This window comes from Lacrimispora sp. (genome assembly GCF_047605665.1).
GTDB lineage: Bacteria > Bacillota > Clostridia > Lachnospirales > Lachnospiraceae > Lacrimispora.
The window spans coordinates 230,686-288,356 of record NZ_JASGFH010000001.1 but is presented as its reverse complement, the minus strand read 5'-3'; the positions used below and the strand labels follow the sequence as shown (position 1 = coordinate 288,356).

Below are 57,671 nucleotides of genomic sequence, written 5' to 3'. Positions count from 1 at the left end.
TCAAACGTCATATTTCTGAAGATGAAAACGGATTCATAGGTAAATGTGAGATTTGTGGTGAAGTAGTCTACAAGAATAATACTTTTATTATTCCTGAATACGGCTTTATCATTAGTCCACAGATTAATAAATCATCTACAAAGAAACCAGAGCGTACTTATAGAGGAGAAATATACTACGTTGGTGATAAAAAAGAAACTGTTGAGAATGAGAACAAGGAATTAAAGATTAATAACCACATAATCAAAATTAAGTCCACATCTAATGATGAGTTGGTTGTTATCAATACGTCGAGTTTCTTTGTATGTGATACTTGTGGATACGCTAAGGTTGATGATAAGCATAAAGAAGAGAATTTTATTATTGATAAAGAATATCATAATAACCCTTATGGCAAGTCATGTGCAAATAAAAAACTATACAGACGAACACTGGGACATAAATTCAAGACTGATGTAGCCTATTTATCTCTTAGCTGTTATTTAGAAAAGGAAAAGGCATTATCAATTGTATATGCATTGCTTGAGGGGGTTAGCCAATACTTGGGCATTGAGCGTAACGATATATCAGGAACACTTCACTACAATAAACTAGATAATGGTATTTGGGAGACAAATTTTATCTTGTTTGATACAGTACCTGGAGGTGCTGGCCATGTCAGAAGAATTGGCGAGGCGGATGAAGTCCAATTGAAAAACATGTTAAACAAATCACTTGATATCGTAAAGCAGTGTCATTGTGGTGAGGATAGTAATGGCGATTCAGCATGTTATAGCTGCTTATGTAATTACTATAACCAGAAGCACCATGACATTATAAAAAGACGATATGCGATCGAGTTTTTTGGAGATATTTTAAGAGAATAACCAATAGAGTAAATTGCATAATTCCTCAAGTGAGGTATGAGCGGTTATACCATAATGAAAAAAAGTAACTTTATGAAAAAACAATCTAGAGTGGCAAGTTTTTGAAAATATAATCTGACACCAAGGGGTATTAGGTGCTGTGGTCATCAGAATTACAGCAACAAGGCATGTGGAGACGGTGGTGTTGCTGGAGGGGAAAAGGCGGTAAATCAAAGAATTCTGGGGATTTGGGGAGGATATGTAGGTGTGTTTTTGTGGTTGATAGGGGTGCAATATGTTTCCGGTTACCGTGGTGGGGTAAGAAAAATGAACGTTTTGGAAAAATTATTAGTTTTCTTTTAAAATGGTTTTTAGTTTACTAACTATGGGGAGGGATTTCTATGGAGGAAAATATATTAGAGATACCATTATTAAACAACATATCAGATGCGTTGTCGGTAGTTAATTGTGAATTGCAATCATACTGTGATTTGTTTCATGATGAGGAAATACATTATCCTTATTCACTGAAACAGGCGATAATAAATCTATCAAATTGTTTGGAATTATTTATTAAGTATCGATTGTTAGCGAAACATTGGGCTTTTATTTTTGATGATGTTAATAAAGCAAATGAAACCAGTTTTGACTCAGGAGATTTTATCAGTGTGAGCTTTATTAAGGGTATAGAGCGTCTGAAAAATATATGCAAAATCGATATAGATAGATATTTTAAGTTTTCAAGAGAGTTGTACAAGTTAAGGAATAAATTGGTGCATTATACTCTAACTGATAGTTTGAAAAATGTACTGAGTATTATTGATGGCTCTATTATAGAACTATATGCTTTTGTTAGCGAAGAGATTGTAAATTATATTGATAATGATGATGCAATCAAAGATATCATGGCCGATTTAAAGGAGCTAACAGAACTAAATAAAAGTATGAGATCTTTTAGTGGCAACTTAGATAATAAGTGATAGGCGGGAGGCGAAAGTATATATGGAACAAAAGTTTTATGAAGAAATCAAACAGATTCTATTAGAAGCGAGACATAAAGTTTATCAGACTGCAAATTTTGCAATGGTAGAAGCATATTGGAATATTGGGAAAAATATTGTCGAGAAGCAAAGCGGAGAAGAAAAGTTAGAATATGGAAGTGGTTTAATTAAAGAACTTTCAAAGCAAATGACAAAAGATTTCGGTAAAGGTTTTACCTCTACAAATTTAAAATATATGAGACAGTTCTATTTGGCTTTTCCGAATGGTCACGCACTGCGTGACGAATTGAGTTGGACACATTATCGTTCGTTAATGAAGGTCGAAAATAAAGATGCAAGGCAATTTTATTTAGAAGAGTCAATAAAAGCAAATTGGAGTACAAGACAGCTAGAGCGTCAGATTAACTCATTCTTTTATGAAAGATTGCTTTCCAGTCAGAATAAAGAGCAAGTATCAAAAGAAATTAAGAGATTAGAGCCAGAGAAAATACCTGAAGATATTATCCGTGATCCATATGTGCTCGAGTTTCTAGGATTAAATCCAAATGATGATTTTTATGAAAGTGATTTGGAACAGGCTCTCATTACACATTTGCAGAAGTTTTTATTAGAACTTGGCAGAGGATTTTCATTTGTAGCTAGACAAAAGAGAATTACTTTTGACGGACGTCATTTTCGAATTGACCTTGTATTTTACAATTATATTTTGAAATGTTTTGTTCTTATAGACTTGAAAATTGGTGATTTAACACATCAGGATTTAGGGCAGATGCAGATGTATGTACACTATTATGAGCGTGAGTTGATGAATGAAGGGGACAACTCTCCGATAGGAATCGTATTGTGTGCGGATAAGAGTGAATCTGTAGTGAAATATACACTTCCAGAAAATGAAACACAGATTTTTGCATCTAAATATAAATTGTATCTTCCGAGTGAAGAAGAATTATTACAAGAATTGAGAAAAGAGTATAATGTTTTGGAGGCAAATAGCCAGAAATAGTATTTGGTTAATATTGAAATTTTGCACCCGATGGGTGCAAAATAGCTTTCGCCATGTAGTATAAGTATTCTATTTCAACACATACAGAAGTTGTAGTCCTGTTGCAACGGAAAGGATAACGATAAAGATATGAGTATGAGCGATTTCAAAAAGTTAAAATGGGAAAAAATATTGAAAAATAGTATACAATGCAAATATTGCGGTGATATTATTGAATCAAAAACTGTGCATGATTTTGTAACATGTTCTTGTGGCAGATGCAGTATAGACGGAGGCAAGGAATACTTACGCCGGTCAGCTGAGAAAGGCAGTTATACTGATTTATCAATAGTTCAAAATGAATAAAGATTGCTTTGAGATGTAAGAGTTTTTTACTTTTACACCTTTTCTATTAAGGTTCACATTGCCAATTGTGGCAATATGGTTCTGATAATGTCTATAATGAGTATAACGTATATGATTTATCGCTAATTGGTTATGAACTTAGTATACGAATACTCATACGAGTATTAAGCGGTCAAGTTGCTAACATCACTAAAAAACTGGATTTGAAGCATAATACAAGTTTAGATTCCGGCCTCCCTAAATGTGTAAAAACGCCTTTAGAATCGACTTCGCATTATGAACAGAGAATTATCCGAGTACGGGCGCAGAAAAAACGGACGAGAAGCAAAAAAATTCATCATCCGTGGTAGGATAATTCCATTGTACGAAACTGCGGATGGGTTTTACCATGCTATGCGAATGGATTTAAGATAATGCAGGATGAGTTTAGTGGGAAATACACAGAACGTATCTATCGAAAATATTGTGGCATATGAAGTATGTGAATCGGGAATTAGATAAAAAGAATGAACGTAAGGATAGGAAATTTAGATTAGAACCAAGATAAAAGTAAGTGACTGTATTTGCCGCCAAGGGAGTACCAGGTGCGATGGTCATCAGAATTACAGCAACAAGGCATTGTGAAGTGATCGTTAAACTCGAAAAGTAATAGAACGTAGTAATATCAATAGTTTAAGCCATTGAATGTGTAGATGACATTCAATGGCTTTTTTGTTTGTAGGAACATATTCAATGGCTTTTTTAATTTTGTTGTGGTGGACCAGTAAGTATGATGAAGCAAGTGACAATCTTACAAAATTTGGTGATGATTATTTTGATGAGATTTTAGAACGTATTTGTGATATTAGAATAAGCAAAAAGGCAGTTGCCACAATGACATTCGTTTTTAGAAAGTAATTCTGCTTAAACTTCAGAAAAATAAAGCATAAAGACTTGTATAGAGTATATAACCATGATAAGGTTGTTTTAACGATATTAAAAATTAATTTAGGCAACAGAATGTTTTGTTTCAGAAATAAAAGAAAGAGGTCTGTGATAAAATCACACAGTGTTCTCTGCACTAGCAGGGGTAATCCATATGAAAAGATTGCTTTGTAAGCAAAATCAAAGTGTTCCCCGCATACGCGGGGGTTGTGGATAATCTCTATAATTTAGTTACCTTGGAGGAAAAACCATGCGTATAAAAACCAACCTATGGGGTAAGAAAAAAGAAAAAGACGGACAATATTATTGGCTCCCACTTGAGCAGCATTTATTAGATGTGGGCCACATTATGGTCCTATTATGGCATCATTGGCTTAGTGATGGGCAGAAGGAGTTTATTCTGGATTCAATTTCTGATTCCGAGAAGGATGGAGTGAGCCTTGTTTTCTTTATAGGCTTGGCCCACGATATCGCCAAAGCCACTCCTGTTTTTGCCTTGAGACCATCAAATAACAATCAATTCCCAGATCTGGACAAAATACTGACTGAAAGCCTTATAAAATCAGGCTTTTCCGGATTGGAAAATTGGGGTACAGAATTCTCATCAAGGTCCCATCATGCATTAGCGAGTCAGGTTTTATTGGATTCTTATGGTGTTGGCGAAGATATTGCATCAATTATAGGTGGGCATCATGGCAAACCGGTAGATGATAAAATTGAAATTGTGAAGCAACTGGAAACTTACACTTCCAATTATTATCAATATGATCATGATGTTGAATGTGCTGAGAAATGGAAACGGGTGCAGCGTAAATTGTTTAATTGGACCCTGGAGGAGGCTGGATACAAGAATGTTGGTGAACTGCCGAAGATTAAGCAGCCTGCCCAGGTTCTTCTCCAGGGACTTCTGATTATGGCTGATTGGATTGCCAGTAATGAGGAGTATTTCCCTTTATTCCCGATTGATAAAGAGGAAGAAGAATATCAAACAGAACGTTTGGAATATGGCTGGGAGCATTGGAGTAAAACATACCTGTGGATTCCAGATCGTTTTTATAATATTGATGAACAATACAACAAAAGATTTCAATTCCGTCCAAGAGAGATACAAAGAGCATTTTCTGAAGTCCTTGATGAAGTGGAAAATCCGGGAATTATAATATTTGAAGCCCCTATGGGCCTTGGAAAAACAGAAGCCGCTTTATTAGGGGTTGAGCAAATGGCTGAGAAAAAGAAGTGCTCCGGCATGTTTTTTGGCTTACCGACACAGGCAACCTCTGACGGTATCTTCCTGAGAATTAAAGACTGGGTTGGAAAGATTGCCAATGAAACAGGTGACTCTAAATCTATTCAGCTTGTGCACGGAAAAGCACAATTTAACGAAACATTCCAAAATTTGAAAAATGCAGAGAATATTGATGTGGAGGAGGACGAGGGAACTGTTGTTATAAATGAATGGTTTACAGGAAAGAAAACTGCCATATTAGATGATTTCGTTGTGGGAACCGTGGATCAGTTTTTGCTGGCGGGATTAAAGCAAAAACATCTGGCACTCAGGCATTTAGGATTGTCGAAAAAGGTCATCGTGATTGATGAGGTACATGCATATGATGCTTATATGGGAGAATTTCTCTACAGGGTTGTTGAGTGGCTTGGTGCATACCGGATACCGGTCATCATCCTGTCTGCGACATTGCCTGCATCGAAACGGGAAGAATTAGTTAAAACTTATTGCCGGGGTATGGGGATAAAGAATCGAGATATACAAGTGAAATATACTGACTGGGAAAAAACAGAAGTATATCCTTTGATTACATACACAGATGGCAACAGGATTAGTCAGTTGCGGGATTTTCGGATGGAAAATACAAAAGAAGTGAAGGTGGAGTTGCTTGGAGAGGATGATTTTGCAGCAACTGTTCAAAAATCTCTTTCAAATGGAGGAGTTGCCGGTATTATTGTCAATACAGTGAAACGGGCTCAACATCTGGCTGAAAAATTAGAGAGCATATTTGGAAAAGAAAATATCAGTGTGCTGCATTCCAGCTTTCTGGCTCCCCACAGACAGGAAAAAGAAACACAGCTGTTAGCTGAAATAGGGAAAAACAGCAATCGTCCCCAACTGAAAATTGTTGTAGGAACACAGGTTCTTGAACAGTCACTGGACATTGACTTCGATGTGCTTTTCACAGATATAGCCCCAATAGATTTGCTGCTTCAGCGAATTGGACGGCTGCACAGGCATGTTGAAACGAAAAGACCGGAAAATCTGAAAGATCCTGTTGTGTATGTGATGGGCATACAGGGAATGGCGGAATTTGAGGAAGGAACGAAGGTGATATATGGAGATTATTTGCTGATCCGAACACAATTAGTCCTGCCAGAAAAGCTGAATCTTCCTGAGGATATATCCAGACTGGTGCAGAAGGTGTATAAGGAAAGTTCAGAGGAAGAATTAGATATCCCCCAACTGATCAAAGAAAAATATGAGAAAGCGAAAGAAGAGGATAGGAAAAGAATAGAAATAAAGAAAAATAATGCAGATGCATATCGTCTAAACAAACCCTATAACTCGGACAGGAAAAGTCTGATTGGCTGGTTAAAGGATAACCCGCCAGGTGATACGGAAGAGGCGGGGCTGGCAAAAGTTCGGGATGGCACAGATTCCATTGAGGTTATACTGATCAAGAGAAAAGAAGATGGATTGTATCTATTGGATGATACTACGAATATCGATGGCGATTTAACACCTGCCCTTGCAAAGAAAATATCCCAACAGACGATTCGCCTTCCCCATATATTCAACTACGAAACGGATAAGGTAATTAAAGAATTAGAAATGCGCAATAATGATGAACTTCCTCGCTGGAAAGATGAACCATGGTTAAAGGGGAGTTTGGGGATTATTCTTGATGAAGAAAATCGTGCTAATCTGAGGAAATATAAGATTTATTATGATAAACAATATGGATTGAAGTGTGAAAAGGAGGAAGGATGAGTCAATTTAATTTACTGGATGAAAAATGGTTAGTTGTTATGACAGGTGAGAATGGAGAAACAGGAGAGGCATCATTAAAGGAGCTGTTTCAGAATGCCCATAAGTATAAGCGGCTCGCCGGAGAAACACCAACACAGGATTTTGCGGTTTTACGGCTGCTGTTAGCTGTGCTGCATACGGTTTTCACCAGATTTACAGCAACGGGCGAATTCTACGAATGGATTGCTGTTGATGAAAGCACATTTCAAGTCAAAAAAGAAATTGATGAAGAAGATATACAGGATTATAAAGAAGACTTATATATGACTTGGAAAATACTTTGGGAAAAAGGAGAATTTCCAGATATTGTAAATGAGTATCTGGAAAAATACCGTCATCGTTTTTACCTGCTTGATGAAAAATATCCTTTTTTCCAGTTCCCTGAAATTGGACAGCCGGATTATCCATATAGTGCAACGGATAATGGTATCAACAAATTAAATGGAAAGATTCTGGAAGGTGATCCGAGAAAACCCAGACTTTTTATGAGCCAGTATCAAAACGGGTTAGAGTATCCGGCTGCAGCCAGATGGCTGTTATATACCAATGGTTACGCACCTTCAAAGTCAGGAAATCCAGGAAAGAAGAAAAAAAGAGAGTCTACAGGGGTAGCCTATTTAGGAAAGCTGGGCGGCATTTATGCCAGTGGAAAGAATCTTTTTGAAACCTTGTTATTGAATCTGAATCTTCAAGAGAGCGCCTGTGTACAAAAACCAATATGGGAAGTGGAACCCCGGATCGATAATTTCCGGGGGATACCGAATAATCTGGCACAGCTCTTCACTTATCCCAGCAGGCAGCTGCTTTTAAAGGCAAATGAAGAAAACCAGATTGTTGAATACAGGCTTGATCTGGCTGTCAGTAATTTTGAATATGTACCAAATTTGAAAATAGAACCGTTTACATTCTGGAGATACGATACAAAACTGGATGTTGGAAAATGGAATGTAAAAGAGGGATATGTGCCGAAACGCCATGACCCGGATAAGTATTTCTGGCAGGAGATGCAGACTTTTTCTTCCATCGAAGAAAAAAACTATAATCCGGGTATTATTGATTGGCTTAGAATACTGCAGGGAGATAAGCTTGTAACAGGTCTGATATCACTCAATGCAGTGGCAGAAAATTATATTCAAAAGGACGGTGTTGTAGACAGACAGGTATATGATCAGCTTTCAGAAAATATCGGCTTATTAGACAAGCAGGAAAATGGCTGGCTGACCTGTATTGCAGATGAGATAAGAAATACAGAGAAAGTGATCGGAAACACTGTAATTCGCTTTGCCAGGGATATTGATAAAATACGGAATTTGCAAAATAGTGCTACGGAACAAAAAATAAAAACGCAGATATTCTTTTCTATCGATCGCCATTTCCGTGAGTGGTTAATCAGTATTTCACCGCAGGACGAGAAAAAAGACCGTGTACGGGAATGGAGGTCTATATTGAAGAGAGAAATTACTCGACAGGGTAATGAATTAATACAAGGAGCAGGAAACAGGGATTATCTTGGATATTACACAGATAAAAGTAATAATAAGCTGGAAAATATAGAAACGGCTTATATTCGATTCAAAATAAATTTAAAAAAAGAATTGGGGGTGAAGGAATGAGTAAAGATTTGTATAAAGTAACTGCAAGAATTATTTATAAGTTAGGAGCGCGGCTGGATTCATCCGAAACAAAAGCCGCTTTATCCCATCTAAGACGTTCTATAGGACGGGATATTTCAGAAACAGTTGAAATTTGGCCGCTGGTGTTTGAAGAAATACCAGAAGAATACTTAAGTACAGACGGAATACCTACCCGTCAGGAAAATGCAATATTAGCTTCTTTGCAGCTATATGCACTGCATCAGCAGGGAAAGAGTAAATCTGTACATGAATCATCAGGTAATAGTATTGGAAAAGCCTTACATGAGATTAGAACCCCGGACAATACAGCTTTAGACAGAAGATTCAATTCATTGATTACTTCCGGTAATTTTAAAGAACTGATTACGCATTTACGTCATCTGATCAGCATACTCAAACAGGAATCAGATACAAAAATCGATTACGCCAAATTAGCAGATGATTTTTACTGGTATCAGATTTCACCAGAATATGCCAATCACATGCGTATGCGTTGGGGAGAAAATTATTATTTCTATCAAACAAAAGAGAAAGAAGGAGAAGAAGATGCAGAATAATATTTATGTTGATTTACATGTGCTCCAGACTGTTCCGCCAAGTAACATTAACCGGGATGATACAGGAAGCCCCAAAACTGCCCAATATGGAGGTGTTACACGGGCCCGTGTCTCTTCTCAAAGCTGGAAAAAGGCCATGAGAGAATATTTTAAAGAGCATGAAGATAAAGAAACTTTGGGAATCAGAACAAAGAAAATTGTACATTCACTTGCGAAAGTGATCATGGAAAAAGATCAATCAATCGATGAAAACAGTGCGGTTAAACTTGCGGAAGATATTTTTAATAAAGCAAAAATTTCCACAAAAGACCAGGAGGCTAAAGCGCTTTTTTTCCTGGGAGGCAAACAACAGGAAAGGCTTGCTTCTTATGGAGTGGAGAACCGGGACGATTTGCAAATCAAAGAAATTCAGGGTATCTTAAATAAAGATCAAAGTATTGATGTGGCATTGTTTGGACGTATGGTAGCGGATGCTCCGGAATTAAATGTAGACGCAAGCTCACAGGTTGCCCATGCGATATCGACACATGAAATTGCAACGGAGTTTGATTTTTTCACAGCTGTTGATGATTTAACTTCCGATGACCAGGCAGGCGCAGGTATGCTTGGAACGGTGGAATATAATTCTTCTACCTTATACAGATATGCAAATGTGGCAGTGCATGAGCTGCGTTTTCAGTTAGGAGATAATAAAGATGCGGTAATTGAGGCGTTAAAACTTTTTGTGAAATCATTTGTGCTGTCCTTGCCATCAGGAAAAATCAATACATTTGCAAATCAGACGCTTCCTGATGCATTAATTGTTTCTATTCGTTCAGACCGTCCCGTAAATCTGGTAAAAGCATTTGAAAATCCCGTTAAATCCCGGAATGGATATGTATCCGGATCGGTTTCCAGCCTGAAAACAGAATTTGGAAAAATCAACCGTTTTGCAGAGGCACCGATTTCAACCTTTACCGTGGGAGATATAGCAGGACTGGGAGAAGACAAGGAGAATTTAAATGAACTTTTGACAGCATTTGGAGAAACTATAGACAGATTGCTATAGGTGAGGTTCATGATGAAAACAATTATATTAAAATTTTCGGGCCCGCTGCAATCTTGGGGAATCGGCTCTTATTTTGAAACCAGGGATACGGCAAGATATCCTACAAAAAGTGCGGTCATTGGATTGGTTGGCGGTGCCCTGGGGTATCGTCGGGATGAAACTGAAAAGAACCAAAAACTCAATGAATTGTCTTTTGGAGTCCGCATTGAACAAAGGGGGACTTTATTAAAGGATTTCCATATTGCAAGGTCTGCAAATCAGTCTTATGTGACAAACCGGTATTATCTGCAGGATGCTGTTTTTCTGGCAATGCTTTCTCATAAAGATTCAAAATGGATTGATACTGTGGCAAAAGCACTTGTTTCTCCTGTTTTTCCGCCTTATATGGGACGGCGCAGTGTTCCGGTGGACAGTGGATTTTTTCAGGGTGTTGTGGACGATGATTTATTATCTACTATTAAATCGTACCAATGGCAGGCAAGTGAGTGGTATCAGAAGAGGCTTTCGCAAGAAAAAGAATTGGGCAAGATTAAGTTGGAGGCTTATGTAGATGCCAGTTTATTGGATGATTCATCGCCACCCATATTTCAACGGGATAGAGTTGAGTCGTTCGATCTGATGAATCGAAACCATGGCTTTAGGCCGGTAAAATCTATGCAAATCGAAATTCAAATTGCAGAAATGAGCAAAGACACAGAACATGATGCCTTTCAAGGGATAGGAGGCGTATGATGTATTATATTTCGCGAGTGGAAATTGATACTGGAAACCGAAGAAAGATTGCGGAGCTGACTCATTTAGGCGCATATCACAACTGGGTTGAGAAAAGTTTTCCTGGGGAATTTGCTGCAGGAGAAAGAAGCCGTAAGTTGTGGCGAATCGATCAACTGAAGGGAAGAAGCTATCTGTTGATTGTCAGCCAAAGTGAGCCGGATATGACGCAATTGGAGGCATATGGGGTTCCTGACTCTGGACGATGTAAAACCTATGATGCATTTTTACAAAGCTTGACACATGGTCAAAAAATGTCATTTCGATTAACAGCAAATCCTGTAAGAGCGGTTAGGCAAGATGATCAAAGAGGAAAGGTTTACCCACACATTACGGCTGGGCAGCAGTTAGAATATCTGGAAAGACGTGCAGAGAAATTGGGCTTTTCCCTGGTAGATCATGACTATCAGATCGTACAAAGAGATTTTCCGGTATTGAGGAAAAAAGGCGGAAAAAGTATTAAGTTAGCCAGAGCAATTTATGAAGGCAGTCTGATTATTGAAAATGCTGAAATTTTTAGAAAAACCTTAACTGAGGGTGTGGGAAAAGAGAAAGCATACGGTTTTGGAATGATGACCGTAGTACCGTGAGGAAGACAGATGGATGGAATATCAGGAATCAAAAAGCCAGAGTTACAAGCACTTCCCCGTGTAAGCGACAGAATAACATTTTTATATGTAGAGCATGCAAAGGTTAACAGACAGGATGGGGCTATTACAGTAACGGACAGCCGGGGTATTATTCGCATTCCGGCTGCAATCGTCGGGGTATTGCTGCTTGGACCGGGAACAGATGTCACACACCGAGCCATGGAGCTGATTGGAGATACGGGGACGAGTGTTGTGTGGACTGGAGAACGTGGGGTCAGGCATTACGCACATGGCCGGGCTTTGTCGCACAATACCAAACTGCTGATGGAACAGGCAGAATTAGTCTCAAATGTCAGGTCCAGGGTGTCGGTAGCACGGAAAATGTATCAAATGCGTTTTGAAAATGAAGATGTTTCAACTTTGACAATGCAGCAGCTTCGAGGTCGTGAAGGTGCCAGAGTGCGAAGTATTTACAGAAAAGAATCAAAAGCAACAGGGGTTCCTTGGACGGGCAGAGAATATGACCCGGATGATTTTGAAAGCGGAACTCCAATTAATCAAGCCTTATCAGCGGCTCATACAGCGTTATATGGTTTGGTGTACAGCGTGATTGTGGCACTCGGATTATCACCCGGATTAGGATTTGTTCATACAGGCCATGATTTATCTTTTGTTTACGACATTGCAGATTTATATAAGGCGGATGTTACAATACCTATTGCTTTTAAAATTGCATCAAAACCAGGCGTAGAGGATATTGGAAGAGAAACGCGGCTGGCAGTACGTGATGCTTTTGCAGATGGCAAGATTATGGAAAAAATAACGAGGGATCTTTATAATCTTATGGGTGAAGGAGAACAAGAGGTGATTGCTGATTTAATCAATCTCTGGGATGATAAAGAGGGGCTTGTGAAGCACGGTATTTCGTATGAAGAATTTTCATAAAGGGGGACTGGGGATATGCCTATGACGGTTGTCACATTGACAAATGTACCCAGTTCGTTAAGAGGAGATTTGACGAAATGGCTGCAAGAAATATCTACAGGTGTTTATGTAGGAAACATAAATGCACGGATTAGAGAAGCATTGTGGAAACGAATCATTGATAACATCAAACAGGGACAGGCAACCATGTCTTATGCTAAACGTAATGAAATCGGTTATGATTTCATGGTACATAATACAAAGAGAGAAGTGATTTATTTCGATGGAATACCTCTTGTTTTTCTGCCAAAAGAATTAAGCTCTCCGTCACTGCAGCAGTTGGGCTTTAGCAATGCCGCTAAATATGAAAAAATAAAAAGGGCTAGGCAACGCAGAAAAGTTATAAGCGAAAGTGAGAGTGAGAATTATGTAGTTGTTGATGTAGAAACAACGGGTGTTAATTCAGAAAAAGATCAGATTATTGAAATAGCTGCAATAAAAATGGAAGGCAATGAGATGATTGTTTTTCAGGAGTTGGTAAAAATTGAAAAAGGACTTCAAAGAGAAATATCCGAACTAACGGGAATTACGAATGAAATGCTTGTTAATGATGGGAAGGATATTGATGTTGTTCTTGATGAATTCCTGGACTTTGTGGGGAATGCAATTATAGTAGGATACAATGTAAAATTTGATATTAGTTTTCTTAATGCCGAATTAAAAAAGAGCGGTAATGCGGTATTGACAAATAAAACGATATGTCTTTTACAAGAGGCGAAAAGGAAACAGAAACTGCTGCGAGATTATAAGTTAAGTACTGTTTTAAAGAAATACGATATAAGTACAGAAGGTCTGCATCGAGCTTATGTAGATGTCAAGGCAGAATATGAATTGGCGGTGAAACTAAATATTTTTTGAGAATGTAGGATAGGTGAATGGCGAGAAATCAAGGATTTTTAAGTGTGTTCCCCGCATGGGCGGGGGTGATCCTACCAGTGGCCCTTATGTAGATACCAAGTGTATGTGTTCCCCGCATGGGCGGGGGTGATCCTGAGGGGAGAAAATATGAAATGGCAGACTTAAAGTGTTCCCCGCATGGGCGGGGGTGATCCTATGTATGCAAGCCATGTCATGACAGAGAGGAAGTGTTCCCCGCATGGGCGGGGGTGATCCTGAGAAAAATGAACAGACGGTGCAGAAGCAAGAGTGTTCCCCGCATGGGCGGGGGTGATCCTACCGGATGCCCATCTTGGGTTTACTCTGCCAAGTGTTCCCCGCATGGGCGGGGGTGATCCTACCGGATACCGCCTAAAAAAATGCTCTTTAAAGTGTTCCCCGCATGGGCGGGGGTGATCCTGCCAGACCGCCAGCAGAACACCGGCGGCGATAGTGTTCCCCGCATGGGCGGGGGTGATCCTGCCAGACCGCCAGCAGAACACCGGCGGCGATAGTGTTCCCCGCATGGGCGGGGGTGATCCTCCAGCGGTTTTAAATGCTGCGTCTGCATTTGCGTGTTCCCCGCATGGGCGGGGGTGATCCTACCAGGGCAAAAACGATACCAAATGCCAATGCGTGTTCCCCGCATGGGCGGGGGTGATCCTGAGATGGATAAAATCCTCACTCCTATGCTGGAGTGTTCCCCGCATGGGCGGGGGTGATCCTATTGAGGTGAAGATATGAACACTTATGGTGTAGTGTTCCCCGCATGGGCGGGGGTGATCCTAGTGCCGCCTCTATGAATCTTCTGCACTCCTGGTGTTCCCCGCATGGGCGGGGGTGATCCTATGTATATGTGAAGGTGGCCGAGCCAAACAAGGTGTTCCCCGCATGGGCGGGGGTGATCCTCCAGAGCAGGAACCAGAAACTAAACCGGAAAAGTGTTCCCCGCATGGGCGGGGGTGATCCTATCAGTTTTCCAGAATTGGGAGCATGGGAGGCGTGTTCCCCGCATGGGCGGGGGTGATCCTCTACGATAAATTATCGTTGGCAGCACCCAGAGGTGTTCCCCGCATGGGCGGGGGTGATCCCGGTAAATGTGCGAAGGGAGTGAGACAATGAAGGTGTTCCCCGCATGGGCGGGGGTGATCCTGGTCTATAACCAGATAGGCCCATACGATTCAAGTGTTCCCCGCATGGGCGAGGGTGATCCTTCCGGTCCGTGAGCTGTCAGAGCCACTATTACGTGTTCCCCGCATGGGCGGGGGTGATCCCAAAAACAGAAGTGATCGAAGCCATGGAAGAGAGTGTTCCCCGCATGGGCGGGGGTGATCCTCCCAAACCTGAAAGCAGGATGAGAGAAGTAAAGTGTTCCCCGCATGGGCGGGGGTGATCCTAGTTTTATAGCGTGGATCGGCGGTAAGAAGCTGTATTCCCCGCATAAGCGGGGGTGACCTCAAGAAGAATAATATCTATAATATAATTCTACCAGAAAAGTCAAATGATATTGGCGAATGACTTATCCTGTTTCCGAAGCATGTTAACGCCCAGTTTGATGATATGTAATAAACGAGATTCCGTCCCAAGTGATAAACAAATTTGTCATGAATATATACAAAAAATAGAAAAAAGAATGGGACGTGGCGTTTGCTTTAACAATGACTATTGTGTCATTATATTTATGGGAGACAAACTGGCTGATATAAAAGTTAACCAAGGTGGTGGTCAATTATTTAACAAAGCGGCTTTAGAACAATACAATCTTTCCAGACAATTATGGATACAGCTTATGGAGTCGGGTGCTAAACTTACAATTGAAGAGGTGTTCTCGCTTTTAAATTATCCAGTCATACGCGATACTGAGTGGATAACGGCTGGTAAGGGCGTCTTGGCATCTGTAAAATTAAAATATGATAAAATTAACAACATTTATAATATTGTTGCGGCTATGTGTACTTTTACCAATCCAGTAAGAGAAATGGGGATTCATATGGTAGAAGGTCAGAATGCAGAATAGAAAGAATCATGGAGAGGTGAGTAGCTGAAGTGGATATATGTGTATCAGAGCATGTACATCTGTAAATTAAGAGGATTCTGTTTATTTGTTTTCAGATGTTGATTGCGGGATGAGGTATGTAGTGAGGTGTAGGATTTTAAGAAAAAGAATTTGGCGCCAAGGGACGGCCACCTCATGGTCATCAGAATTACAACAACAAGACATTGTGAGGTTTGCGTCAAAGTGTATCGGAAATAGATACGATTTTATAAAACAGGTAAATGAAAATGATTACTGGTTGTAGGAGATAAGTCATAAAAGGTCAAGTATAAATTAGCAAAGACTTTCTTTTCGCACTGTTGGTAAAAAAGGTAACTTTAATAAAACTTCCTAAGGATGCATTTTCAAAATTTATAGATATTAGTATACACCCCATTTTCTGACCGATTACAATCTTTTCACAATCCGTTATGCTGCTCGCATTATGGTGATCGGTGATAGGAATATATTGGAAAGCGGAAATCACCAAAGCCTAATAAACCAGCAAGTCCATTATTATGAAATGGCAATGAGCCAGAGGAGAAAGACCTTATAAAACAAAGGAGGCTGTTATGAATAGAGGAATTATTGTCACCGGAGGCGGGCATGGAATAGGGAAACAAATATGCCTGGATTTCATTCAAGCAGGTGATCAAGTGTGCTTTATTGATATAGATGAAAAGAACTCAGGTGATTTTGCAAAAGAGAATCCCAATCTATTTTACTTTTGCGGGGATGTTGCGGACGCCCTGACACTAAAAAGATTCATTGAATTTTCCCTTGAAAAGCTGAAACGAATTGATGTATTGGTCAATAATGCCTGCCGCGGAAATAAGGGCATTTTGTCCGGTCTTTCTTATGAAGAATATGATTATACCTTATCGATTGGATTAAAAGCCCCATATGAACTGAGCCGTTTATGTAAAGATGAGTTAATCAAAAATAAGGGGAGAATTATCAATATCGCTTCATCACGCGCATTTCAATCAGAGCCTGATACAGAAGCATATGCGAGTGCCAAAGGCGGTATTGTCGCATTGACACATGCTCTGGCCATGTCATTAGGGCCGGATGTTTTGGTAAACTGTATTGCGCCAGGATGGATCAATGTATCGGAGCAGCAGGAATTCGGTCGTGAAGACCGTTTGGCAATTCCGGCGGGGAAAGTAGGAACTCCAAAAGATATTTCGGATATGGTGCTGTTTTTATGTGAACAGGATTTTATTACGGGAGAAACCATTACTGTGGATGGCGGAATGAGTAAAAGGATGATTTATCATGGTGATTGGAACTGGCGTTATCATGCTGATTGATTTTAAAATCTTTACAGGAGCATGCCAGCCTTGTGTTCACCACCTTCATGGTAGTTTCAGTTGATATCAGAGCAGCATATTGAAATATATATGCTGCTTTCTTTTTTGCACTATCAGGGGGAGTTAACTGCCTGTACGGAAACCGCTGCTTGATCTTTTCACTTTTATTCTGTATTGCTTTTTCAGTTTTTTCACAAAGCAGAGATAAAATTTTGCCGGATACTTTTGGCTGTTTATTTCGTACTTTTACAGAATCATTTCATGGACTTTCTGCTTATCGCAGTTATCACTTTGCTTCACCATTATTGTCTGTATTACTATTTATTTGAATAAAACTTTCATTTTTAAATAAATTACCTTATAATATATAAAAATAGGCAAGAGAACAAAATGATTCAATGGAAAAAAGGCCAAAGCTTTTCTTATTCGAGAGCATATTTAGATCAGATTCCTGCAATTAAAAAGCATATTTTAAAACTCATAAGATAGAGAACTTACTGATGAAATCTTAAGTGAATTTAAACAGTTCCCATTTCAAAGATGGCAGAGCTGGAATTACGGGAAAAAGAGATAAACCCAGGCAAGTCCTGGCAGCGTGAAGGATGAACCGCTTTGGAGGGGGATTCAAGGAGGTGAGGGATACGGATTTTCAATTTGAAGATAATCACTATCGGCTATTGTTTGAAAACTGCATGGATGCGATGTTACTGACGTCAGTATCCGGTGAAATATACCGTGCGAATCCGGCAGCCTGCAAGCTGTTTGGAAAAACGGAAGAAGAGCTGTGCAAGGGCGGCCGTGCAGCTATTGTTGATCTAGGCGATCCCAGAGTAGTGCTCGCTGCGAGAGAAAGAAATAAGACCGGGTCAACGAGGTCGGAGCTGACCTTTATTAAATGTGATGGGAGTAAGTTCCTGGTGGAATGTACATCAGCAATCTTTCGGGATGAAAAGGGATTTGTCCTTACCGTAATGACCTTCCGTGATATTACTTCTTTTAGGCAGAGAGAGGAAGATCTGATCAGAAGTCAGGAAGAGATGACGTTTCTTGCGACATATGATTATCTGACCGGTGCCTTTAACCGGGGCAGCTTTGTTCAAAAGCTGAAAGCGGATATGGAGGATGCATATGATAGAAAGACTGCGTTCTCTCTGCTTTTAGTTGATATCGATTATTTTAAACAGATCAACGACAAATACGGTCATCCGGGCGGGGATGTTACCCTCAAGCGTTTGGTGGAGTGTATACATACAAAGCTGGAGGCGTATGATTATATCGGCAGACTTGGCGGAGATGAGTTTGTAGTATGCCTCCCGGATACCGATATGTCCGAAGCCGCAGACAAGGCAGAACAGATGAGAAAAGCGGTGGAAGCATTAAATATCTATTTTAATTCGCACCTGATCAAGATCACAATCAGTGTCGGAATCGCTCAATACGAGATGGAAATACCTGTGGATACAGATGCTTTTATTTCAAAGGCAGATAATTATTTGTACCAGGCAAAAGCAAAGCGAAATTGTGTAGTGAGTGAATAACAGGGGAATGAGAAAGTCCTTTGTAAAAATAAAGAGAACTGCTCTGTATTTATTGCAAGCCCTCAGGACGCTGAGGGTTTTATTGTTGGCAGCTTTTATCTTTATTAAATAATACGTCGATAAATAGGAGCTGCCATGTTATAATTAACCTGGCCATTTTGTAAAGAAGAAAGTAGGAGAGTCAGAATTGTTGAAAATATACTCTGACGCCAGGGGAAATAGGAGCGATGGTCATCAGAATTACAGCAGCAATAGATTATGAAATTTGTATCAAATTATGTTGAAAGTAAATACCACAGGAGGCAGTCATGATTAAGGTTCAAAATTTGTCCTATTCGTATCCGCAAAAGGATTTATATAAAAAGGTTTCATTTACAATAGAAGATGATGTGCACTGCGCATTGATCGGCACCAACGGCACGGGAAAAAGTACATTACTGGCTTTACTGATGAATCCCGAAGAATATCTGTACGATGGAAAAATAATCATTGACAACACAGACAGAATCGGATACGTCAGTCAATTTTCACAGTTAGACCCAAAAGAAGATATAACCGTGTTTCAGTATATCAGCGATGAGTTTGTAAAGCATGAGCAGAAACTGTTTGAATTTTATAAAGAAATGGAGACTGCTGTCGATTTAGAAAAGGTCTTTGAAGAGTATCAAAAAGAATTAGATGAATGGAATGCGATTGATGGAGAGTCTTACGAAATCAATATTAAGAAGCAATTAAAACTCGCCAATCTGCAAAAGCTGGAAGAACAGAAGATCAGCAGTCTGAGCGGCGGAGAATTTAAGCTGGTTCAGGTGATCAGGGAGATGATGCTCAGTCCGAGGTTTCTCATTATGGACGAGCCGGATGTGTTTTTGGATTTTAAACATCTGAATGCGTTAAGGAATCTGATCAATGCCCACAAAGGAACGCTTCTTATTATCACTCATAACCGTTATCTGCTTAACCACTGCTTTAACAAGATACTTCATATGGAAAATATGGATGTTCAGGAATTTGATGGAACATATACAGAGTACAATTATGAACTTCTTGCCACAAAAATCGATTTAGAAGAAGCGGCTGCCGCAGACCAGGCAGAGATTGACCGCCAGAGTAAGATTCTGGAAAAATCCAGAGCGAAAGCGACGCAAATGGACAACGCTTCCCTTGGAAGAGCCGTACACGCAAGGCAGACCTTGGTGGATCGGCTGAAAGCGAGAAAAACAAAGGCTCCTTTCGTGGATATCAAACAGCCGGAGATTCACTTTGGACTGGAAAACGAAGTTCCAGATGAAAATATTCTGGAATTGACAGATTACAGCGTTGCATTTGATGAGCAGTTGTTGGAACATGTGGATTTTGAAATGAAGCCTGCAGAGCATGTAGCAATTGTGGGAGGCAATGGAACCGGAAAAACAACAATGTTACGTGAAATCTTTGAACATGAGAAAGACTCCATCAGGATCAGTGAACATGCAAAGGTAAGCATGTTTTCCCAGATTACAGGCTCATTATATGACGATGGAAAGACGCTGTTTGAAATTTTCGAAGAAAAAGAGTTCGGTACAAAAAATGATATAGAGGACTATTTGAGAAAATATGGTTTTGAGGGAGATACTCTTGGCCAGAAAGTGAGTGAATTATCTGGCGGCGAAAAAGATTTGTTTCAATTGGCGGTGCTCTCATTGGAAAAGGCCAATTTCCTGCTGCTTGATGAGCCGACAGGGCACTTGGATGTTTATGCGCAGATCGCATTGGAACAGGCCATTTCAGAGTACAAAGGTGCAATTCTCATGGTCTCCCATGACTATTATACGGTGGCAAACTGCATGGACTATGTACTTTTGGCAGAAGACAATACGGTGCGCAGAATGAGCATCCGTAAATTCCGACAGATGATTTATGCCAATCATTTCGATAAAGATTATCTGCTGCTGGAACAAAAGAAGAAAGAGACAGAAACGAGAATTCAGCAGCTTCTTCGGATGAATGAATTCGAAAAAGCGAAGATTTTGATGGAGTCATTGGAAGAAATCATTAAGAAGATGAAAGTGTCAATACCATAACTTCAATAAGTTTTATAATGTAAGCATGGGCAAGAACCATTGAAAAATGGCCTTGCCCATAAGAAACATGGTGTACATCCTACAGATACCTTGCAATAATTTGAACCAGCCGCGCAGGAAGCTGTTTGAGATCAGTAATATCCAGTGTGTTTTCATTTCCGTAAATATCACTGATGATTTCTTTATCCTGTCCGATAGCAGCGGCAAGAAAGAGAACACCCTTGCGCCGGTATTCCTGCAAGGTGTTTTTCATATCTGCAACGGCCAGATCACCCGTATAGTCCGGCATGGCTTTCGGCTGTCCGTCGCTGATGCTGATGAACAGTTTTGTTTTCTGCGGAGCAGTCAATAACCGGTCTGCAATAATTCTGACTGCCATGCCGTCCCGGTTGTTGCTTCTTCCCTGAATGTTAATCAAAGAATATTTTTCATCAGGGTCTTTGCTGTCAAACTCTGCATAAGAGTAAAGTGACATTTGTTCCATGGGTGAACGGTCAGCAGTATCACCGTAAATCATGACAGGGGTATGACAGCCATGGCAAAATTCATATAAGGCAATCGCCGCCTGTTTTGCGGCATCTAACCGGCCGAAAACCGACATGGATGCCGATTCGTCTATGCGGAGGGCTACGGCAAGGGAAGGGTCTTCCTCAGGCGGGCGTTTTCTTGCAAAGTACCGGAAGTCCTGAGCTGCAATACGGTTTGCGCAAAAGTTTGTGCCGTATAATTGTGCCGCTGCAAATTCGCTTGCGGTTTCGTGTTCCAAAAGAGGCGTTGTTTTTTGAATGAGTTCCCTGATCACAGGCATAAGATGAGACACCTGCTTCCTGTATTCAATCTTGTTTTCCTCCGTGGTTTCAGGACGGTGGACAATCAGTTTTACATGCCGGTGAATGCTTCCCTTTACACTTTCACGGGCTTGCTGGTTAAGCTTTTTTCGGAAATCCGTTTTTTGCTGTTTTGTAAGGTTTCCCGGCTCCATTTCGTGATAAATGGGCGCCTCGTCTTCCCCGTTATCACTGCTTTGGGTTTTCTCCGCTGTATTATGGGACGTCTGATCGGAATGCCCCTGACTGTTCCTGGATTTGCGCAGACGCACCGCATGGGGATCAGCAGGCGTTTCTTCTTCGCTTCCAAAATACTGTCCGTCTTCGGATAAAAGCAACTCCATCACATCAGAATTTTGAATTTCCTGGCTGAGTGTCTGCGCCTGTTCCTGCTGCTCCAACTGTTCCAATATTCTTTTTACAGATAAAGCCTGTTCCAAAATAGAAATTTCCCCCGGATCAGTGGTAATTTTATAAATCACTTTATGATACATGGAATCCCGAAGCGAGGCTCCGCTTGCGGCTGCATCAATCCAAAACAGGTAGGAGCGCATACCCGCCACACCTTTGATGGCATTGGCCCTGGCTGTTTCGTCCAGGGTGATGATCGTATCAGCTAAAAGAGACAATACTGCTTCATTGGAATATCCCGTTTTAGCGGCGGCTCTCTCCATCATAACTGCTTTTGGCGGCAAGTCCATTTTTTCGGTATGCTGAATTCTGTCCCGCAGGGCCTCATTTAGAGGGCGGCACCCGTTGTATCCTCTGTTGGTTGTAATCACAGCAATAAAATCCGGATGCCGGTGGACGATGCGGGTAGGAAGGTTGATACTGCCATCCGGCTCCAACGCAGAGTTCAGCGCCATCAGCACGGCGGCATCCCGTATGACGGTAGGCTCCTGGATTTCCAACAGCCAGCCGTTTTCATAAGCACGGACAATTTCGGAAGGATAGAATTGATAGCTCACTTCTCCTGCGCTATGGCGGTCTTCCGGCAAAACCGGCAGGATAGAGCCGAGGATATCGGATTTATCCATATCTGCAAAGCAGGTGATTTTTGTATAGGGCAATCCGAAATCAGAGGAGAGCGCTTTTGCAAGCTGGGTTTTTCCCGAACCTGCATCTCCCTCCAACAGAATATTTGTGATTTTCATTTCCTGGCTGTGCCAGTTTCGTTTGATTTCCGCACAGATTCGGCGTTCTGCCTCACTTTCAATATACGACAGTGGTTTTTTCCAAACAAGTTTCTTTTCAGCCTCTGTCAGTTGCCTGAGCGGAGACAGAATCATTTGATTCTCCATTTTTAATAATACTCCATTTCTTCTAAAATCCGTGTGAGCACACGCATACGTTCCCCATTCATTTCTCCTAAATCATTAAGCGCCTGGGAAAATGCCTGAATGTCTTCATTAATATTCGGATTTTCCGTGCAAACGGCAATGGGCATTACGCCGCCTTGTATGCCTACGCGCTCCACAGAAGGGTTTTCAGGATCGTATAGCAGAGGAAGCCGGTAAGCTTCCCGAAAGTGCAAAAGTGTGCGGCTTAAAAAAATCATCAAGTCAAATATCTGATGGATTGGCAGCTCTGTATCCATGTTCAACTGACCATCACTGTCTTCCTTCCAGATTTGGGCCGCAATCTGCATTTTCTTATTTTCCTCCAATACAGGAGCCCCCAAAGTCAGCTTTTTAATTTCCGACTGATAAGCATTTCTGCCATCTATGCGGTCGTATCCGTCCGCAGTCATTACTATTTTTTCGTTCATTTTTGTATTCTCCTCGCGTTGTTATTTAAACGGAATATTGTTTCAGCAATCTTTTGTTATTTTTGTTTCTTTGCTCACCGCGATTTTATTTTAACGGTTATGTACCTTATAAACAATCTACGCTTCGTAGACATTCCAGTGCACCCATAAGAGCGGCTTATATTTTTCTAAAACTGGACATCGAAAAATATAAGCTGTCATGTTATAATTAATACAGCTTAGCGGAATTATTAAAAAACCTAAGGCAGAAAGGGGGCCGCATGACATGCCACTGCAAACAAAACGAATCTATGATCCCTTCCAGGAAACTGACGGTCTCCGTTTTCTGATAGACCGCCTATGGCCGCGAGGCGTTTCCAAAGAGAATGCACACTTGGACGGTTGGATAAAACAGCTTGCTCCCAGCAGCCAGCTTCGGACATGGTTTGGGCATAAAGCAGAAAACTTTGAAAAATTCGCCATGCTCTACCGCGCGGAATTGGATTCAAATGCCGAAGCACAGGCCGCCGCCCGCCAGATCATTCTTCAAAGTGAGGAAAACACGGTTACCTTGCTCTATGGGGCAAAAGACCCTCAAGTTAACCACGCGGTTATCTTAAAGGAATATCTGGAATCCAAATCCTCTTCATAATTTACCGTAACTATGAAAAGCCGTAGCAAATAAAGAATCTTAAATTAAAAAACATAAGGCTCTTTGCAATAAAAACCTCAAACATGCCAAAGAAAGGACACAAACATGATTAGACACGCCTCTCCCCAGGACCTTCCCTCAATCTTAAGAGTATACGAAATTGCCAGAAAGTTTATGGCTGACAACGGAAACCCAACCCAATGGGGCAATACCTTTCCCCCTGAAGAAATGCTCAAAGACGATATTAAAAAACAACGCCTTTACGTCTATACAAATCAGGACGTAATCCATGGAGTATTTGCCTTTATCTCAGGAGATGACCCCACCTATGAATACATAGAAAACGGTTCCTGGAGGTCTGCAGCACCCTATGGCACCATTCACAGGATCGCCAGCGATGGAACGGAACGGGGTGTATTCACAAAATGCATTGATTACTGCAAGGAACAAAGCCCTCACCTTCGAATCGATACTCACGAAAATAATGAAGTCATGAAGCACCTGATTCAAAAAAACGGGTTTTTAAAATGCGGAACCATATATGTGGAAGACGGAAGCTCAAGAATCGCTTTTGATTATCTGAGATAAAAAATCCCTCCCACGACTCAGCCCTCTGCCTATCAAACACTTGTTTGCGTTAATGTTATATTGGTTTATAGTGGTAAAACATAAGCGTTCGGCTTAATAAAGCAGTGTGGGAGGAGTTTTCATGAGCAGTGAAAAAGAAAGAGTAAAATTAAATTTATTTACACCCTTTTTACCCCTGTTTGTCGTCATAATCGTAGGCTGCTTTAATATCCCGATTATTTCGGCCAAGGACCTGGATATCATTGATTAATTAGACAGGCAGGGATAAAAACATAAAGTTAAAAGGGCACAGGAGCTGTATCGCTTTTGTGCTTTTTTCATCCCCTTGGCATAAGAACCAAAGGAAATGTTTACTCCTTGCATGCCCTTCTTGAAAACGATATAATAAAGCATAAATTGACAAAAGCAGGTGGTATTTATGTATATAGCGGATTTACACATCCATTCCCATTATTCCAGAGCGACCAGTAAGGACTGTACTCCGGAATATTTAGATTTGTGGGCAAGGCGCAAAGGAATTGACATCCTTGGAACCGGTGACTTCACCCACCGGGGCTGGCGGGAGGAATTAAAGGAAAAGCTGGTTCCCGCAGAAGAAGGGCTTTATCGATTAAAAGAAGAATTTCTCAGAGACGGTGAGTATGGGACTGAATTTCCTGCTCCCAGGTTCGTGGTTTCAGGAGAAATCAGCTCTATTTATAAGAAAAACGGGAGGGTGAGAAAGGTTCACAGCATCATCCTTCTTCCGGGCCTGGAAGAGGCCGGGGCGCTGGCTGAGAAGCTGGAAGCCATAGGAAACCTCCATTCAGACGGAAGGCCCATTTTGGGACTGGACTGCCGTGATCTTTTGGAAATTGTTCTGGACACCTGTCCCCAGGCCATTTATATTCCGGCACATATCTGGACGCCTCATTTTTCACTGTTCGGAGCATTTTCCGGCTTTGATTCCATTGAGGAGTGTTTTGAGGATTTGACGCCTTATGTTCATGCCCTGGAGACAGGCCTCTCTTCGGACCCATCCATGATAAGAGCGTGGTCTGCCCTGGACCGTTTTCAGCTCATATCCAATTCCGATGCCCATTCTCCAGCCAAATTGGGGAGGGAGGGAAATCTTATGGATATCGATTTGTCCTATACCGGCCTCTGGAATGCGGTTCAAAAGGGAGAAGGGCTGAAAGGAACCATTGAATTCTTTCCGGAAGAGGGAAAGTACCACTATGACGGCCACAGGAAATGCAATCTTTGTCTTTCCCCTGAGGAAGCAAAGCAATACGCCGGCAAGTGTCCCGTATGCGGGCGGAAGCTGACTACCGGGGTGTTCCACCGGATCGAACAGCTGGCTGACCGAAAGGAAGGAGAACTGATTGGAGAGGGAAAATACTTTGAAAAGCTGATTCCCCTGCCTGAGGTCATTGCAGCCTGTGTGGGGTATTCCCCTGCAAGCAAAAAGGTTCAGAGCCAGTATGAGTCCATGGTGAAGAAATTAGGGCCGGAATTTCATATATTGAGGGACCTTTCCCTCCAGGAAATCAGCACCGCCGCAGGCGGTTTGATTACTGAGGGAATCAGGCGGCTGAGAGAGGGAGCTGTGGAGTGGAGCCCCGGATATGACGGGGAATACGGCACCTTCCGGCTGTTTGAACCAGGTGAGACGGGAAAATAAAACAGGAGATAATACGAATGAAAAAAGAACAGATTAAAAATATACTGGATACTTTAGACCGTGTTTATGGGGTGACAAAGGACGGATTTTATTATCAGCAGCCCTGGCAGCTTCTGGCGGCAATCATGCTCAGCGCCCAGAGCACGGATAAGCAGGTGGAAGAGGCTACTCCCTTTCTCTACCGGCGTTTTCAGACGGTGGAACAGGTGGCAGAAGCCCCTTTGGAGGAAATCGAAGCTTCCATACGTTCTGTCGGGCTTTATAAGAACAAAGCGAAAAATTTGAAGAAATGCTGCGCCCAGATCGCAGAAGAATACGGCGGTGAAGTGCCTCAGGATATTGATAAGCTTCTGGCACTGGCCGGGGTGGGGAGAAAGACGGCCACTTTATTTTTAGCGGATGCTTATGGAGTTCCGGGGGTTACTGTGGATACCCACGTGTTCCGGATTTCCAGGCGTCTGGGCTGGGCATCGGGGAAAAATCCGGTGGAAGTGGAGCTGGAGCTGCAGAAGGTTTTGCCCCAGGAATACTGGAACCGGATTAATTTCCAGCTCATCTATCATGGCAGGTCGGTATGCACATCCAGAAAGGCCAGATGCGGGGAATGTGTGCTGGCGGAGTGGTGTGAGAAGAAGCTGGAGAAATAATCGACAAATTTTTCTGTTTTTTTGCAAAGCAGTAATATCTTTCTGAACAAATTATTGGTATAATTAGGATGACCTTGCAGATTATTACAAATTAACCGAAAACAGCCGATATAATAAGTGCAGGGGGAAGTATCGGCGCAGGCTTTGTCAGAAAGTCTCATGCCCGTGATATGGAAAGGCGGTATGGTATGGACGAAAGAGAAAAAACTAAAAAAGGTATGGTAAGATTTCAGCTCCCCGGCGCCTTTCTGCGCACCGCAGACTGTCCCGATGAAATCCAGCCTGAGAAAATAGCCTTAAAAATCACTGCCTTATACTTGATCATGGGAGTCCTGTGGATACTGTTTTCCGACAGGCTTCTTCTTGATTTTGTTACAAATAAGGAACTGGTATCGGCCATCAGCATGGCAAAGGGCTGGCTGTATGTGGTGATCACCGCCATTATGCTGTATTTTTTGATCAAATCGTCGTTTTTGAAGATACAATCCATCAATATTGAGTTGTTGAATTACTATAAAGAGATGAGGGATTTTCATGAAAAGCTGACAGCATCGGAGCAGAAGCTGCAAAAGCAGATCGAGATGCTCAAGGAAAGCGAAGAGAGATACAGGCTGATTTCAGAGACTGCAAATGATGGAATATGGGATGAAAAACGGGGAGAGAGGAATTTTTCCGAACGCTGGTTTGAGATCACCGGCTACACCAAGCAGGACTTGCTGGAATATGAAAGCTGGTTGTCCCTGATCCATCCGGAGGATGCGCCAAAAGTTTTTCAGAAGCTGGAAGAAAACCGGATCAACAGAGACCCCAATTATCTATGCGAATACCGGCTGCGTTACAAGGATGGCGGTTACCGCTGGATTTTGTCAAAAGCCAGACTGATTTTTGACGATACAGGTAAAATCATACGAAGCGCCGGTTCCCATACGGATATATCGGAGCTGAAAAATTACGAAGATGAATTGATGCGCCTTGCCTATGAGGATTACCTGACCCATCTTCCCAACAGAACTGCATTTTATGAGAAAGTGAAGCGGGAGCTGGCCGGATGTCCGGAGCAGAAAAAGGCTCTCATGTTTATCGATATTGATAATTTTAAGTACATAAATGATACCTTAGGCCACGTCTGCGGCGATAAGCTCATATCGGAAATCGGCAAACGGCTGTTGGACTTATCAAGCAGCAGCCAGTCCGTTTACCGGATCGGCGGGGATGAGTTCATTATATTCATTCACCAGTATGAAACCATTGATGAAATCACGGCTATTGCAGAATCGGTGATTCAATCCTTCAGCCACTCCTTTAAGCTGCCGGAATGTACCTTAACGATCACCGTATCCCTGGGAATTGCACTGTACCCGGTTCATGGAAGTGACGTGGATACTCTCTTAAAGTGTGCGGATATGGCCATGTATAAGGCGAAATCAATCGCCCATGGCCGGTATATTTTCTATACCCGCGACATGGATATGAAGGTCCAGGAGCGGATGACCCTGGAAAGTGAGCTGCGCACGGCTTTGGAGCGGGATGAATTCAGCCTTTGCTATCAGCCCCAGATGGACCTTGAGACAGGAAAAATTCACGCTATGGAAGCGCTGCTGCGGTGGAACAATGAAAACCTGGGCTCTGTTTCTCCTTTGAAATTTATCAGCATCGCAGAGGAGACCAACTTAATCAATCCCATCGGAGACTGGGTTTTATTAAATGCATGCAAATTTTTAAAAGAGCTCCATAATCAGGGGTACACCGGACTGTCCGTTTCCGTAAACGTTTCTATCATTCAGCTGATGCAGCAGGACTTTACGGAAAAGGTCATAAAAATACTTTCCCAGGCAGGTGTGGAGCCTGAATACGTTGAACTGGAGATCACAGAATCTGTGCTGATCGAGTCCTATGAGGGAATCAAGGACAAGCTGATGGAATTGAGGGAAAAGGGAATCAGGATCGCCCTTGATGACTTTGGCACAGGATACTCCTCCCTCAGCTATTTGACCCATATCCCCATCAATACGCTTAAAATTGACAAAATTTTTGTAGACACCATTTTAAATGACAGTGACGGAACTTCCCTTACCAGCATGATTATTATGATCGGGCGCAAGCTGGGCCTGTCCATTGTAGCGGAAGGCGTGGAAACAGAAAATCAGCTAATGTATTTAAAAAAGCATAATTGCCACATGATTCAGGGGTATTATTTCAGCAAACCTCTTCCCATGGAAGAAATGGTGAATCTGCTGAATAAGGATAAGGAACTTGAATAAGCGCTTATGTTTGTGATTACGTGACTGCCAAAAGGAGGTTTTAGATTAATGGATATACACGTTTGGTTCATGCTTATTGCAGTCATAGCTTCCGTTGTTCTGATGATATATGCTGTTGCCAATTATAATTCTGAAAGAGCCTTTTTCCTGATTTTTTCGTCTGTCTGCACGTTTTTGTATGCGGCAGGATATCTTCTGGAAATCATTTCGCCTACACTGGAATCGGCTTTTGTGGGTGTCCGGGTGCAGAAGATGGGAACTCCCTTTATTGTCATACTGAATTATCTTTTTCTGCGGGATGTCTATGGAGAAAAGCGGTTTGGCCGCCGCATGTACATCCTGCTCTTTGCCCTCCCGCTGTTTAACGAGTTTACAATTCAGGCATTTCCGCTGGTAAAGCTGCATTATACCCATATTGAATATTTCCGGAACGGCTCCATCGCAAACTGTCACGGATATGCCGGTCCCATGAGTTACATAGCGACGGGGTATAATTTCGTGCTGGTCACTTTGACTCTCCACCGTATTATTAAGAACTTAAAAGAAGGGAGCAGGCAGCAGAGGCACCAGAATCTCTGCCTTCTGGTATCCATCCTGATTCCTCTTGCGGTCAATATTTACCACACTTTTTCCTATCATTCTCTCAGGCTTGACATAAACCCTTTTGCGGTTGCCGTTTCCACGGCCCTGCTTCTTTATTCCGTCCGAAGTCAGAACCTGTTGAATGTGGTGCCCTTAGCCAGGGCCCAGGTGATCGAATCCATGACAGATGCCTTTATTGTCTGCGGCAGGGACTTCACCTTTCTGGACGCAAACCAGGCGGCCAAGCAGCTTTTTCCTGAACTGAACACCCTTCAGCCCGGCGAAACAATGGAGCAGGTGAAGCGGTTTGAACGGGAGAGCGAGCTGGCCCTTCAGATCGACGGGGAAATGCGTTTTTATAGGATAACCCAGACCCAGATTCTGCAAAACAGCAAAAACAGCGGCATCTGCATCGTGTTCCACGACATTACGGACAAGGAAAACCAGTTGAAGCAGCTCTACGGCAAAGCCACCTTTGATCCTCTGATGCATATTTACAACAGGGCCACTTTCTTTGATCATGCCAATTTTAAACTGGGTGAGGACAACGCAAAAAACAATTCTTACGGGCTGCTGATGATTGATCTCGATAATTTTAAGCTGGTGAATGATACTTACGGCCATTCCTGCGGCGATATTGTGCTGGAAACCATTGCGGTCATTGTGAAGGGCCATTTCCGCAAGAACGATCTCACAGGCCGCTATGGAGGCGAGGAAATCGTTGCTCTGCTGGAAAACATCTCATCGGGGAAAATGGACCTCCTGGTGGAAAGGCTCCGAAAGATCATTGAAAATACCTCCATTCCCTGTCAGGACAATCATTTAAAGGTCACTGTCAGCATCGGAATGGCATATTCTCCTGCCGGAAGCTCTCACAGTCTGGAAGATATGCTGATCCAGGCGGACTGCGCCCTTTATAAAGCCAAGAACAGCGGACGCAACCGCATCTGCCTGTATAAAGAAGCAGAACGGCTCTCGTGATAGATTGAGATTCCGATACTATAATATGTTGAAATAAATTGCATTTTATGGTAAATTATAGATGATACATATGTTGTGATAATATTTTAACGGGAAAAATCGGAACTGAATACAAAATGCTTATGCAGCAAACATATACTGCATTATCGGGTATGGGAAAAAGGTGATCTGCTGTAGTTTTGTATAGTGGATTGCCTTTTATGTATATCCGGAGAGGTACGGTGCGGTTGGGCACCGGGGGTGAGTTATGATGAAAAATAAATATTTCAGGTATATTACTTTACAGGCAGTGACTATGTTGGTGATTTTTATAACGATTGTTTTCCTTCTTTTTCGCTATCAGGAGACAAAGAACAGTTACCTTCTTTCCAGTATTGGACAATCCGTTTCCTATTCTGTGCAGCAGCATGTCTCTATAACAGAGGGCATTCTGGCCTCATTATCCTATAACTACGAAATTGATCACAGTATTGACAAGCAGAAGTTTGACATTCTGGCAGCTCAATATATGAAAGAAAATCCCGATATCCTTTACATTCAGCATAAAGACAAGGACACCATCACAGACATGGTATTTCCGGATACTTATGCCTATACCATAGGCGCTACCTTAAAAGGGCGCCCGGAGGTGGAAGAGGCCATCAATAAGGCCATTGGGCAAAGGATCACAACGGTCAATGACCCCTTTATTCTTCAGGGGAGCGAGGATATGCTTGGTCTGGTCATCCGGTATCCTCTCTACAAAGAAGAACAGTTTGACGGCTTTTTCGTGGTTGTCTTTGACTTAAAATCTTACATAAACACCATGATTGATGAAGTGATTCCTTCTTCCTACCATATCAGCATTTATGACAGAAAGGGAGGGATTATCCAGGAGGATTCCGCTGCAAAAGGCAGATCGGTACACACCATCCGGGTTCCGGTCATGGATAATTACTGGCTGGTGAGCCTGTGGAAGGAAAACATACCGGAGGGGGGAGAGGCAATCATCTGGCTGGTTCCGCTTATGGTACTCCTTCTGGTGGGAACTCTCATTTTTTTGCAGGCAGACCTTTTCAAAAAGGATGAGGACATCCAGCACCTTGCCAGCCTCCATAAGGAACTGGAAAAGCTGAAGGAAAGCTACACCCTGGCTCTTGCAAGCGCCAATGACGCGCTTTGGGAGTGGAATCTCTTTACAGATGAGGTAATCACCTCAGATAAATGGCTCGATATCACAGGAAATGAGCTGAAAGGACAGGGCTTTGGTGCCATTATCCAGGAGGAGAATATCCACCGGGAGGATTATCAGGACCTGCTGGAGACCTTTGAGATGTGCTTAAAGGGTCTGGTCCGGGAATTCCAGAAGGAATACCGCATAAAAAACAAGGATGGCAGCTATACCTGGGTTTTAAACCGGGGAAAGATTTACTTTGACGAGACCAATGTTCCCAATAAAATAGCGGGAGCAGTGTCCAATATTGAGGAACGAAAGCAAAGGGAATCGAAAATAGAATACATGGCATTTTACGATATGCTGACAGGACTGCCCAATAAGGTCCGGTTCATGAGCATCCTTGAAGATACGCTGAAAGCCATGGAAGAGGAGCCGGGGAAGTATTCGATTTTAATGATTGACCTGGATAATTTCAAGAACCACAATGACCTCCTGGGCTTAGAGGTCTGCGACCAGCTTCTCAATCTGGCAGCCAGCAGGCTGACCCAGATCGCAGGGCCGGAAAATCTGGTGGCCAGATTCGGCGGAGATGAGTTCTTGATCCTGATCAGAAATTACGATGAGCTGGAAGAGGTGGAGGCCATCTGCCAGAGCATTCTGCGCATCTTTAACAATCCGTTTTCCCTGATGAAAAAGTCGGTTTATCTCTCTGTCAGCATCGGAGTGGTCCACTGCTTTGAATGCAGGCAGACCGCAAGCGATGTGCTGCGCAATGCGGATACAGCCCTTAATAAGGCAAAGGAGAGCGGAAAAAATCAATACTGCATTTACGATGCCCAGATGCACGATGACATCATCAGAAAGTCCAGCATTGAGGCGTGTATCAGGGAGGCCCTGGACAAGGACAGCCTGATCATTTACTACCAGCTTCAGCAGGATTTGCGGGAGAATGAGATCAGAGGCGTGGAGGCCCTGGCAAGGCTTCGTTCTGAGGAGCTGGGCATGATTTCTCCTCTTGAATTCATTACGGTGGCAGAATACACGGGACTGATCATCCCTCTGGGGAACTGGATACTGAAAAATGCCTGTATTCAGGGAAAATCCTGGATTGAAAAAGGATATCAGTTTGGAAAGATGTCTGTCAACATTTCCGCATACCAGCTTCATAATGAAAGCTTTTATGACTTTGTAAAGGAAGCTTTGGCTGAAACCGGTTTTCCGGTGGACAGGCTGGAGCTTGAGATCACGGAAAGCGTGCTTTTGGAGTTTTCAAAGGACAATATTGAGACCCTTAAAAAATTCAGAGCCCTTGGCATCAGCATCGCCCTGGATGATTTCGGAACGGGGTATTCATCTCTCAACTACTTAACGGCCCTGCCCATTGATGTTTTAAAAATTGACAAATCATTTTTAGGAAAGGCCATGGAAAGGGAAACGGAGAACCAGGTAATACGCAGCATCACAGAGCTGGCCCATGGGCTGAATTTAAAGGTGGTGTCTGAGGGAGTGGAGACAGCGGAGCAGAAGCAGCTCCTTGAAGAAATGGGGTGCGATTATATTCAGGGCTATTATTTTGCCAGACCAAACGATGCGGATAAGGTTGAAGAATGGTTTACAACAGAAAAATTGAAGCGGGAACCGCTTTAGGAAAGCGTTGAGGGTTTTATGATGGAAAGCAAAGGAAAAGAGAGAAAGAAGATTTCGATTAAATTTAAACTGATCCTTTTTACAGGACTTCTGGTTTTAGTTTTAACGGCTGTCAATATGGTCACCGGGCTTCTCACCAGCTATCAGGGGATTTTGAAAAATGTCAGGGCTGACCTCACATCCCTGGGCGCTGTTGCGGACCTGGCTATTTCCGGAAAAATAGAAGGTGTGGCCGGTGATCTGGAGCATGAAGCGGAATCTGATCTTTCGTCGGCTTCTGGGGCAGAGTTACAGGGCATTGCCGATGAGAACGGCTGGCTGTATCTCGCTGTTGCCGATGAGAGCGGCACGATCACAAAGGGGCCTGACGGCTATGAAGGGACCGGCGTGGTTTCCCAGGAGCTTTTTAACAGGGCTCTGGGGGGAGAAACGGTGATCACTTCTCCTTCCGCTGACAGCAATGGAGTTTTTGTCAGCCAGATCTATACTCCTATGGGAGGAAAGGTTTTGATTGCGGGAATGGACGGAATGTATTTAAGCAGCCTGATTGCAGATTTGCGGGTCGGAAAGTCAGGAAATGTTTTCATCATAGACAGCACCGGAACCATGATCGCCAATATGAGGCCGGAGCTCGTCCAGAAACAGCAGAATTTTATCGAGATGTCAAAGACAGATAAAAATTATGCATCGGCAGCAAGGGTGTATTCCAAGATGATCACCGGAGCTGTGGGCGTGGATACGTATTCCTATGCAGGTGTTGAGCGAATCTGCTACCATTCTCCGGTGAGCGGAGGCAGCGGCTGGTATCTGGGGGCAGTGGCTCCGGTGAAAGAGATGACTTCTTCCATCCGTACGATCGGCTTTTCCCTGGCAGCGGTTTCTATCCTCATGCTGATTTCCGGCATTGTGGCAGCGGTTTTGTTTGCAGGAAGGATTGCAGACCCTCTTATTACGATTACAAAACGGATGAAGCTGCTTGCAGAAGGAAATTTAACGGAAGAAACTCCCCGTATTAACAGCAGGGATGAGATCGGAGAGCTTTCCGGAAGCATTGAAAGCTCCATCAGAACTCTTTCCCTCTATGTGGAGGACATCACCAGCAACATGGAGCGGATTGCGGCAGGCGATCTCACCACAGGCCCGGCCCAGCCTTACATCGGCGATTTTAAGCGGATTGAAACAGCCATCGGTGACTCTGTCCATAACCTTTCTTCCACCCTTTCTCTCATTCATTTGGCAGCACAGCAGGTGAACACCGGCGCCAGTCAGGTTTCAGACGGAGCTCAGGACCTTGCGGCAGGGGCTACAGAACAGGCCGCCTCGGCAGAGGAGCTGAGCGCTTCCGTGGATAAGATAGCCGGACAGGCGTTTGAGAATTCCTCCAATGTCAAACTGTCGGCACAGTACGTGGAAGAGGCGGGAGCCGGAATCAGCGAGAGCGACGGCCTCATGAAAAAGCTTACGGAGGCTATGGCAGTCATCAGCGATTCCTCTGACCAGATCACAAGCATCACCAAGGTGATTGAAGATATTGCATTCCAGACGAATATTCTGGCCCTGAATGCAGCTATTGAGGCTGCACGGGCAGGAGAGGCAGGAAAGGGATTTGCCGTTGTGGCCGATGAGGTCCGGAATCTGGCATCAAAGTCCTCGGAAGCGGCAAAGCGGACGGCAGGGCTGATCCAGCATTCGGCTGAAGCGGTGGAGGAAGGGTCTGGAATAGCCCTCCAGGCCGCCCAGGTTCTGCACCGTGCCAAAGAAAGCGCTGAGAAGGTGGAACAGAGCATTGCAAAGATCGAGCGGTCCTCTGTGGAGCAGGCAGAGGCTATTGAACAGATCAAGCTGGGACTTTCCCAGGTTTCCGCTGTCGTCCAGACCAATGCGGCTACTGCTGAGGAAAATTCGGCAACCAGCGAAGAAATGTCGGCTCAGGCTCTGGCGCTGCAGGGCGAGGTTGAGAGGTTTAAGCTTGGCCGGGGAGACAAAAGAGGCTGATGAGCGCGGGGAGGAATATGAATTTGGAAAAATATAAGCCACTGATTGATAAAATGAAGGTTTTTGAAAAGACCTACGATATTATGCGGATTGTAGACCCGATGGAAAAAATAGTGATCGAGTCGGAAGAAGATAAACTCACCATGTCAGATGCCACGTGCTTTGACTTCTGGGAAAGAGGCCAGATGTGTCAAAATTGCATTTCCATGCGGGCATACAATGAGGATGATATCTTTTATAAAATGGACTACAAGGAAAATCAGATTTTTATGATCACCGCAGTTCCCGTATGGCTGGAGGGAAAGCGGCTGATCATTGAGCTCATCAAAGACGCTTCAAGCAACATGATTTTGGGGGAGAAAAACAGTGACGGAGAAGTGAATAACTTATCCATGATCGAGTTTATGGGACAGGCAGCGGTAAGGGATTCCCTGACCGGGTTATATAACCGCAGATATATTGACGAAAGGCTTCCGGTGGACTTGCGGAACGCTGCTTTAAAAAATGAGCCGCTGTCCGTTGTCTTCGCTGACATCGATTTCTTTAAGGCGGTAAACGACACCTATGGCCATCCGGCGGGAGACGTGGTGCTGAAGGAATTTTCCAGGGAGATGGAGAAGTTTGTACGAAAGGACAGAGACTGGGTAGCCAGATTCGGAGGGGAGGAATTTTTTATCTGTCTGCCCAAAGCAGACCTTGAAACCGCCAGAAAGGTGGCGGAGCGGATGCGGGCGGAAATAGAAAAAAGGGAATTTCTGATAGAAGGAAGTGCCATTAAAATGACCTGCAGCTTCGGAGTGTATGCGGTCTGCGGGGACGATGGCTGCCTCACTGCCGAGGGTGTAATCAGGCTGGTGGACCGGAATTTATACCAGGCAAAAAGCCTTGGCAGAAACCGGGTGGAATAGAATCCCTTTTTTCTTCGGGGGATAAGGGATATTGTTGAAAAATGTCATTTTTTGTGGTAGATTATAGGAAAGAATAAAAGGCAGTGAGAATACTATAATTCTATTTTGGAGGTACCTTTATGAGAAGTACACTTGGAACCGGGACCCGAAAAGACAGCTTTATGAAGAACCTGACCGTGGGCAGAAAATTGACCGCAGGATTTGGCATTGTACTGGTATTGATGGTGTTGTCTGCTGTGATTTCCCTGTACAGCATCAACAGCATCGGGCGACAGGTCAACCTGTACGGAACGTATACGGTACCCAATGCAGAGCGTGTGAGAAGTATGCAGGTGAGTATGCAGGCCATTCTTTACAACCTGCTGGAAGGGATTGATACAGAGGATGCCCAGGTGTCCAAGGCGCATTTTGACCAGGCTGCCAATTACGGAAAGAGTGTGGTAGCGGAACTGGATGCCTACCAAAATAATCAGAGAAACCGTGACCGTGACAAGGATATTGAAAATCTTCGCGCCGTAATAAAGGAAGCCGCTGCCAGGAGGGTGGAGATCAGCGAGCTTATTTCAGACCCTTCGGCAGCCAATAAGACGAAGGCTAAAGAATTGTACCGCGGGGAATATAAACCGAGAATTGATCAGGCGATGGACATCCTGCTGGGCTTTTCCACAACTGCAAAGGACCGGGCAGTGCAGCAGAATGCTGACTCCCAGGACTCCATCCGGACCTCCTGGATGCTGATTATTTCCTGTATGGCAGTATCCCTTGTGCTGGCAGCAGCCGTGATTGCAGCCATCCGAAACTCCATTTTAACTCCGGTTAAAGAGATCGTAGAGGTTTATAAGGAGATTGCTAAAGGCAATAAACAGGTCAATATCTCCTATGAAAGCCGGGATGAAATGGGACAGATGGCAGCCCTCATCCGGGGAGCCAACAGGCAGGAAGGCGTTATCATTGAAGATGTCATAAAGAAGTTCACCCAGATATCCCAGGGAGATTTGCAGCTTCATGTCGATACCGATTATCCAGGTGATTTTGCTCTTATTAAACGGACCATTGAAAATACGGTTGCAGTCTTGAACCGGACCATGCACACCATCAATAATGCGACGGAACAGGTCAGCATCGGAGCTTCCCAGGTTTCCAGCGGCGCTCAGGCTCTGGCGGCAGGCTCTACGGAGCAGGCAGCTTCAGTGGAAGAGCTGGCGGCTTCCATCGGCAGGATCGCAGAGCAGGCAGCGGAAAATTCCTCCAATGTCAGAATGGCAGCTCAGTATTCTGAGAAAGCGGGCGAGGGAGTCAGTGCAGGCAACCGGCATATGGAACAGCTTACCGCCGCAATGGAGGATATCGGCTCCTCTTCCAGCCAGATCACCAATATCACAAAGGTGATTGAAGATATCGCATTCCAGACTAATATTCTGGCTTTAAACGCTGCTATTGAAGCCGCCCGTGCAGGAGAAGCGGGAAAAGGCTTTTCCGTTGTGGCTGATGAGGTCCGCAGCCTTGCGGCCAAATCAGCAGAGGCAGCCAGACAGACGACAGAGCTGATTCAGGGATCGGTGGAAACCGTATCCAGGGGAGCTCAGCTTACAGGAGAGACTGCCCGGATTTTACAGGAACTGGGGATAAACGCCAGACAGGTGACAGAGCTCATGGCTAAGATCGAGGAGGCATCTGCGGAACAGGCCAATGCAATTGTGGAGATCAATCAGGGCCTTAGCCAGGTTTCCGCCGTGGTTCAGACCAATGCGGCCACTGCCGAGGAAAACTCCGCCACCAGTGAAGAGATGTCCGCACAGGCGGAAGCGTTACGCGACGAAGTAGGAAAGTTCAGGCTCAGTTCCCAGAGGTGACGGGACAGGGCATAAGTGATAAAATGAGCGGCTGGCTCCATCTCTCTGGAGGTGGAGCCGGACAGCTTTTAAAAGTCATTTCTCTCCCCTTTCCGGGGATTATAAAAATCATTTCCATTTTCTTTCAAGCCTTTTCGGGCATACATTTATCACGAATTTAAGGAGAAAAGCAGTTTCATGAATAAAAATCAGATATTAAAACAGTATTTTGGTTACGACACTTTCCGGGAAGGCCAGGAAATTTTGATCGATACCATTTTGTCCGGACGGGATGCTTTTGGAATTATGCCCACAGGTTCGGGAAAGTCCTTGTGCTTTCAAATACCGGCACTGATGATGGGAGGGATCACTCTGGTCATATCTCCTCTCATTGCCCTGATGAAGGATCAGGTGGCAGCTTTAAATCAGGCTGGAGTTTTTGCGGCCTTTTTAAACAGCTCTTTGACAGCCAGCCAGTATCATAAGGCTCTGGCATTTGCAAGGGAAGGAAAATATCCGATCATTTACGTGGCTCCGGAGCGTCTGGTGACGGAAGAGTTTCTGGATTTTGCCCGCAATGCTGAAATTGCCATGGTGGCAGTGGACGAAGCCCACTGCGTATCCCAATGGGGCCAGGATTTTCGTCCCAGCTATTTAAAAATCGTGGATTTTATCAACCAGCTTCCCGTGCGCCCGGTGGTAAGCGCATTTACCGCCACAGCCACTAAGGAGGTAAGAGAGGATATCATTGACATCCTCATGCTCCGGGAGCCGGAGGTAGTGACCACGGGCTATGACAGGCCTAACTTATATCTGGGGGTGCAGGCGCCAAAGGATAAGTACGCTGCGGTGAAAAACTTCATTGACACTCATCCGAACCAGTCGGGAATCATTTACTGCCAGACCAGAAAGCTGGTGGAAGAGGTCTGTGACAAGCTGGGGAGGGACGGAATTTCCGTAACCAGGTATCACGCCGGGTTGAGCGATAAAGAGCGGCACCAGAACCAGGATGACTTCATCTTTGACCGGTATCAGGTCATGGTCGCGACCAATGCATTCGGCATGGGAATTGACAAGTCCAATGTCCGGTTTGTCCTTCATTACAATATGCCCAAGAGCATTGAAGAGCTGTATCAGGAAATCGGACGGACCAGCCGGGATCAGGAGCCGGGAGAATGCATCCTGTTTTACAGCGGACAGGATGTGGTGATGAATCAGTTTTTCATTGACAACAATCAGGACAATCAGGAGCTTGATGCTCTCTCCAGAAAGATTGTGACGGAGCGTGACCGGGAGAGGCTTAAGAAGATGACGTATTACTGCTTTACCAATGAATGCCTGCGGGATTATATTCTGCGGTATTTTGGGGAGTATGGGTCTAATTACTGCGGGAATTGTGTAAATTGTCTGACCCAATTTGAAACCGTCGATGTGACGGACATTGCAAAGGCTTTGATCGGCTGTGTGTCTTCCGGCAGGCAGAGGTATGGGGTAAATGTGATCATTGATACGGTTCATGGGGCCAATACGGCCAAAATACGGCAGTACCGGATGGATGGCAATCCCCATTACGCTTCCCTGGCTAAGACTCCTTCTTATAAATTGCGGCAGGTGGTGAATCATCTGATGCTGAAGGAGTATTTGACAGTGACAAATGATGAATATTCCATTGTAAAGCTGACGGCTGATTCTGAGAAGCTTATGGAAAGCCAGGAACCTGTCATGATGAAGATGGCAAAGGAACAGGAGCCTGTTTTAAGGGAGAAAGCGGGTAAGAAGGCGAAAAAACCAAAGCTCGCCGGTGTTGAGCTGACCGGGCAGGATGAGGTTTTGTTTGAAAAACTGAGAAAGCTGCGGGCGGAGATCGCCAGGGAGGAAAAGGTTCCGCCTTATATCGTATTTTCCGATAAAACTCTGGTACATATGTGTGCAATGAAGCCGAAAACAAAGGCGGAAATGCTGGCTGTGTCAGGTGTCGGAGAGTTTAAGTATGAAAAGTATGGAGAGCGGTTTTTGCAGTGCCTGGAACCGTGACCTTGTGATATAAAACATTTCCAATTACGATAAAAGACACCATTCTGGATATAATATGGCTTATGAGAAGTTGATTTAACTTCCCATAAAAGCAGCACCCAACCATTAACCAGACTGGGAGGAATGAATATCATTATGAAAAGATCAATGGTTTTACCTGTTTTTATTGCTGTGGCATTGAGCCTGACGGGCTGCGGTCCGGATTCTGCCGGGAAGAAAAGCTCGGAAACTACCCTTGCGGAGAACAGTGAGGCAGCAGCAGCTCAGGCGACGGCAGAAGCGGCACAGCCCGGTTCCAGAGAGCCGGAGCTGGTTTTTAAATACGGAGAGGTAAACCCGGAAGAAAATATTATTGCCAAGGTTGGCTTTAAATTTGCAGAATACGTGGATGAGCTGTCTGACGGCCGGATTAAGATTGAAGTATATCCCAGTGATGCCCTGGGCGATGAAAAACATTCCCTTTACGTATTGCAGCGGGGAGGGGGACAGGTTGATATGTATAGAGGAAATACCAGCCAGTTGACCGGATATGGGTTTAAAAACCTCAATCTGTTCGGCCTTCCTTACGTTTTTGAAAGCCGTGAGGGGATGTGGAAGGTTTTGGAGGATGAAGAGCTGGGGAGGAAGTTTTTATCAGAGGGAAGTGAGATCGGAGCAGGGATGGTGGGACTGTTCTATACCGATGAAGGTCCCCGCAACCTGTTCACCTCAAGGGAAATCAAGGGACTGGAGGATATCAGAAATAAGAAAATCCGTGTTCAGGAGTCCGTCCTGATGATGGACACCATATCTGCCCTGGGAGCACAGCCTGTTCCCATGCCCTACAGCGAGGTTTACGGAGCGTTGGGGACAGGGGCCATAGATGGTGCGGAAAATCCTCTGACCGCCTACATTTCCAGCCGGTTTTATGAGGTAGCTCCTTACTATCTGATGAGCGAACATGTTTACAGCCCAGGAATCGTTTTGATGGCGGAAGAAAAGTGGAATGCCTTAAGTGAAGAGGATAAGAACATTCTGCTCAAAGCCGGGGAAATGGCTTCCCAGTGGAATAAGGAGCAGATCGAAGAAGAGGAAGAGACGCTGCGCGGTCAGTTGGATGAATTAGGGGTTATTGTCATTGAAATGACACCGGAAGAAAGGGAAAGGGCGGAGCAGGAAGAAGCAATCGTCAGAACCAGCTTCACGCCGGGGCTGGAAGACCTGTTAAACAGAATGATTGAGGTTCAAAATATTCAGGAATAAACACGCCAAGCCCTGACCTGGCAGGAAAATTATGCCTGTTCACTGGGCCTGTATTATGGTATGATTGGAGTACTTTATGATACAGTCCCATGAGGCGAATCTGCCCTGGGGGTAAGGAGTGAGCAGTGCATGAAATTATTTCATTTATCTGATTTACACATTGGAAAACAATTAAACGGCTACAGCTTAAGAGCCAATCAGGAGGCGGTTCTTTGCCAGATCGTGGATTATGCGTCAGAAGAACATCCGGATGCAATCCTGATCTGCGGCGATATCTATGATAAAACAGCGCCTTCCGGGGAGGCCTATACCATATTCAGTAATTTTCTGGAATCCATTTCTCAAATAAAGCCCCGGATTCCGGTTCTCATCATTGCAGGAAATCACGACTCTCCGGAGCGGCTTTCCTATGCAAGTCCGTTTCTGGAGAAGCATTCCATCCATATGTCCGCATTTCTGCCCGGAAGCTCTAAGGTGAATTTGCCCTCCGGGCAAAGAGAGGACCCCCTGGGGGGTAAGGTGAATTTGCCCTCCGGGCGAAGAGAGGCCCCCCTGGGGGGTAAGGTGAATTTGCCCTCTGGGCAAAGAGAAGATCCCCTGGGGGATGAGGAATATTTGAAAAAGGTGGTGCTGGAGGATGAATACGGACCGGTGAACTTCTATTTTCTTCCTTTTTTAAAGCCCGGATATGTGAGGCCTCTTTTCGGAGAGAACCAGCCTTTGGGGTATGAAAGTGCTGTGAAAGCAGTTTTGGAACGGGAGCAGATCGATTTTAATCAGCGGAATGTTTTGCTGTCCCACCAGTTTTACGGATCAGGGGGCAAGGACCCGGAAACCTGCGAATCTGAGCAGGCAGTCATTATGGCGGGAGGGCTGGACCGGGTGGATGTGTCGGTCCTGCCTGATTTTGATTACATTGCTCTGGGCCATATTCACGGAAGCCAGAAGGTGGGAAGCAGCCGGATTCGGTACTGCGGAACGCCTTATAAGTACTCGGTCAGCGAGGAGTTTCATAAAAAATCTGTTACAGTGGCAAAGCTGGGAAAAAAGGGAGAGGAGCCGGAACTGGAATTTCTCCCTTTAAAAGGGATTCAGGATGTGAGAAAGGAGCGGGGAAGTCTGGCGGAGCTTTTGGAGCGGGCAGAGGAAGGAACACGCCACGATTTTGTCAGCATCACTCTTACTGATGAAGAGGAGCCTTACCGCGTCAGAGAGCGGCTGGAGGAAGTGTACAGCCATATTCTGGAAATCCGGGTGGATAACCGGCGGACAAGACAAAAGCTGATGGAGCAGGCGGAGGAGGTTCCGGTCTTAAAGCCTTTGGAGGCATTCCGCCAGTTTTATAAGGCAGTAAGGGGCGGAGAAATGACAAAGGAAGAAGAAATTGCCATGGAACGGATCGTGCAGGAAGCAAAGGAGGAGGAAGGCATATGAAACCGCTTCATCTTACTATGTCCGCCTTTGGTTCCTACGGTGGAACGGAAACGGTGGATTTCGAGAAAATAGGTCACGGAATATTTCTGATCACAGGAGATACAGGAGCTGGAAAGACCACCATCTTTGATGCCATATCCTTTGCACTGTTTGGGGAATCCAGCGGACAAAGGCGGGAGCCATCGATGATGCGCAGCCAGTACGGGGAAGAGGAGGAGACTTACGTTTCCCTGCGGTTTTCCCAAAGAGGCCAGGTTTATGAGGTCACAAGAAGTCCTTCCTATACCCGGATCAGCAAAAGAAAGAATAAAAACGGAGAATATACTGCGGTTCCTGTTTCCGCAAAGGTGAGTTTTCTCCTTCCTGACGGCAGCGAATATCCGGGCAGCATACGGGATATCAACCAGAAGATACAGGAAATCCTGGGAGTGGACCAGAACCAGTTTTTCCAGATCGCCATGATCGCCCAGGGAGATTATTTGAAGCTTCTTCACGCTTCTTCCAGAGAACGGAAGGAAATATTTTCCAGGATTTTCAACACGGGAATATACAGCCGGATTCAGGCGAAGCTGAAGGAGAGGAACGGCCTGATCTATGATAATCTGGAGGAAAAACGGCTTCTGTGTTCCCGTGAGCTCAAAAATATAGAGCTTTTAGAGGGAAGTTCTTATGATGAGAGATGGCAGGAACTTTTGGGATTTAAGGAAACAAAAGCTGAGGAGATCAGGGACTTTTTAAAAGCTGTTATAAATGAGATAAAGGAGAGAGAAGGCCAGATTCAGGAAGAAAAAGAAGCTGGCGGGAGGCTTCTTTCTGAGGCAGAAAGCCAGTTGAGCCGGGCAGAAGAGATCAACCGGCTTTTTGCCGGCCTGGAACAGGCTGTTGCCGGTTTACAGGCCCTGGAGGCTCAAAAAGACCGGTGGCAGGAACTGGAAGAGCAGTTGAACGCCGCCAGACAGGCGGACCGGGCAGGAGTGGCGGAAAGTGCTTACGCTGAAAAAAGGAAAGAATATCAGTCCTCTCTGGAAAAGCTGGCCGGGCTGGAAAAGGAACTGGAACGGTTAGGCCAGGCTCTTATCAATGCAAAAAAAGAGGCAGAGGAAAGCAAAGAGCGTTCGGATAAAGAGGTTCCGGAGCTTTCAGCTCTTATGGTCAGGCTGGAGGAGTCCATGCCTTTGTATGAGCAGTGGAGGGCTGGATGGGGGGCTTATGAAGGAAAGCGGCTGGAGGGAGAGAAGTTTGCAATACGCCTGCAGCAGATGGAAGAGGAACTGGCGGAATTAAAGGGACGCCTGTCAGCCGATGAGGTGAAACAGGGGATTCTGGAAGAGAAGTCCCGCCGTCTGCCGGAGATCAGGCAGAAGAAGGTCAAGGCAGCGGAAGGGCAGCAGGCTTTAGAGGGCCTTGCCCTGGCTTTGGAGCGTCTGGAAAAGGACACTGTAAAAAAAGAAGAGCTCCAGAGGCAGATTGTCAGAGAGCAGGAATATTGTGAGCAGGCAGAATCGGCATACAATGACATGTACCGGGAGTTTCTGGCTCAGCAGGCGGGAATTATGGCTGAGAAGCTGGAGGAGGGACATGCCTGCCCTGTCTGCGGCTCGATTCATCATCCTCATAAAGCAGAATTAACTCAAGGAGCCGTCACTCAGGATGAGGTTGAACAGGCAAAGGAAAAGAGAAATCAGGCAGAGGAACGGCGGGCTAAAGCAGCAGAGGCGGGCATTATGGCCGTGGAAAGCTGCCGCCATCAGGAAGAGCAGATTGAAAAAGAGGTTTTAAAATGGTTTGGAAATGTTCTTTCTTTGGAATGGCTGAAAACCGGACTTGGGCAGGAACTGGAGACATTTCACAATCTTTTAAAGTCAGCGGAACAGGAAGAACAGGAAGCTCTGGAAGCGGAAGTCCTGTTAAAGGAAACTTTGGAAGCCCGCAGCAAGGGCCGGAAAAGGCTGGAGGAGCTGGAGCCTGCCAGAGATCAGGCCAGGAATCTTTTACAGGAGAAAAAAGAGGAGGCTGCCGTTCTTTTGGCAAAAGCAGACCATTTAAAAATCCGATTGCCGGAAATAGATGAAAAAGAGGCAGTAAAAAAGCTGGAAGCCTGCAAAAAACGAAGAGAAGAACTGGTGAAAGCCGTAGAACTGGCAGAAGAGCATCTGCGCTCTGTTTCGGAAATGGAAAAGGAAATGAAGGGACGCATGATTTCCCAGAAGGAAAACGGGGAAGCAGTCCGTCTTGATATGGAGCAGGCATATGACGCCTACTGCACTGCCTTATCGGAGCTGGGCTTTTCCTCAGAGGAGGAATACCGCAGAGCAAAACAGCCGCCGGAAATCAGAAGGCAGTGGGAGGAAAGCATAAGCCGCTATGAAAATGACCTATTAAAGGCCCGCACCGTGGAAGGCCAGTACCGGGAGCAGACAGCAGGCCGGGAAAAGGTGGAAACCGGTCCGTGGACTGAGCAGGCGGACATGCTCCGAGGCAGGCAGAAACAGCTTCAAACAGAAGAAATACGGATCAACGGAATCCTGGGCAGGACTGTCCGGGCGGAAGAAAATTTAAAGAAGCTCTGGAAGGAACAGGAGCAGTTAAATGAAGAATACCGCCTGTACCACACCCTGTTTCAGACTGCCAATGGGAAGATGACCGGCTCTGCCAGCCTGGATTTTCAGACGTATGTCCAGCGGCAGTATTTTAATCAGATGATACAGGCTGCAAACAGCAGGCTGAAGGTGATGACCGATGGCAGGTTTCTTTTGCAGTGCAGGGAACTGGACTCTCTGGGAAAGCAGGGAGAAGTGGGGCTTGATTTGGATATTTACAGCATGGACGCGGATAAGGTACGGGATGTGAAGACCCTTTCCGGAGGGGAGTCCTTTTTGGCGGCACTGTCCATGGCGCTTGGGATGGCGGACATCATCCAGCGCACCGCAGGAAATGTGTCTATTGACGCTCTTTTTATTGATGAAGGATTTGGTTCTCTTGATGAGGAGTCCAGGCTTAAGGCGGTCCGCATTCTGCAGGAGCTGGCCGGGGAACGAAGGCTCATTGGAATCATTTCCCATGTGACGGAATTAAAGGAGCAGATCGGGAAAAAGCTTCTGGTGAAAAAGACGGAAAAGGGAAGTAAAATCCAGTGGGATATGGATGTGAGAGAGGAAGTGTGAGAAATACATTTCGAACAAGTGTTTGCAAAGCGAAGATAAATGTGTTATAATAGGGAAAAACAATCACTGAGTGATAAAAATGCGGGCCTCATCCGGTCCGCATTAGGAGTTTGTGAGATTCCGAATCTCAGTTTATTACAGGAGTATAGATCGTATGGCAAAACAGTATATCAAGATAAGAGGCGCCAATGAACACAATTTAAAGAACATTGACTTAGAGATACCAAGGAATGAGCTGGTGGTTTTAACCGGACTCAGCGGTTCGGGAAAGTCCTCTCTGGCCTTTGATACCATTTACGCCGAAGGGCAGAGGCGTTATATGGAGTCCCTTTCATCTTATGCCCGCCAGTTTTTAGGCCAGATGGAAAAGCCTGATGTGGAAAGCATTGAGGGCCTGTCTCCGGCCATTTCCATTGACCAGAAATCCACAAACCGCAATCCCCGCTCCACGGTGGGTACGGTTACGGAAATTTACGATTACATGAGGCTTCTCTATGCCAGAATCGGCATTCCCCACTGCCCCAAGTGCGGCAGGGAGATAAAGAAGCAGACCATTGACCAGATGGTGGATCAGATTATGGAGCTGCCTGAGAGGGCGAAGATTCAGCTTCTGGCTCCCGTGGTACGGGGACGGAAGGGAGAGCATGCCAAGGTTTTGGAGCATGCCCGCAAAAGCGGATATGTGCGAGTCCGCATTGACGGAAATCTTTATGAGCTTTCTGAGGAAATCAAACTGGATAAGAATATTAAGCATAACATCGAGGTAGTGGTAGACCGTCTTGCCATCCGGGAAGGCATTGAAAAGCGTCTGACCGATTCCATTGAGACAGTCATGGAGCTTGCAAACGGCCTTATGACCGTGGATGTGGTGGATGGACAGCCCATCAATTTCAGCCAGAGCTTTTCCTGTCCCGATTGCGGCATCAGCGTGGATGAGGTGGAACCGAGAAGCTTCTCCTTTAACAACCCCTTTGGCGCGTGTCCCGATTGTTTTGGACTCGGTTATAAGATGGAATTTGATGAAGAACTGATGATTCCCGATAAGAGCTTAAGCATTGACCAGGGTGCCATCGTGGTGCTGGGCTGGCAGTCTTGCACGGATAAGGGCAGCTATACCAGGGCGGTTTTGGAGGCTCTCGCAAAGGAATATAAATTCCGTTTGGATACTCCCTTTGAGGATTATCCCAGGGAAGTACAGGATGTGCTCGTTTACGGAACCAATGGTAAGGAACTGAAGGTTCACTACAAGGGCCAGAGGGGAGAAGGCATCTATGATGTGGCCTTTGAAGGTCTGGTTCAGAATGTGGCAAGGAGATACCGGGAAACCTATTCTGAGTCTTCCAAAGCGGAATACGAATCCTTCATGCGCATCACTCCCTGTCCTTCCTGCGGCGGCATGAGACTGAAAAAAGAATCTCTGGCCGTTACGGTGGGAGATAAAAATATTTATGACGCTACCAATATGTCCATCGTGAAGTTTCGGGAATTCATGGATGATGTGAATTTAACCTCCATGCAGCATGCCATCGGCGACCAGATTTTAAAGGAAATCCGTGCCAGGGTCTCCTTCCTCATTGACGTGGGGCTTGATTACTTATCCCTGACCCGTGCAACAGGAACCTTATCCGGAGGAGAGGCCCAGAGAATCCGTCTGGCTACCCAGATCGGATCAGGTCTGGTGGGTGTGGCTTATATTTTGGATGAGCCCAGCATCGGCCTTCATCAGAGAGATAATGACAAGCTTTTGAAAACTCTTTTGCATCTGAGAGATTTAGGAAACAGCGTGATTGTGGTGGAGCACGATGAAGACACCATGATGGCTGCTGACTATATCGTGGATATCGGTCCGGGAGCAGGGGAGCACGGCGGAAATGTGGTGGCCGTCGGAAATGCAAAGCAGATCATGAAAAATAAAGACTCCATTACAGGTGCGTATTTAAGCGGACGGATTAAGATTCCCGTTCCAAAGGAGAGAAGAGAGCCAACCGGCTATCTGACGGTAAAGGGAGCGGCTGAAAATAATTTAAAGAATATTGATGTGACCTTCCCCCTGGGAGTGATGACCTGTGTGACCGGTGTGTCCGGCTCCGGAAAGAGCTCTCTGGTTAATGAGATTCTCTACAAAGCACTGGCAAAGAAGCTGAACCGGGCGAGGACCATTCCGGGAAAGCATAAGAAGATTGAGGGAGCAGAGCAGCTTGACAAGATCATTGCCATCGATCAGTCCCCTATTGGAAGAACTCCAAGGTCTAATCCGGCCACCTATACGGGCGTATTCGACTTGATCCGGGATTTATTTGCGTCCACTGCCGATGCAAAAGCCAAAGGCTATTCCAAGGGCCGGTTCAGCTTTAATGTAAAGGGCGGACGGTGTGAAGCCTGCAGCGGCGATGGTATCATTAAGATCGAGATGCACTTCCTTCCCGATGTGTACGTTCCCTGCGAGGTCTGCGGCGGAAAGCGGTATAACCGGGAAACTCTTGATGTGAAGTATAAGGGAAAGAACATTTATGATGTTTTGAATATGACGGTGGAAGAGGCTTTGAAGTTCTTTGAAAATGTTCCTTCCATTGCGAGAAAGATATCCACTCTCAATGACGTGGGACTTTCCTATATCAGGCTTGGACAGCCATCTACGGAACTTTCCGGCGGTGAGGCCCAGAGAATCAAGCTGGCTACGGAGCTGAGCAAGAGGGGGACTGGAAAGACCATTTATATCCTGGACGAGCCTACTACCGGACTTCATTTTGCAGATGTTCACAAGCTGATTGAGATTTTAAGAAGGCTTTCAGAGGGCGGAAATACGGTGATTGTCATTGAACATAATTTAGATGTGATCAAAACGGCGGATTATATCATTGACATCGGACCGGAAGGCGGAGATAAGGGCGGCAGAGTCATCGCTCAGGGCACACCGGAAGAGGTGGCGGAGGTGCCTGCTTCTTATACCGGATATTATGTGAAAAAATATTTAGGGTAATTGACGGGAGTTGTGAGATTCGACATCTTTTTCCGGAATTCGAGAAAATACTTGTCAAGCTATGGGAAGTAGAATATAATGAAACCCAAAGCTGAATTGCAATATTCATTGAAGATCATATTAGGAGGAATACCCGTGAAAAGAGAAATGATTATCGTTCTGGATTTCGGCGGACAATATAACCAGTTGATTGCCAGAAGGGTCAGAGAATGCAATGTTTACTGTGAGGTCCATCCCTATACCCTGTCACTCGACAAGATTAAGGAAATGAATCCGAAAGGAATTATTTTTACCGGCGGACCAAACAGTGTATATAAAGATGAGTCACCACGCTGCGCAAAGGAAATTTTTGACCTGGGAATTCCTGTCCTGGGAATTTGTTACGGCACCCAGTTAATCGCATATTTATTGGATGGAAAAGTTGCCACAGCTCCTGTCAGTGAATACGGAAAGACAGAGGTAGATGTGGAAACCGGCAGCAAGCTTTTCGAGAATGTCAGCCCCAGAACTGTCTGCTGGATGAGCCATACCGATTATATCGAGAAAGCCCCGGAAGGATTTACCGTCACCGCCCATACACCTGTCTGCCCTGTTGCAGCTATGGAGTGTGAGGAGAAGGGGATTTATGCAGTACAGTTCCATCCTGAGGTTATGCATACGCAGGAAGGCGTGAAGATGCTTTCCAATTTCGTTTACAATGTCTGCAAATGTTCCGGTGACTGGAAGATGGATTCTTTTGTGGAGTCTTCCATTGAATCAATCAAGGAAAAAGTCGGAGACGGCAAGGTGCTTTGTGCATTATCCGGCGGTGTGGATTCCTCTGTAGCAGCAGTTATGCTGGCTAAAGCAGTTGGAAAACAGCTCACCTGTGTATTTGTGGATCATGGTCTTCTCCGTAAGGATGAGGGCGATGAGGTTGAGGCTGTATTTGGACCGGATGGCCCATATGATTTAAACTTTATCCGCGTTAATGCTCAGAGCCGTTTTTATGATAAATTAGCCGGAGTAGAAGATCCGGAGAGGAAACGCAAGATTATTGGCGAGGAGTTTATCCGTGTGTTTGAGGAAGAGGCCAAAAAGATCGGAAAAGTGGATTTCTTTGTTCAGGGAACCATTTATCCTGATGTGATTGAGTCCGGCCTGGGAACTTCTGCGGTTATTAAGTCCCACCACAATGTAGGCGGCCTTCCGGAGCATGTGGATTTTAAAGAGATTATTGAGCCTTTGAGACTTCTGTTTAAGGATGAGGTGCGCAAGGCTGGTCTGGAGCTTGGCATTCCGGAATATCTGGTTTACCGCCAGCCATTCCCAGGTCCTGGATTGGGCGTTCGTATCGTAGGCGCTATCACTCCTGAGAAGGTGAAAATCGTTCAGGAAGCAGACGCTATTTATAGGGAAGAAATCAGAAAGGCCGGAGTTGATAAGGAACTGGGACAGTACTTTGCAGCGCTGACCAATATGCGTTCTGTGGGATGCATGGGAGATGAGAGAACCTATGATTATGCGATTGCGCTCAGAGCGGTGCTGACATCTGACTTTATGACGGCTGAGTCCGCGGAGCTTCCCTGGGAAGTTCTGGGAACGGTTACAAGGAGAATTGTAAATGAAGTAAAGGGCGTGAACCGGGTGTTGTATGATTGTACTGGGAAGCCGCCGGCTACTATTGAATTCGAATAACGCACAAAAATAGAAAAGTCCGGGAATCCCCAGTGTTTATGCGGGTTCCCGGACTTCTGTTTTTCAAAGTGACACCCAAATGACACCCAAAATGTCAGATAGAATTCGAGTAATGATGAAGAAACGCTGCAACCTAGTAAAACCAGGGGGTGTAGCGTTATTTTTATCAATAAAAGGTTGCTATATATTGAGTTGCCAATATGTGTTCAGGTTTGTTCAATGTGAATATTGTGTTGATTTAATAGTTTCTGTTGAAAGCTCACTAATTCATCAACAGCAGGTTTAAAGATTGTTACGGTATGCTTTTGATCGTTTCTCCATTGTACGCGATACATGACCGTGATATAATAAACCGTATGAAGCAAGCTGTTTTGTCAAGTCTTATGATAGAAGGGAGAATGTACTATGTATTTATTTAACCCATTTACAATAAAAAATATGACGCTGCGCAACCGGATTGTGATGCCGCCCATGTGTATGTACAGTGCCGAAACCGATGGAATGCCAAATGAATTTCACTTTACCCATTATACTTCCCGTGCAGTTGGCGGAGTGGGGCTGATTATTATGGAGGCTACCGGTGTCTTTCCGTGGGGCCGCATTTCTGATCATTGTCTGGGGCTTTGGAATGACGAACAGGCAGAGGCGCTTGCGCCAATCGTTGCTGCCTGCCAGAAGCAGGGAGCCAAAATGGCGATTCAGCTCAATCATGCGGGCCGCAAGTGCGGAGCACAGGAAAAAACGATCTACGCCCCCAGCGCCATTCCATTTGACCAGAATTCCCCCATGCCCCATGAAATGACGGAAGAGGATATTCACGAAGCTGTCCATGCATTCCGGAGTGCTGCTGCCAGAGCTGCTAAGATCGGTTTTGATGCGATTGAAATTCACGGTGCTCACGGCTATCTGATCAGTGAGTTCTTGTCTCCTTTAACGAATCACCGCACAGACAGCTACGGCGGCTCAACGGAAAACCGCTGCCGTTTGCTGATTGAAGTGCTTCAGGCGGTACATGAAGTCTGGCCTGCCGAAAAACCTGTTTTGCTGCGTGTATCTGCAGAGGACTACGAACCGGACGGCATGCATCCGGAAGAAATGGCCAGAATCATTGAACTGGTAAAGCCTTATATCGATGTGCTGGATGTGAGCACAGGCGGAGTGGTTCCAACGCCCCCGACGGCCATTTATCCGGGCTATCAGGTGAAAATTGCAGAAGAATTGAAAAAGGCATCAGGTCTGCCTACAGTTACGGTTGGCCTGATTACTGAGCCCCATCAGGTGGAAGAAATCCTGGGCGGAGGACGCGCGGATCTCGCTGCATTGGGCCGGGAACTTTTGCGTGATCCTTATTGGGTACTGCATACAGCCCGTGATTTGAATGTTGAATACCCGTGGCCGGAGCAGTATATACGCGGGTTTAATGCAAGAAAATAGCGATAAAAAGATATAAAAAAGGATATAATTTCCGTTGACTCTACGTGCCTCCCATTGACATGATAGCTGCAAAATCCCTATCATCTGTGTTGTTGACATAGGAGCAGGTATGATATACTTTGAAAAATAAACTCTCATTTGAAAGGAACGATTGTATGAATTATATCTGCACGGTTATATCAGTAACTGATATTAACTTATCAAGGGAGTTCTATGAAAATTTATTTGGATTGGAAGTATATCAAAACTACGGTATTAACATATCATTCACCTGCGGCTTGGCGTTGCAGCAAGAATTTGACTGGCTTGTAAATCTGCCTAAGGATACGGTGTTAAAAAATTCCAATAACATGGAGCTTTGTTTTGAAGAAGAGAATTTTGATGATTTCCTTCAAAAGTTAAAAGAATATCCCCACATTGAATATTTAGGTGATGTTATGGAACATAGCTGGGGGCAGCGGGTTATCAGATTTTATGACCTGGATGGGCACATCATCGAAGTTGGAGAATCCATGAAAATGGTAATTAACCGGTTTGCTGATTCTGGTTTGACTATGAGTGAAATCTCAAACAGGATGAATGTCTCTGTCGAAGATTTGAAAACGCTTTTGAGCTGTTCAATTTGAATTTGTGCAGCGCTCCTTGCACCCATAACGAATAAAATTGCCTGTCCGTTCCGTTGAAGTTTTAATAAATTTATTATTGCCTTATCCGGATATATTTATTGACAAAGGGAACGGATGGGTAATATAATACCTATATAGAGAATATATTACTTATATAGGAGGTATGCGGTGTACAATTTCGATACGATGGATAAAAGGCTGCTGGTATTTGGCTATCTGTTTCGTGTGGCTAATCGTCTTCAAAGCAAAATGGATTCTCAGATGAAAGACCTGACTGCCAAGCAATGGTTTGTAATTCTGGCATTGGGATTGTTTGAACAGCCGCCCACGCTAAAGCAACTTGCGCAAGCTTGTGATACTTCTCACCAGAATACAAAGCAACTCGTTATGAAACTGGCTGAAAAGGGCTTTGTGACAATCCATAGCGATGAGAAAGACGGCAGAGCCATGCGGATAACGGCAAGTGATAAATGCGCGCAGTGGGATAAAGACAATGAACAAATTGCTTCACAGTTTATTGACGGTATGTTCGCTGGCATGAGTATGGATGAAGTTGCCGGTTTAAGCAGTTCTTTAATGAAAATATTTGAAAATCTGGATAACATAAATGGGGGAACAGCAAATGTCTAAAAAGATTTTGGTCGCATACACATCGAAGTACGGTTCAACCCGCAAATATGCTGAATGGATTGCTTCATCACTGAAAGCCGATTTATTTACAGCCAAAGCGGTTAAAGCAAAAACTTTAAGCCGATATGATGTCGTTATCTATGGCGGCGGTCTATATGCAGGCGGCATAGCGGGTGTAAAACTGATTACGAAGAATCCCTGCAAAAACCTTATTGTGTTCACTGTTGGATTAGCCAACCCCAACACGACGGACTACAGTGCCATCATAAATAAAAACTTCACGCCAGGACTTCTTGCAAAAACAAAATTATTCCATCTGCGCGGCGGGATTGATTACAATAAACTCAGCCCTGTCCATAAAGTCATGATGGCTATGATGAAAGGCATGATTCAAAAAAAGCCTGAATCCGAGCGGGAAGCTGAGGACAGGGAATTTCTTGATACTTATAATTCAAAAGTGAATTTTGAAGACAAGCAAACCATAGATTCGTTAATTGCCTACGTAAAAGGTTTATAAAAAGTGCTGTCGTGTGATCTGGCAGGCATTGGCAGCAGCATTGAGTTTAAAAGCTTTTTCATTATTATTGAAACGGAAAGGATATCCACCTGTCAGGGTGGGTATTTTTTGTGCTGCATACAGGATTTAACGCTGAAAGGGTGAGACTGTTGAGAGCAGCAGCGTTACTTCTCTTTTCCCCGCATTTCACCGATTGAATTTTGCCACTTACCGCAGAAATGCTGACAAAGCGAATCTGAGTATATATAATAAGAGTACCGGAAGAAGGAGGGGTGACATCATGAAAGTTGAAATAAAGCTATCGCCGGAAGTCCGGGAGGACTATGCCGTGATATACTGCAAAGAAATAACCGATGAAGTACAGGAGCTTTCATCACTCATAGAGGCAGGGGAGAGGATTGTTACCGCAAAGGACCAGGAGCGCATCGTAGTGCTGCGCCCCAAGGAGATTTTCATGGTTCGGGTTGAAAATGGGGAAACGGTCATTTATTGCCGTTCCCGGAAGTACACAACGTCAAAACGTTTATATGAGCTGGAAGAACAATTGAGCACAAGATTTATGCGTATATCCAAGTCAGCGATTGTCAATTTAAATGAGCTCGACAGCGTGGAAGCTTCTTTTAACAGTATGATGACCTTGATCTTAAAAAATGGCTGTAAGGACTACATTTCCCGAAAGTATCTGCCTGACTTTAAGAAATATCTGGGATTATAGGAGGTAAAATATGAAAACTACGGTGAAAAATATTCTGCTGGGAATCGGTCTGGGCAGTACCTTGTTTGTCATTGCCGGTATTATCTTCGATTTGATAAACGCCGGGGATTTCCAACTGTCAAACCGATTATATACGGAAATGGCAGTGGGAGCCATGATTGTGGGAATCGGATTTTCTGTACCTTCTCCTATTTATGACAATGATAAACTTCCGCTTGGAATACAAACGGTCATTCATATGGGTATCGGATGCACGATATTTTTAATTGTCGCTTTTCGCGTTGGCTGGATTCCGATTGCCGCCGGATGGAAGGCGTGTGTTTTGACTGTGATGGGACAGTTGATGACTGCATTTCTCATCTGGCTGATATTTGCTTTGTATTATAAGAGGTTGGCGAAAAAAATGAATGATAGAATCAATACGCTGCACAAATCATAAAGCTTTACAATTGATTGAGGTCTGCTGTATTACAGCATGAGGGTACGCATTGTTATACGCAAGGCATAAACAATTTATTTTAAAATATTCAGATATTGGGATGGAGATAATACTCCGGAGAACATCATAGGAAGGTGAACTCCGGAGTGTTATGAAATATATAATATTTGCATATTTTTTAACTGCCGTGACAGCCGTTCCTGTAAAAAGGACTCGGCCTCGGCGCGTATGTCATTCCGGTAACAATATTTGCCGCGTCCCCGCCCGGTCATGGTTTCCCGGTTGAGAAGCTGTGTGGCATTTGGAAAAGCGTCCGTGTTAATCGCATTTTGCACGAAGCTGTAGGTCATTAATATGATCTCTATGAAACCGTTTTGCTTGACCTTAACACTCAGTTCATCTGCCAGTTGATCGATCAGTTCTCCGTACATGCGTTTCCAGTCCGGCAGCAGAATGACGGGAGCGATCAACAGTCCCACAGGATATCCTGCTTCCGCCATGGAGTTAAGCGCACGGATTCTTGCGTGAAGCGGGGAGGTTCCCAGTTCTATGCGTTGTATTATTTCCTGGGGATTTACGCTCATTCGAAATATGGTTTTCCCCTTGTGGTCGAGATCAAGCAACGGGTCCACCATGTCAAATTTTGTGGGAAACGTCAGATTCCCCCGGCCTTCACGGGAAAAGCGTTCAATTGTATAGGGCAGATTATTCGTTATTGTGTTTTCCAGAAGCAAATCACTGTTGCTGCCAATTTCAAACGTCTGGGGCGCCTGAGCCTGAGCGTCTTTTTTTAGCAGCTTATCCAGCATTTGTTCCCGGTTGACAAACAAACGCAGATAGGCACATTTATTGTAATTACAGACCAGATAGCAGTATAGGCACATGGCTTTGCAGCCAGAGGACGTATAGGGAACCAGCCAGTCGGAAACCTTGTGATTCGGTACATACCGATGTGTTTTTCTGATTCCTATGATCAAATGATTTTTTAGTCTTGGAAAGTCCTGGTTGGGTGCCGCTGTCATTTCCGGTATACGGTTATGATTCTCTATTTCTATCCAGGGCAGGTCCGCATATTTGCTTTGCAGCAGCATTCCCAGTTGATAACCGAGTGCGCCCGGTTCATAATAAACCGCATCAAAATTCATATTCATGTGAACACCTCCGATGATGGTAGTTTGCCAGAAAATGCGGAAATTATTTCTGGATGGAGGGTAATGTTGCGGGATCAGCCATGCAAAGTTTTTGATGTTGCCTTTTAGATGGGATTTTGCAGTGCAGATGGGTATCAACGGGCGTTTTTCCGTGAGTTTGGCTGTAATTCTCATGAATATGTGCAAAAGTCAGGTGGCATAGATGCAGGCTTTAACATGATCACGAAGACAAATCGGAATTTAACAATTTAAAAAAATAAGTTGAAATACATTTTAAAGCATTATATGATGAATTCAGACATCGATGTACTCTATTAAAAGAAGGTAAGTTATGGATATTAGTATTGAAATGATACCGCCACATAGAATTGCTTATGCACGGAGAACAGGCCCTTACGGTCCAGAGAATGTGCAGATAATGGAACAATTAAAAAGCTGGGCCAGAGAGAAAAACTTATTAAATGAAAGTTCGGTTATATTAGGAATAACCCAGGATAATCCCCAATTTACACAGCCTGAAAAATGCCGCTACGATGCAGGCATTATTGTCCCGGAAGCATTTAAGGCTGATGATGAGCACATTAATTTTGGAAAAACTACGGGCGGAAAATACTGCGTATTTAAAATAAGCCATACCGCAGATGCTATGCAAAAAGCATGGCTGGAAATATTTTCGGAGTTATCAAAAAGAGAGTATGAGTTTGACGATAGAAGACCTGTTATTGAACGTTATACCATGCAGATGGTAAACAGGCACTATTGTGAAATTTGTGTACCGATATTATAAAATAATATAAATCAAATCTCAGCTTGCCGGGAAGTCTTGAAATCTCAGGCGTTTATAAAAAAGGGGTCAATATGATCAGGGAGTTTAAAGTTGATAACCTGGAAGCAGTCATGAAAATATGGCTTGAAGCCAACATTACCGCTCATGATTTCATCAGACCGGACTACTGGCAGGAGAAATATAAGCCGGTTGAAAAGATGTTACCGGCTGCAGCCATATTTGTTTATGAAGAAGGCAATGCAATTTTGGGGTTTATTGGAATCATAGAAAATTATATTGCCGGAATATTTGTTGATGTAAATAGTCAATCCAAAGGCATAGGGAAAGCTCTGCTTGATCACGTCAAGAAAAGCTGCTTCAAATTGTCACTGCAGGTTTATAAAAAGAATTATTCTGCGGTCAGATTCTACTTAAGAGAAGGTTTTGCTGTATTAAATGAGCAAACGGATGAAAATACTGGTGAAACAGAGCTTGTAATGAGCTGGACAAAATCGGGATTTAATAATTTAGGGGAGGGCACTGTATGAAAGTCTTACTTTTTCTGGCTAAAGGGTTTGAGACAATGGAATTCAGCGTTTTCGTAGATGTGCTTGGCTGGGCAAGGCATGATTACCACTATGATATTGACGTCATAACGTGTGGATTTACAAAGACCGTTATCAGCACATTTAATGTGCCTGTCGTAGTGGACCGGCTGATTGATGAAATTTGTGCTGACGACTATGATGCATTGGCAATTCCCGGAGGATTTGAAGAATTCGGGTTTTATGAAGAAGCCTATGATGAGAATC

Annotated in this window: 45 protein-coding genes, 2 pseudogenes and 1 CRISPR repeat array (2 of these 48 only partly in view); of the genes and pseudogenes, 44 read left to right on the top strand and 3 right to left on the bottom strand. The window is 44.3% G+C overall.

The genetic code is table 11. The features are described 5' to 3' along the window. From QM657_RS01365 to QM657_RS01285, 17 genes are all read left to right on the top strand, one after another. On the top strand, positions 1–866 hold the 3' portion of the coding sequence (locus tag QM657_RS01365) for a DEAD/DEAH box helicase (RefSeq protein WP_415064724.1). 3,886 nt of this gene lie to the left of the window's left edge; 866 of the gene's 4,752 nt are visible here — the last part of the coding sequence; its start codon lies beyond the left edge, outside the window; its stop codon occupies positions 864–866. Between the two features lie 380 nt (positions 867–1,246). Next, the gene (locus QM657_RS01360) at positions 1,247–1,825 is read left to right on the top strand and encodes a hypothetical protein (protein ID WP_415064723.1); all 579 of its coding nucleotides are present in this window, start codon (positions 1,247–1,249) and stop codon (positions 1,823–1,825) included. A 22-nt stretch (positions 1,826–1,847) separates the two neighbouring features. After that, a complete protein-coding gene (locus tag QM657_RS01355; RefSeq protein WP_415064722.1) occupies positions 1,848–2,849 on the top strand; it encodes a PDDEXK nuclease domain-containing protein in 1,002 nt (333 codons plus the stop codon). Positions 2,850–2,984: 135 nt separating this feature from the next. Beyond that, entirely contained in the window at positions 2,985–3,194 is a 210-nt protein-coding gene (locus tag QM657_RS01350; protein ID WP_415064721.1) for a hypothetical protein, read from the top strand. Positions 3,195–3,926: 732 nt separating this feature from the next. Next, a complete protein-coding gene (locus QM657_RS01345) occupies positions 3,927–4,091 on the top strand; it encodes a hypothetical protein (protein WP_415064720.1) in 165 nt (54 codons plus the stop codon). Positions 4,092–4,368: 277 nt separating this feature from the next. After that, positions 4,369–7,116 (top strand): CRISPR-associated helicase Cas3', encoded by a 2,748-nt coding sequence (gene cas3 / locus QM657_RS01340; RefSeq protein ID WP_415064719.1) that lies wholly within the window; start codon positions 4,369–4,371, stop codon positions 7,114–7,116. Beyond that, the gene (locus QM657_RS01335; RefSeq protein WP_415064718.1) at positions 7,113–8,768 is read left to right on the top strand and encodes a type I-E CRISPR-associated protein Cse1/CasA; all 1,656 of its coding nucleotides are present in this window, start codon (positions 7,113–7,115) and stop codon (positions 8,766–8,768) included. The genes cas3 and QM657_RS01335 overlap by 4 nt, the downstream gene beginning before the upstream one ends. Continuing rightward, positions 8,765–9,346 (top strand): type I-E CRISPR-associated protein Cse2/CasB, encoded by a 582-nt coding sequence (gene casB / locus QM657_RS01330; protein WP_415064717.1) that lies wholly within the window; start codon positions 8,765–8,767, stop codon positions 9,344–9,346. Before QM657_RS01335 ends, casB begins: the two co-directional genes overlap by 4 nt. After that, a complete protein-coding gene (cas7e, locus tag QM657_RS01325) occupies positions 9,336–10,394 on the top strand; it encodes a type I-E CRISPR-associated protein Cas7/Cse4/CasC (protein WP_415064716.1) in 1,059 nt (352 codons plus the stop codon). The genes casB and cas7e overlap by 11 nt, the downstream gene beginning before the upstream one ends. A 9-nt stretch (positions 10,395–10,403) precedes the next feature. Further along, positions 10,404–11,126, top strand: a complete 723-nt coding sequence (gene cas5e / locus QM657_RS01320; RefSeq protein ID WP_415064715.1) for a type I-E CRISPR-associated protein Cas5/CasD — start codon at positions 10,404–10,406, stop codon at positions 11,124–11,126. Beyond that, positions 11,123–11,755, top strand: coding sequence for a type I-E CRISPR-associated protein Cas6/Cse3/CasE (gene cas6e / locus QM657_RS01315; protein ID WP_415064714.1), 633 nt, complete (start codon positions 11,123–11,125; stop codon positions 11,753–11,755). The genes cas5e and cas6e overlap by 4 nt, the downstream gene beginning before the upstream one ends. Positions 11,756–11,764: 9 nt before the next feature. Then, on the top strand, positions 11,765–12,700 hold the full coding sequence (gene cas1e / locus QM657_RS01310) for a type I-E CRISPR-associated endonuclease Cas1e (protein WP_415064713.1): 936 nt from the start codon (positions 11,765–11,767) through the stop codon (positions 12,698–12,700). 15 nt (positions 12,701–12,715) lie between these two features. Beyond that, on the top strand, positions 12,716–13,597 hold the full coding sequence (gene cas2e / locus QM657_RS01305) for a type I-E CRISPR-associated endoribonuclease Cas2e (protein WP_415064712.1): 882 nt from the start codon (positions 12,716–12,718) through the stop codon (positions 13,595–13,597). A gap of 44 nt (positions 13,598–13,641) precedes the next feature. After that, a CRISPR array of direct repeats spans positions 13,642–15,012; the repeat unit is 29 nt; unit sequence GTGTTCCCCGCATGGGCGGGGGTGATCCT. Positions 15,013–15,152: 140 nt separating this feature from the next. After that, complete coding sequence (locus QM657_RS01300) at positions 15,153–15,632, top strand: hypothetical protein (RefSeq protein ID WP_415064711.1); 480 nt, start codon at positions 15,153–15,155, stop codon at positions 15,630–15,632. 590 nt (positions 15,633–16,222) lie between these two features. Then, entirely contained in the window at positions 16,223–16,963 is a 741-nt protein-coding gene (locus QM657_RS01295) for an SDR family oxidoreductase (RefSeq protein WP_415064710.1), read from the top strand. Positions 16,964–17,565: 602 nt separating this feature from the next. Next, positions 17,566–18,501 carry a diguanylate cyclase gene (locus tag QM657_RS01290; RefSeq protein ID WP_415064709.1) on the top strand — a complete coding sequence of 312 codons (936 nt, stop codon included), beginning with the start codon at positions 17,566–17,568 and terminating at the stop codon, positions 18,499–18,501. Positions 18,502–18,809: 308 nt separating this feature from the next. Further along, a complete protein-coding gene (locus QM657_RS01285; protein WP_415064708.1) occupies positions 18,810–20,564 on the top strand; it encodes an ATP-binding cassette domain-containing protein in 1,755 nt (584 codons plus the stop codon). A gap of 79 nt (positions 20,565–20,643) precedes the next feature. Here the strand turns inward: QM657_RS01285 and QM657_RS01280 are convergent, their stop codons facing one another. Both QM657_RS01280 and QM657_RS01275 read right to left on the bottom strand, forming a co-directional pair. Beyond that, a complete protein-coding gene (locus tag QM657_RS01280) occupies positions 20,644–22,692 on the bottom strand; it encodes an AAA family ATPase (RefSeq protein WP_415064707.1) in 2,049 nt (682 codons plus the stop codon). Between the two features lie 2 nt (positions 22,693–22,694). Continuing rightward, complete coding sequence (locus tag QM657_RS01275; protein WP_415064706.1) at positions 22,695–23,159, bottom strand: DUF6530 family protein; 465 nt, start codon at positions 23,157–23,159, stop codon at positions 22,695–22,697. A gap of 265 nt (positions 23,160–23,424) precedes the next feature. On the opposite strand from QM657_RS01275, the gene QM657_RS01270 reads away from it, so the two are divergent. From QM657_RS01270 to QM657_RS01160, 23 genes and pseudogenes are all read left to right on the top strand, one after another. Further along, positions 23,425–23,790, top strand: a complete 366-nt coding sequence (locus tag QM657_RS01270; protein WP_415064705.1) for a DUF488 domain-containing protein — start codon at positions 23,425–23,427, stop codon at positions 23,788–23,790. Positions 23,791–23,895: 105 nt separating this feature from the next. Further along, complete coding sequence (locus QM657_RS01265) at positions 23,896–24,378, top strand: N-acetyltransferase (protein ID WP_415064704.1); 483 nt, start codon at positions 23,896–23,898, stop codon at positions 24,376–24,378. 121 nt (positions 24,379–24,499) lie between these two features. Next, positions 24,500–24,628, top strand: coding sequence for a hypothetical protein (locus tag QM657_RS01260; RefSeq protein ID WP_415064703.1), 129 nt, complete (start codon positions 24,500–24,502; stop codon positions 24,626–24,628). A 168-nt stretch (positions 24,629–24,796) separates the two neighbouring features. Then, positions 24,797–26,029 (top strand): annotated as a pseudogene (locus QM657_RS01255) (endonuclease Q family protein); the annotation flags it as partial. A 29-nt stretch (positions 26,030–26,058) separates the two neighbouring features. Further along, the gene (gene nth / locus QM657_RS01250; protein ID WP_415064702.1) at positions 26,059–26,688 is read left to right on the top strand and encodes an endonuclease III; all 630 of its coding nucleotides are present in this window, start codon (positions 26,059–26,061) and stop codon (positions 26,686–26,688) included. 188 nt (positions 26,689–26,876) lie between these two features. After that, positions 26,877–28,949 (top strand): putative bifunctional diguanylate cyclase/phosphodiesterase, encoded by a 2,073-nt coding sequence (locus QM657_RS01245; protein ID WP_415064701.1) that lies wholly within the window; start codon positions 26,877–26,879, stop codon positions 28,947–28,949. A gap of 48 nt (positions 28,950–28,997) precedes the next feature. Continuing rightward, on the top strand, positions 28,998–30,512 hold the full coding sequence (locus QM657_RS01240) for a diguanylate cyclase (RefSeq protein WP_415064700.1): 1,515 nt from the start codon (positions 28,998–29,000) through the stop codon (positions 30,510–30,512). 247 nt (positions 30,513–30,759) lie between these two features. Further along, positions 30,760–33,315 carry an EAL domain-containing protein gene (locus QM657_RS01235; RefSeq protein ID WP_415064699.1) on the top strand — a complete coding sequence of 852 codons (2,556 nt, stop codon included), beginning with the start codon at positions 30,760–30,762 and terminating at the stop codon, positions 33,313–33,315. Between the two features lie 18 nt (positions 33,316–33,333). After that, a complete protein-coding gene (locus QM657_RS01230; protein WP_415064698.1) occupies positions 33,334–35,310 on the top strand; it encodes a methyl-accepting chemotaxis protein in 1,977 nt (658 codons plus the stop codon). Positions 35,311–35,333: 23 nt separating this feature from the next. Continuing rightward, complete coding sequence (locus QM657_RS01225; protein WP_415064697.1) at positions 35,334–36,218, top strand: GGDEF domain-containing protein; 885 nt, start codon at positions 35,334–35,336, stop codon at positions 36,216–36,218. 119 nt (positions 36,219–36,337) lie between these two features. Then, on the top strand, positions 36,338–38,071 hold the full coding sequence (locus QM657_RS01220) for a methyl-accepting chemotaxis protein (protein WP_415064696.1): 1,734 nt from the start codon (positions 36,338–36,340) through the stop codon (positions 38,069–38,071). A 177-nt stretch (positions 38,072–38,248) separates the two neighbouring features. Further along, a complete protein-coding gene (gene recQ, locus QM657_RS01215) occupies positions 38,249–40,084 on the top strand; it encodes a DNA helicase RecQ (RefSeq protein WP_415064695.1) in 1,836 nt (611 codons plus the stop codon). Positions 40,085–40,219: 135 nt separating this feature from the next. Continuing rightward, positions 40,220–41,326, top strand: coding sequence for a TRAP transporter substrate-binding protein (locus QM657_RS01210; RefSeq protein ID WP_415064694.1), 1,107 nt, complete (start codon positions 40,220–40,222; stop codon positions 41,324–41,326). 129 nt (positions 41,327–41,455) lie between these two features. Then, positions 41,456–42,760, top strand: coding sequence for an exonuclease SbcCD subunit D (locus QM657_RS01205; RefSeq protein WP_415064693.1), 1,305 nt, complete (start codon positions 41,456–41,458; stop codon positions 42,758–42,760). Beyond that, positions 42,757–45,924, top strand: a complete 3,168-nt coding sequence (locus tag QM657_RS01200; protein WP_415064692.1) for an AAA family ATPase — start codon at positions 42,757–42,759, stop codon at positions 45,922–45,924. Before QM657_RS01205 ends, QM657_RS01200 begins: the two co-directional genes overlap by 4 nt. Positions 45,925–46,078: 154 nt before the next feature. Continuing rightward, positions 46,079–48,904, top strand: coding sequence for an excinuclease ABC subunit UvrA (gene uvrA / locus QM657_RS01195; RefSeq protein ID WP_415064691.1), 2,826 nt, complete (start codon positions 46,079–46,081; stop codon positions 48,902–48,904). Positions 48,905–49,039: 135 nt separating this feature from the next. Beyond that, the gene (guaA, locus tag QM657_RS01190) at positions 49,040–50,581 is read left to right on the top strand and encodes a glutamine-hydrolyzing GMP synthase (protein ID WP_415064690.1); all 1,542 of its coding nucleotides are present in this window, start codon (positions 49,040–49,042) and stop codon (positions 50,579–50,581) included. A 405-nt stretch (positions 50,582–50,986) separates the two neighbouring features. Beyond that, positions 50,987–52,015: an NADPH dehydrogenase NamA gene (gene namA, locus QM657_RS01185; RefSeq protein WP_415064689.1), complete on the top strand. Its 1,029-nt coding sequence runs from the start codon at positions 50,987–50,989 to the stop codon at positions 52,013–52,015. A gap of 155 nt (positions 52,016–52,170) precedes the next feature. Then, positions 52,171–52,641, top strand: a complete 471-nt coding sequence (locus QM657_RS01180) for a VOC family protein (RefSeq protein WP_415064688.1) — start codon at positions 52,171–52,173, stop codon at positions 52,639–52,641. A 168-nt stretch (positions 52,642–52,809) separates the two neighbouring features. Then, positions 52,810–53,271 carry a MarR family winged helix-turn-helix transcriptional regulator gene (locus QM657_RS01175; RefSeq protein ID WP_415064687.1) on the top strand — a complete coding sequence of 154 codons (462 nt, stop codon included), beginning with the start codon at positions 52,810–52,812 and terminating at the stop codon, positions 53,269–53,271. After that, positions 53,264–53,788 carry a flavodoxin domain-containing protein gene (locus QM657_RS01170; protein ID WP_415064686.1) on the top strand — a complete coding sequence of 175 codons (525 nt, stop codon included), beginning with the start codon at positions 53,264–53,266 and terminating at the stop codon, positions 53,786–53,788. The genes QM657_RS01175 and QM657_RS01170 overlap by 8 nt, the downstream gene beginning before the upstream one ends. A gap of 280 nt (positions 53,789–54,068) precedes the next feature. Continuing rightward, positions 54,069–54,503, top strand: a complete 435-nt coding sequence (locus QM657_RS01165; RefSeq protein ID WP_415064685.1) for a LytTR family DNA-binding domain-containing protein — start codon at positions 54,069–54,071, stop codon at positions 54,501–54,503. Positions 54,504–54,513: 10 nt separating this feature from the next. Continuing rightward, positions 54,514–54,942, top strand: a complete 429-nt coding sequence (locus tag QM657_RS01160) for a DUF3021 domain-containing protein (protein WP_415064684.1) — start codon at positions 54,514–54,516, stop codon at positions 54,940–54,942. 149 nt (positions 54,943–55,091) lie between these two features. Here QM657_RS01160 and QM657_RS01155 read toward each other — a convergent pair whose 3' ends face one another. Further along, on the bottom strand, positions 55,092–56,087 hold the full coding sequence (locus tag QM657_RS01155; RefSeq protein ID WP_415064739.1) for an SPL family radical SAM protein: 996 nt from the start codon (positions 56,085–56,087) through the stop codon (positions 55,092–55,094). 72 nt (positions 56,088–56,159) lie between these two features. Here QM657_RS01155 and QM657_RS01150 point away from each other — a divergent pair. The 4 genes and pseudogenes from QM657_RS01150 to QM657_RS01135 all read left to right on the top strand — a co-directional run. Continuing rightward, positions 56,160–56,273: pseudogene (locus QM657_RS01150) on the top strand (AraC family transcriptional regulator); the annotation flags it as partial. Between the two features lie 151 nt (positions 56,274–56,424). Continuing rightward, positions 56,425–56,880 carry an AraC family transcriptional regulator gene (locus QM657_RS01145; protein WP_415064683.1) on the top strand — a complete coding sequence of 152 codons (456 nt, stop codon included), beginning with the start codon at positions 56,425–56,427 and terminating at the stop codon, positions 56,878–56,880. A 71-nt stretch (positions 56,881–56,951) separates the two neighbouring features. Continuing rightward, complete coding sequence (locus tag QM657_RS01140; protein WP_415064682.1) at positions 56,952–57,407, top strand: N-acetyltransferase; 456 nt, start codon at positions 56,952–56,954, stop codon at positions 57,405–57,407. After that, positions 57,404–57,671, top strand: partial view of a DJ-1/PfpI family protein gene (locus QM657_RS01135; RefSeq protein WP_415064681.1) — the start only. 314 nt of this gene lie beyond the right edge of the window; only the first 268 of its 582 coding nucleotides appear in the window; its start codon is at positions 57,404–57,406; its stop codon lies off the right edge, out of view. The genes QM657_RS01140 and QM657_RS01135 overlap by 4 nt, the downstream gene beginning before the upstream one ends.

Bases quoted from the DNA above. Each gene is read 5' to 3' on its own strand.
- QM657_RS01170 (WP_415064686.1), top strand. From the start codon at position 53,264: ATGTCTAAAAAGATTTTGGTCGCATACACATCGAAGTACGGTTCAACC.
- QM657_RS01220 (WP_415064696.1), top strand. From the start codon at position 36,338: ATGAGAAGTACACTTGGAACCGGGACCCGAAAAGACAGCTTTATGAAG.
- QM657_RS01205 (WP_415064693.1), top strand. From the start codon at position 41,456: ATGAAATTATTTCATTTATCTGATTTACACATTGGAAAACAATTAAAC.
- QM657_RS01245 (WP_415064701.1), top strand. From the start codon at position 26,877: ATGGACGAAAGAGAAAAAACTAAAAAAGGTATGGTAAGATTTCAGCTC.
- cas2e (WP_415064712.1), top strand. From the start codon at position 12,716: ATGCCTATGACGGTTGTCACATTGACAAATGTACCCAGTTCGTTAAGA.
- QM657_RS01265 (WP_415064704.1), top strand. From the start codon at position 23,896: ATGATTAGACACGCCTCTCCCCAGGACCTTCCCTCAATCTTAAGAGTA.
- QM657_RS01165 (WP_415064685.1), top strand. From the start codon at position 54,069: ATGAAAGTTGAAATAAAGCTATCGCCGGAAGTCCGGGAGGACTATGCC.
- namA (WP_415064689.1), top strand. From the start codon at position 50,987: ATGTATTTATTTAACCCATTTACAATAAAAAATATGACGCTGCGCAAC.
- QM657_RS01285 (WP_415064708.1), top strand. From the start codon at position 18,810: ATGATTAAGGTTCAAAATTTGTCCTATTCGTATCCGCAAAAGGATTTA.
- QM657_RS01350 (WP_415064721.1), top strand. From the start codon at position 2,985: ATGAGCGATTTCAAAAAGTTAAAATGGGAAAAAATATTGAAAAATAGT.
- cas5e (WP_415064715.1), top strand. From the start codon at position 10,404: ATGATGAAAACAATTATATTAAAATTTTCGGGCCCGCTGCAATCTTGG.
- QM657_RS01295 (WP_415064710.1), top strand. From the start codon at position 16,223: ATGAATAGAGGAATTATTGTCACCGGAGGCGGGCATGGAATAGGGAAA.
- QM657_RS01160 (WP_415064684.1), top strand. From the start codon at position 54,514: ATGAAAACTACGGTGAAAAATATTCTGCTGGGAATCGGTCTGGGCAGT.
- QM657_RS01355 (WP_415064722.1), top strand. From the start codon at position 1,848: ATGGAACAAAAGTTTTATGAAGAAATCAAACAGATTCTATTAGAAGCG.
- uvrA (WP_415064691.1), top strand. From the start codon at position 46,079: ATGGCAAAACAGTATATCAAGATAAGAGGCGCCAATGAACACAATTTA.
- QM657_RS01180 (WP_415064688.1), top strand. From the start codon at position 52,171: ATGAATTATATCTGCACGGTTATATCAGTAACTGATATTAACTTATCA.
- QM657_RS01290 (WP_415064709.1), top strand. From the start codon at position 17,566: ATGAACCGCTTTGGAGGGGGATTCAAGGAGGTGAGGGATACGGATTTT.
- QM657_RS01335 (WP_415064718.1), top strand. From the start codon at position 7,113: ATGAGTCAATTTAATTTACTGGATGAAAAATGGTTAGTTGTTATGACA.
- QM657_RS01240 (WP_415064700.1), top strand. From the start codon at position 28,998: ATGGATATACACGTTTGGTTCATGCTTATTGCAGTCATAGCTTCCGTT.
- recQ (WP_415064695.1), top strand. From the start codon at position 38,249: ATGAATAAAAATCAGATATTAAAACAGTATTTTGGTTACGACACTTTC.
- QM657_RS01270 (WP_415064705.1), top strand. From the start codon at position 23,425: ATGCCACTGCAAACAAAACGAATCTATGATCCCTTCCAGGAAACTGAC.
- QM657_RS01300 (WP_415064711.1), top strand. From the start codon at position 15,153: ATGTTAACGCCCAGTTTGATGATATGTAATAAACGAGATTCCGTCCCA.
- cas3 (WP_415064719.1), top strand. From the start codon at position 4,369: ATGCGTATAAAAACCAACCTATGGGGTAAGAAAAAAGAAAAAGACGGA.
- QM657_RS01155 (WP_415064739.1), bottom strand. From the start codon at position 56,087: ATGAATTTTGATGCGGTTTATTATGAACCGGGCGCACTCGGTTATCAA.
- nth (WP_415064702.1), top strand. From the start codon at position 26,059: ATGAAAAAAGAACAGATTAAAAATATACTGGATACTTTAGACCGTGTT.
- cas1e (WP_415064713.1), top strand. From the start codon at position 11,765: ATGGATGGAATATCAGGAATCAAAAAGCCAGAGTTACAAGCACTTCCC.
- QM657_RS01200 (WP_415064692.1), top strand. From the start codon at position 42,757: ATGAAACCGCTTCATCTTACTATGTCCGCCTTTGGTTCCTACGGTGGA.
- casB (WP_415064717.1), top strand. From the start codon at position 8,765: ATGAGTAAAGATTTGTATAAAGTAACTGCAAGAATTATTTATAAGTTA.
- cas7e (WP_415064716.1), top strand. From the start codon at position 9,336: ATGCAGAATAATATTTATGTTGATTTACATGTGCTCCAGACTGTTCCG.
- QM657_RS01140 (WP_415064682.1), top strand. From the start codon at position 56,952: ATGATCAGGGAGTTTAAAGTTGATAACCTGGAAGCAGTCATGAAAATA.
- QM657_RS01280 (WP_415064707.1), bottom strand. From the start codon at position 22,692: ATGGAGAATCAAATGATTCTGTCTCCGCTCAGGCAACTGACAGAGGCT.
- QM657_RS01345 (WP_415064720.1), top strand. From the start codon at position 3,927: ATGGCTTTTTTAATTTTGTTGTGGTGGACCAGTAAGTATGATGAAGCA.
- QM657_RS01360 (WP_415064723.1), top strand. From the start codon at position 1,247: ATGGAGGAAAATATATTAGAGATACCATTATTAAACAACATATCAGAT.
- QM657_RS01235 (WP_415064699.1), top strand. From the start codon at position 30,760: ATGATGAAAAATAAATATTTCAGGTATATTACTTTACAGGCAGTGACT.
- QM657_RS01145 (WP_415064683.1), top strand. From the start codon at position 56,425: ATGGATATTAGTATTGAAATGATACCGCCACATAGAATTGCTTATGCA.
- QM657_RS01260 (WP_415064703.1), top strand. From the start codon at position 24,500: ATGAGCAGTGAAAAAGAAAGAGTAAAATTAAATTTATTTACACCCTTT.
- QM657_RS01210 (WP_415064694.1), top strand. From the start codon at position 40,220: ATGAAAAGATCAATGGTTTTACCTGTTTTTATTGCTGTGGCATTGAGC.
- QM657_RS01275 (WP_415064706.1), bottom strand. From the start codon at position 23,159: ATGAACGAAAAAATAGTAATGACTGCGGACGGATACGACCGCATAGAT.
- QM657_RS01230 (WP_415064698.1), top strand. From the start codon at position 33,334: ATGATGGAAAGCAAAGGAAAAGAGAGAAAGAAGATTTCGATTAAATTT.
- cas6e (WP_415064714.1), top strand. From the start codon at position 11,123: ATGATGTATTATATTTCGCGAGTGGAAATTGATACTGGAAACCGAAGA.